At 69.9% G+C, this 54,222-nt stretch carries 62 protein-coding genes and 1 pseudogene (1 of these 63 only partly in view); 52 read left to right on the top strand and 11 right to left on the bottom strand.

Annotated elements, in window-relative coordinates:
* The 24 genes from rpsC to truA form a co-directional block, all read left to right on the top strand.
* A protein-coding gene (gene rpsC, locus DY218_RS05220; RefSeq protein ID WP_128554720.1) for a 30S ribosomal protein S3 crosses the window boundary here: on the top strand, positions 1-328 show its 3' end. Its footprint begins 518 nt before the window's first position; only the last 328 of its 846 coding nucleotides appear in the window; the start codon falls outside the window, past its left edge; it ends in the stop codon at positions 326-328.
* A gap of 5 nt (positions 329-333) precedes the next feature.
* Positions 334-753: a 50S ribosomal protein L16 gene (gene rplP / locus DY218_RS05215; protein WP_128554719.1), complete on the top strand. Its 420-nt coding sequence runs from the start codon at positions 334-336 to the stop codon at positions 751-753.
* Positions 753-977 carry a 50S ribosomal protein L29 gene (rpmC, locus tag DY218_RS05210; RefSeq protein ID WP_119286205.1) on the top strand — a complete coding sequence of 75 codons (225 nt, stop codon included), beginning with the start codon at positions 753-755 and terminating at the stop codon, positions 975-977. The genes rplP and rpmC overlap by 1 nt, the downstream gene beginning before the upstream one ends.
* Positions 977-1,264 (top strand): 30S ribosomal protein S17, encoded by a 288-nt coding sequence (rpsQ, locus tag DY218_RS05205; RefSeq protein ID WP_128554718.1) that lies wholly within the window; start codon positions 977-979, stop codon positions 1,262-1,264. Before rpmC ends, rpsQ begins: the two co-directional genes overlap by 1 nt.
* A gap of 129 nt (positions 1,265-1,393) precedes the next feature.
* The gene (gene rplN / locus DY218_RS05200) at positions 1,394-1,762 is read left to right on the top strand and encodes a 50S ribosomal protein L14 (protein WP_119286207.1); all 369 of its coding nucleotides are present in this window, start codon (positions 1,394-1,396) and stop codon (positions 1,760-1,762) included.
* 2 nt (positions 1,763-1,764) lie between these two features.
* Positions 1,765-2,088 carry a 50S ribosomal protein L24 gene (gene rplX, locus DY218_RS05195; RefSeq protein WP_105868304.1) on the top strand — a complete coding sequence of 108 codons (324 nt, stop codon included), beginning with the start codon at positions 1,765-1,767 and terminating at the stop codon, positions 2,086-2,088.
* Positions 2,088-2,645: a 50S ribosomal protein L5 gene (rplE, locus tag DY218_RS05190; RefSeq protein WP_128554717.1), complete on the top strand. Its 558-nt coding sequence runs from the start codon at positions 2,088-2,090 to the stop codon at positions 2,643-2,645. Before rplX ends, rplE begins: the two co-directional genes overlap by 1 nt.
* A 2-nt stretch (positions 2,646-2,647) precedes the next feature.
* Positions 2,648-2,833 carry a type Z 30S ribosomal protein S14 gene (locus DY218_RS05185; RefSeq protein WP_003956452.1) on the top strand — a complete coding sequence of 62 codons (186 nt, stop codon included), beginning with the start codon at positions 2,648-2,650 and terminating at the stop codon, positions 2,831-2,833.
* A 211-nt stretch (positions 2,834-3,044) separates the two neighbouring features.
* Positions 3,045-3,443 carry a 30S ribosomal protein S8 gene (rpsH, locus tag DY218_RS05175; RefSeq protein ID WP_128554715.1) on the top strand — a complete coding sequence of 133 codons (399 nt, stop codon included), beginning with the start codon at positions 3,045-3,047 and terminating at the stop codon, positions 3,441-3,443.
* A gap of 24 nt (positions 3,444-3,467) precedes the next feature.
* Positions 3,468-4,007, top strand: a complete 540-nt coding sequence (gene rplF, locus DY218_RS05170; RefSeq protein WP_128554714.1) for a 50S ribosomal protein L6 — start codon at positions 3,468-3,470, stop codon at positions 4,005-4,007.
* A gap of 3 nt (positions 4,008-4,010) precedes the next feature.
* The gene (gene rplR, locus DY218_RS05165) at positions 4,011-4,394 is read left to right on the top strand and encodes a 50S ribosomal protein L18 (RefSeq protein WP_128554713.1); all 384 of its coding nucleotides are present in this window, start codon (positions 4,011-4,013) and stop codon (positions 4,392-4,394) included.
* A 42-nt stretch (positions 4,395-4,436) separates the two neighbouring features.
* On the top strand, positions 4,437-5,042 hold the full coding sequence (gene rpsE, locus DY218_RS05160; RefSeq protein ID WP_128554712.1) for a 30S ribosomal protein S5: 606 nt from the start codon (positions 4,437-4,439) through the stop codon (positions 5,040-5,042).
* Positions 5,042-5,224, top strand: a complete 183-nt coding sequence (gene rpmD, locus DY218_RS05155) for a 50S ribosomal protein L30 (RefSeq protein ID WP_128554711.1) — start codon at positions 5,042-5,044, stop codon at positions 5,222-5,224. The genes rpsE and rpmD overlap by 1 nt, the downstream gene beginning before the upstream one ends.
* A gap of 1 nt (position 5,225) precedes the next feature.
* Entirely contained in the window at positions 5,226-5,681 is a 456-nt protein-coding gene (gene rplO, locus DY218_RS05150) for a 50S ribosomal protein L15 (protein WP_128554710.1), read from the top strand.
* Positions 5,682-5,978: 297 nt separating this feature from the next.
* Positions 5,979-7,292 carry a preprotein translocase subunit SecY gene (gene secY, locus DY218_RS05145; protein ID WP_128554709.1) on the top strand — a complete coding sequence of 438 codons (1,314 nt, stop codon included), beginning with the start codon at positions 5,979-5,981 and terminating at the stop codon, positions 7,290-7,292.
* On the top strand, positions 7,292-7,951 hold the full coding sequence (locus tag DY218_RS05140; RefSeq protein ID WP_128554708.1) for an adenylate kinase: 660 nt from the start codon (positions 7,292-7,294) through the stop codon (positions 7,949-7,951). Before secY ends, DY218_RS05140 begins: the two co-directional genes overlap by 1 nt.
* 137 nt (positions 7,952-8,088) lie before the next feature.
* Complete coding sequence (gene map / locus DY218_RS05135) at positions 8,089-8,925, top strand: type I methionyl aminopeptidase (protein ID WP_128554707.1); 837 nt, start codon at positions 8,089-8,091, stop codon at positions 8,923-8,925.
* 139 nt (positions 8,926-9,064) lie between these two features.
* On the top strand, positions 9,065-9,286 hold the full coding sequence (gene infA, locus DY218_RS05130) for a translation initiation factor IF-1 (RefSeq protein WP_003948620.1): 222 nt from the start codon (positions 9,065-9,067) through the stop codon (positions 9,284-9,286).
* 69 nt (positions 9,287-9,355) lie between these two features.
* Positions 9,356-9,469 carry a 50S ribosomal protein L36 gene (gene rpmJ / locus DY218_RS05125; RefSeq protein ID WP_003974245.1) on the top strand — a complete coding sequence of 38 codons (114 nt, stop codon included), beginning with the start codon at positions 9,356-9,358 and terminating at the stop codon, positions 9,467-9,469.
* A gap of 207 nt (positions 9,470-9,676) precedes the next feature.
* Complete coding sequence (rpsM, locus tag DY218_RS05120) at positions 9,677-10,057, top strand: 30S ribosomal protein S13 (RefSeq protein ID WP_128554706.1); 381 nt, start codon at positions 9,677-9,679, stop codon at positions 10,055-10,057.
* Between the two features lie 65 nt (positions 10,058-10,122).
* Positions 10,123-10,527, top strand: coding sequence for a 30S ribosomal protein S11 (gene rpsK / locus DY218_RS05115; RefSeq protein WP_003948617.1), 405 nt, complete (start codon positions 10,123-10,125; stop codon positions 10,525-10,527).
* A gap of 253 nt (positions 10,528-10,780) precedes the next feature.
* Positions 10,781-11,803 (top strand): DNA-directed RNA polymerase subunit alpha, encoded by a 1,023-nt coding sequence (locus tag DY218_RS05110; protein WP_003966937.1) that lies wholly within the window; start codon positions 10,781-10,783, stop codon positions 11,801-11,803.
* Between the two features lie 204 nt (positions 11,804-12,007).
* Positions 12,008-12,502 carry a 50S ribosomal protein L17 gene (gene rplQ, locus DY218_RS05105; protein WP_128554705.1) on the top strand — a complete coding sequence of 165 codons (495 nt, stop codon included), beginning with the start codon at positions 12,008-12,010 and terminating at the stop codon, positions 12,500-12,502.
* A 111-nt stretch (positions 12,503-12,613) separates the two neighbouring features.
* Positions 12,614-13,468 (top strand): tRNA pseudouridine(38-40) synthase TruA, encoded by an 855-nt coding sequence (gene truA, locus DY218_RS05100; protein ID WP_128554704.1) that lies wholly within the window; start codon positions 12,614-12,616, stop codon positions 13,466-13,468.
* Here truA and DY218_RS05095 read toward each other — a convergent pair.
* Positions 13,442-14,380 (bottom strand): hypothetical protein, encoded by a 939-nt coding sequence (locus DY218_RS05095; RefSeq protein ID WP_128554703.1) that lies wholly within the window; start codon positions 14,378-14,380, stop codon positions 13,442-13,444. The genes truA and DY218_RS05095 overlap by 27 nt on opposite strands.
* Positions 14,381-14,712: 332 nt before the next feature.
* On the opposite strand from DY218_RS05095, the gene rplM reads away from it, so the two are divergent.
* The 3 genes from rplM (at position 14,713) to glmM (ending at position 17,238) form a co-directional block, all read left to right on the top strand.
* A complete protein-coding gene (rplM, locus tag DY218_RS05090; protein WP_128554702.1) occupies positions 14,713-15,156 on the top strand; it encodes a 50S ribosomal protein L13 in 444 nt (147 codons plus the stop codon).
* Between the two features lie 42 nt (positions 15,157-15,198).
* Positions 15,199-15,714 (top strand): 30S ribosomal protein S9, encoded by a 516-nt coding sequence (gene rpsI / locus DY218_RS05085; RefSeq protein WP_128554701.1) that lies wholly within the window; start codon positions 15,199-15,201, stop codon positions 15,712-15,714.
* A gap of 165 nt (positions 15,715-15,879) precedes the next feature.
* A complete protein-coding gene (gene glmM / locus DY218_RS05080; RefSeq protein ID WP_128554700.1) occupies positions 15,880-17,238 on the top strand; it encodes a phosphoglucosamine mutase in 1,359 nt (452 codons plus the stop codon).
* Positions 17,239-17,342: 104 nt separating this feature from the next.
* Here the strand turns inward: glmM and coaA are convergent, their stop codons facing one another.
* Positions 17,343-18,329, bottom strand: a complete 987-nt coding sequence (gene coaA / locus DY218_RS05075; RefSeq protein ID WP_128554842.1) for a type I pantothenate kinase — start codon at positions 18,327-18,329, stop codon at positions 17,343-17,345.
* A 194-nt stretch (positions 18,330-18,523) separates the two neighbouring features.
* On the opposite strand from coaA, the gene DY218_RS05070 reads away from it, so the two are divergent.
* The 7 genes from DY218_RS05070 to tsaE all read left to right on the top strand — a co-directional run bounded on the left by DY218_RS05070 (position 18,524) and on the right by tsaE (position 25,935).
* Positions 18,524-18,757, top strand: a complete 234-nt coding sequence (locus DY218_RS05070) for a hypothetical protein (RefSeq protein WP_128554699.1) — start codon at positions 18,524-18,526, stop codon at positions 18,755-18,757.
* Positions 18,758-18,895: 138 nt separating this feature from the next.
* Positions 18,896-20,743 carry a glutamine--fructose-6-phosphate transaminase (isomerizing) gene (gene glmS / locus DY218_RS05065; RefSeq protein ID WP_128554698.1) on the top strand — a complete coding sequence of 616 codons (1,848 nt, stop codon included), beginning with the start codon at positions 18,896-18,898 and terminating at the stop codon, positions 20,741-20,743.
* On the top strand, positions 20,740-21,108 hold the full coding sequence (locus DY218_RS05060) for a holo-ACP synthase (protein WP_128554697.1): 369 nt from the start codon (positions 20,740-20,742) through the stop codon (positions 21,106-21,108). The genes glmS and DY218_RS05060 overlap by 4 nt, the downstream gene beginning before the upstream one ends.
* 94 nt (positions 21,109-21,202) lie before the next feature.
* Positions 21,203-22,696: an NAD(P)H-hydrate dehydratase gene (locus DY218_RS05055; RefSeq protein ID WP_128554696.1), complete on the top strand. Its 1,494-nt coding sequence runs from the start codon at positions 21,203-21,205 to the stop codon at positions 22,694-22,696.
* Between the two features lie 160 nt (positions 22,697-22,856).
* Positions 22,857-23,999, top strand: coding sequence for an alanine racemase (gene alr, locus DY218_RS05050; protein WP_128554695.1), 1,143 nt, complete (start codon positions 22,857-22,859; stop codon positions 23,997-23,999).
* A gap of 162 nt (positions 24,000-24,161) precedes the next feature.
* Entirely contained in the window at positions 24,162-25,406 is a 1,245-nt protein-coding gene (locus DY218_RS05045) for an alpha/beta fold hydrolase (RefSeq protein ID WP_407703557.1), read from the top strand.
* A complete protein-coding gene (gene tsaE / locus DY218_RS05040) occupies positions 25,375-25,935 on the top strand; it encodes a tRNA (adenosine(37)-N6)-threonylcarbamoyltransferase complex ATPase subunit type 1 TsaE (RefSeq protein WP_128554693.1) in 561 nt (186 codons plus the stop codon). Before DY218_RS05045 ends, tsaE begins: the two co-directional genes overlap by 32 nt.
* Positions 25,936-26,008: 73 nt before the next feature.
* On the opposite strand, the gene DY218_RS34840 is transcribed toward tsaE, so the two are convergent.
* Complete coding sequence (locus tag DY218_RS34840) at positions 26,009-26,161, bottom strand: hypothetical protein (protein ID WP_233521370.1); 153 nt, start codon at positions 26,159-26,161, stop codon at positions 26,009-26,011.
* A 651-nt stretch (positions 26,162-26,812) separates the two neighbouring features.
* Positions 26,813-27,361, bottom strand: coding sequence for a hypothetical protein (locus DY218_RS05030; RefSeq protein ID WP_128554691.1), 549 nt, complete (start codon positions 27,359-27,361; stop codon positions 26,813-26,815).
* A gap of 139 nt (positions 27,362-27,500) precedes the next feature.
* Here DY218_RS05030 and tsaB point away from each other — a divergent pair, with 139 nt between their 5' ends.
* From tsaB to DY218_RS05010, 4 genes are read left to right on the top strand one after another with little or no spacing between them, the layout of a single operon-like run.
* Positions 27,501-28,154, top strand: a complete 654-nt coding sequence (gene tsaB, locus DY218_RS05025; RefSeq protein ID WP_128554690.1) for a tRNA (adenosine(37)-N6)-threonylcarbamoyltransferase complex dimerization subunit type 1 TsaB — start codon at positions 27,501-27,503, stop codon at positions 28,152-28,154.
* A gap of 17 nt (positions 28,155-28,171) precedes the next feature.
* Positions 28,172-28,771: a ribosomal protein S18-alanine N-acetyltransferase gene (gene rimI, locus DY218_RS05020; RefSeq protein ID WP_128554841.1), complete on the top strand. Its 600-nt coding sequence runs from the start codon at positions 28,172-28,174 to the stop codon at positions 28,769-28,771.
* On the top strand, positions 28,764-29,912 hold the full coding sequence (gene tsaD / locus DY218_RS05015) for a tRNA (adenosine(37)-N6)-threonylcarbamoyltransferase complex transferase subunit TsaD (RefSeq protein ID WP_128554689.1): 1,149 nt from the start codon (positions 28,764-28,766) through the stop codon (positions 29,910-29,912). Before rimI ends, tsaD begins: the two co-directional genes overlap by 8 nt.
* Entirely contained in the window at positions 29,909-30,166 is a 258-nt protein-coding gene (locus DY218_RS05010; RefSeq protein WP_128554688.1) for a hypothetical protein, read from the top strand. Before tsaD ends, DY218_RS05010 begins: the two co-directional genes overlap by 4 nt.
* 18 nt (positions 30,167-30,184) lie before the next feature.
* Here DY218_RS05010 and DY218_RS05005 read toward each other — a convergent pair whose 3' ends face one another.
* Entirely contained in the window at positions 30,185-30,649 is a 465-nt protein-coding gene (locus tag DY218_RS05005; protein ID WP_128554687.1) for a carboxymuconolactone decarboxylase family protein, read from the bottom strand.
* Positions 30,650-30,873: 224 nt separating this feature from the next.
* On the opposite strand from DY218_RS05005, the gene DY218_RS05000 reads away from it, so the two are divergent.
* Together DY218_RS05000 and DY218_RS04995 are read left to right on the top strand one after the other, a co-directional pair.
* Positions 30,874-31,236 carry a YciI family protein gene (locus DY218_RS05000; protein WP_128554686.1) on the top strand — a complete coding sequence of 121 codons (363 nt, stop codon included), beginning with the start codon at positions 30,874-30,876 and terminating at the stop codon, positions 31,234-31,236.
* A gap of 83 nt (positions 31,237-31,319) precedes the next feature.
* A pseudogene (locus DY218_RS04995) lies at positions 31,320-32,625 on the top strand (RNA polymerase sigma factor).
* A gap of 22 nt (positions 32,626-32,647) precedes the next feature.
* On the opposite strand, the gene DY218_RS34835 reads toward DY218_RS04995, so the two are convergent.
* Positions 32,648-33,817 (bottom strand): THUMP-like domain-containing protein, encoded by a 1,170-nt coding sequence (locus DY218_RS34835; RefSeq protein ID WP_407703556.1) that lies wholly within the window; start codon positions 33,815-33,817, stop codon positions 32,648-32,650.
* Between the two features lie 90 nt (positions 33,818-33,907).
* Here DY218_RS34835 and DY218_RS34830 point away from each other — a divergent pair, with 90 nt between their 5' ends.
* The 4 genes from DY218_RS34830 to groL all read left to right on the top strand — a co-directional run bounded on the left by DY218_RS34830 (position 33,908) and on the right by groL (position 38,267).
* Entirely contained in the window at positions 33,908-34,915 is a 1,008-nt protein-coding gene (locus DY218_RS34830; RefSeq protein ID WP_233521369.1) for a polysaccharide deacetylase family protein, read from the top strand.
* A gap of 19 nt (positions 34,916-34,934) precedes the next feature.
* Entirely contained in the window at positions 34,935-35,825 is an 891-nt protein-coding gene (locus tag DY218_RS04985) for a polysaccharide deacetylase family protein (RefSeq protein WP_233521368.1), read from the top strand.
* A 367-nt stretch (positions 35,826-36,192) separates the two neighbouring features.
* Positions 36,193-36,501 carry a co-chaperone GroES gene (gene groES, locus DY218_RS04980; protein ID WP_016434667.1) on the top strand — a complete coding sequence of 103 codons (309 nt, stop codon included), beginning with the start codon at positions 36,193-36,195 and terminating at the stop codon, positions 36,499-36,501.
* 140 nt (positions 36,502-36,641) lie between these two features.
* Positions 36,642-38,267, top strand: a complete 1,626-nt coding sequence (gene groL, locus DY218_RS04975) for a chaperonin GroEL (protein WP_128554684.1) — start codon at positions 36,642-36,644, stop codon at positions 38,265-38,267.
* A gap of 78 nt (positions 38,268-38,345) precedes the next feature.
* On the opposite strand, the gene DY218_RS04970 is transcribed toward groL, so the two are convergent.
* The 3 genes from DY218_RS04970 to DY218_RS04960 all read right to left on the bottom strand — a co-directional run bounded on the left by DY218_RS04970 (position 38,346) and on the right by DY218_RS04960 (position 41,429).
* Positions 38,346-39,119, bottom strand: a complete 774-nt coding sequence (locus DY218_RS04970) for an SDR family NAD(P)-dependent oxidoreductase (protein WP_128554683.1) — start codon at positions 39,117-39,119, stop codon at positions 38,346-38,348.
* Between the two features lie 20 nt (positions 39,120-39,139).
* Positions 39,140-40,672, bottom strand: coding sequence for a multicopper oxidase family protein (locus DY218_RS04965; RefSeq protein ID WP_128554682.1), 1,533 nt, complete (start codon positions 40,670-40,672; stop codon positions 39,140-39,142).
* 88 nt (positions 40,673-40,760) lie between these two features.
* The gene (locus DY218_RS04960; RefSeq protein ID WP_128554681.1) at positions 40,761-41,429 is read right to left on the bottom strand and encodes an MOSC domain-containing protein; all 669 of its coding nucleotides are present in this window, start codon (positions 41,427-41,429) and stop codon (positions 40,761-40,763) included.
* A gap of 80 nt (positions 41,430-41,509) precedes the next feature.
* Here DY218_RS04960 and DY218_RS04955 point away from each other — a divergent pair, with 80 nt between their 5' ends.
* Positions 41,510-42,445: a LysR family transcriptional regulator gene (locus DY218_RS04955; protein WP_128554680.1), complete on the top strand. Its 936-nt coding sequence runs from the start codon at positions 41,510-41,512 to the stop codon at positions 42,443-42,445.
* A 52-nt stretch (positions 42,446-42,497) separates the two neighbouring features.
* Here DY218_RS04955 and DY218_RS04950 read toward each other — a convergent pair whose 3' ends face one another.
* On the bottom strand, positions 42,498-42,815 hold the full coding sequence (locus DY218_RS04950; RefSeq protein ID WP_128554679.1) for a WhiB family transcriptional regulator: 318 nt from the start codon (positions 42,813-42,815) through the stop codon (positions 42,498-42,500).
* Positions 42,816-43,205: 390 nt separating this feature from the next.
* Here DY218_RS04950 and DY218_RS04945 point away from each other — a divergent pair, with 390 nt between their 5' ends.
* The 4 genes from DY218_RS04945 to DY218_RS04930 all read left to right on the top strand — a co-directional run bounded on the left by DY218_RS04945 (position 43,206) and on the right by DY218_RS04930 (position 47,568).
* Positions 43,206-43,817, top strand: a complete 612-nt coding sequence (locus DY218_RS04945; RefSeq protein ID WP_003948568.1) for a response regulator transcription factor — start codon at positions 43,206-43,208, stop codon at positions 43,815-43,817.
* Positions 43,818-44,085: 268 nt separating this feature from the next.
* A complete protein-coding gene (locus DY218_RS04940) occupies positions 44,086-44,661 on the top strand; it encodes a sigma-70 family RNA polymerase sigma factor (RefSeq protein ID WP_128554678.1) in 576 nt (191 codons plus the stop codon).
* A gap of 167 nt (positions 44,662-44,828) precedes the next feature.
* A complete protein-coding gene (guaB, locus tag DY218_RS04935; RefSeq protein ID WP_128554677.1) occupies positions 44,829-46,331 on the top strand; it encodes an IMP dehydrogenase in 1,503 nt (500 codons plus the stop codon).
* Between the two features lie 112 nt (positions 46,332-46,443).
* Entirely contained in the window at positions 46,444-47,568 is a 1,125-nt protein-coding gene (locus DY218_RS04930; protein ID WP_128554676.1) for a GuaB3 family IMP dehydrogenase-related protein, read from the top strand.
* A 94-nt stretch (positions 47,569-47,662) separates the two neighbouring features.
* On the opposite strand, the gene DY218_RS04925 is transcribed toward DY218_RS04930, so the two are convergent.
* Positions 47,663-48,922: a nucleotide sugar dehydrogenase gene (locus DY218_RS04925; RefSeq protein ID WP_128554675.1), complete on the bottom strand. Its 1,260-nt coding sequence runs from the start codon at positions 48,920-48,922 to the stop codon at positions 47,663-47,665.
* Positions 48,923-49,206: 284 nt separating this feature from the next.
* Between DY218_RS04925 and DY218_RS04920 the strand changes: the two genes are divergently transcribed.
* The 3 genes from DY218_RS04920 to DY218_RS04910 all read left to right on the top strand — a co-directional run.
* Positions 49,207-50,913: a glycerol-3-phosphate dehydrogenase/oxidase gene (locus DY218_RS04920; RefSeq protein ID WP_128554674.1), complete on the top strand. Its 1,707-nt coding sequence runs from the start codon at positions 49,207-49,209 to the stop codon at positions 50,911-50,913.
* Positions 50,914-51,206: 293 nt separating this feature from the next.
* A complete protein-coding gene (locus DY218_RS04915) occupies positions 51,207-53,066 on the top strand; it encodes a serine/threonine-protein kinase (RefSeq protein ID WP_128554673.1) in 1,860 nt (619 codons plus the stop codon).
* A 220-nt stretch (positions 53,067-53,286) separates the two neighbouring features.
* Positions 53,287-54,222, top strand: a 936-nt coding sequence (locus tag DY218_RS04910; RefSeq protein ID WP_147336121.1) for a protein kinase, incomplete at its 3' end; no start/stop codon positions are given.

Below are 54,222 nucleotides of genomic sequence, written 5' to 3'. Positions count from 1 at the left end.
CCTGCACACGCTCCGCGCCAACGTCGACTACGGCTTCTTCGAGGCCAAGACGACCTTCGGCCGTATCGGCGTGAAGGTGTGGATCTACAAGGGCGACGTCAAGAACATCGCCGAGGTGCGCGCCGAGAACGCCGCCGCCCGTGCCGGCAACCGCCCGGCCCGCGGTGGCAGCGACCGCCCGGCCCGTGGCCGTGGTGGCGAGCGTGGCGGCCGCGGCCGCAAGCCGCAGCAGCAGTCGGCTCCGGCTGCCGAGGCCCCCAAGGCGGAGTCTTCGGCGGCTGCCGCCGCCGGAGCCGCTCCGGCCGAGAGCACTGGAACGGAGGCCTGACCGACATGCTGATCCCTCGTAGGGTCAAGCACCGCAAGCAGCACCACCCCAAGCGCAGTGGTATGGCCAAGGGTGGCACTGAGGTTGCGTTCGGCGAGTACGGCATCCAGGCGCTGACCCCGGCGTATGTGACGAACCGTCAGATCGAGGCCGCTCGTATCGCGATGACCCGTCACATCAAGCGTGGCGGCAAGGTCTGGATCAACATCTACCCGGACCGCCCGCTGACCAAGAAGCCCGCCGAGACCCGCATGGGTTCCGGTAAGGGTTCCCCCGAGTGGTGGGTCGCGAACGTCAAGCCCGGTCGGGTGATGTTCGAGCTGTCCTACCCGAACGAGAAGATTGCGCGTGAGGCGCTTACCCGCGCTGCTCACAAGCTTCCGATGAAGTGCCGGATCGTTCGGCGCGAGGCAGGTGAGTCGTGATGTCGGCCGGTACCAAGGCGTCCGAGCTGCGCGAGCTGAACAACGAGGAGCTCGTTGCGAAGCTCCGCGAGGCCAAGGAAGAGCTGTTCAACCTCCGCTTCCAGGCGGCCACGGGACAGCTCGAGAACCACGGCCGGCTCAAGGCCGTCCGCAAGGACATCGCGCGGATCTACACCCTCATGCGTGAGCGCGAGCTGGGCATCGAGACGGTGGAGAGCGCCTGATGAGCGAGAGCAACGTGACTGAAGAGACCAAGGCCGCCCGCGGCTTCCGCAAGACCCGTGAGGGCCTTGTCGTCAGCGACAAGATGGACAAGACCGTCGTCGTCGCCGTCGAGGACCGCGTGAAGCACGCCCTGTACGGCAAGGTCATCCGCCGTACGAACAAGGTCAAGGCGCACGACGAGCAGAACGCCGCGGGCGTCGGCGACCGTGTCCTCCTGATGGAGACCCGGCCGCTGTCCGCGACGAAGCGCTGGCGCATCGTCGAGATCCTTGAGAAGGCCAAGTAGGCAATTCCCGCAAGGGAGTTGACCGTAAGCACTGCCTGAGGGGCATTCCCTCAGGTTCGTTCCGCCAGGCTCGGTGGGGGTCATGAGAGTGGCCCCCGCCGGGAACCGGCAGACAAACAGGAGATAGACGTGATCCAGCAGGAGTCGCGGCTGAAGGTCGCCGACAACACTGGTGCGAAGGAAATCCTTTGCATCCGTGTTCTCGGTGGCTCCGGCCGCCGCTACGCGGGCATCGGCGATGTCATCGTCGCCACCGTGAAGGACGCGATCCCCGGTGGCAACGTGAAGAAGGGTGACGTCATCAAGGCCGTCATCGTTCGCACCGTCAAGGAGCGCCGCCGTCCGGACGGCTCGTACATCCGCTTCGACGAGAACGCCGCTGTCATTCTGAAGAACGACGGCGACCCTCGCGGCACCCGTATCTTCGGCCCCGTGGGCCGTGAGCTGCGCGAGAAGAAGTTCATGAAGATCATCTCGCTCGCGCCGGAGGTGCTGTAAGCATGAAGATCAAGAAGGGCGACCTGGTACAGGTCATCACCGGCAAGGACAAGGGCAAGCAGGGCAAGGTCATCGCGGCCTTCCCCCGCGAGGACCGCGTCCTGGTCGAGGGTGTCAACCGGGTCAAGAAGCACACGAAGGCGAACCAGCCGGGCCGCGCTTCGCAGGCCGGCGGCATCGTCACGACCGAGGCCCCGATCCACGTCTCCAACGTCCAGCTGGTCGTGGAGAAGGACGGCAACAAGGTCGTCACGCGCGTCGGTTACCGCTTCGACGACGAGGGCAACAAGATCCGCGTTGCCAAGCGGACCGGTGAGGACATCTGATGGCTACCACCACCACTCCGCGTCTCAAGACGAAGTACCGCGAGGAGATCGCGGGCAAGCTGCGTGAGGAGTTCTCGTACGAGAACGTCATGCAGGTCCCCGGCCTCGTCAAGATCGTGGTCAACATGGGTGTGGGCGACGCCGCCCGCGACTCCAAGCTGATCGAGGGCGCCATCCGCGACCTCACCACGATCACCGGTCAGAAGCCGGCCGTCACCAAGGCCCGTAAGTCCATCGCGCAGTTCAAGCTGCGTGAGGGCCAGCCGATCGGTGCCCACGTCACGCTCCGTGGCGACCGCATGTGGGAGTTCCTGGACCGCACCCTGTCGCTCGCGCTGCCGCGCATCCGCGACTTCCGTGGTCTGTCCCCCAAGCAGTTCGACGGCCGTGGCAACTACACCTTCGGTCTCACGGAGCAGGTCATGTTCCACGAGATCGACCAGGACAAGATCGACCGGGTCCGGGGCATGGACATCACCGTGGTCACCACGGCGTCCAACGACGACGAGGGTCGTGCCCTCCTCCGTCACCTCGGCTTCCCGTTCAAGGAGAACTGACCGTGGCGAAGAAGGCTCTGATCGCTAAGGCCGCCCGCAAGCCGAAGTTCGGTGTGCGCGCGTACACCCGCTGCCAGCGCTGCGGCCGGCCCCACTCCGTCTACCGCAAGTTCGGCCTGTGCCGCGTGTGCCTTCGTGAGATGGCTCACCGTGGCGAGCTGCCGGGCGTGACCAAGAGCTCCTGGTAGTCCCCCAGTTGGGGATGACCCGGAACTCTCGGTAAGGACTGGGACCGTCGGGTGCCCCGCCCTCCATGGCTTAGGCTGGGAGGGTTGGGCGCCCGCCGCCCCGTACGACTTACTACGCCGTAGGTCCCCGCACCGCACCCGTCCCGCCACTGAGTGGGGAGAGGGATGGCGCACATAGGAAACCCCGGCGAGAGAGGCCGAAGGCCAATTCATGACCATGACTGATCCGATCGCAGACATGCTTACGCGTCTGCGGAACGCGAACTCGGCATACCACGACTCCGTGTCGATGCCGCACAGCAAGATCAAGTCGCACATCGCGGAGATCCTCCAGCAGGAGGGCTTCATCACGGGCTGGAAGACCGAGGACGCCGAGGTCGGCAAGAACCTCGTCCTCGACCTGAAGTTCGGTCCGAACCGTGAGCGCTCCATCGCGGGCATCAAGCGGATCTCCAAGCCCGGTCTCCGGGTTTACGCGAAGTCCACCAACCTGCCGAAGGTGCTCGGCGGCCTCGGCGTGGCGATCATCTCCACGTCCCACGGGCTCCTCACCGACAAGCAGGCCGGCAAGAAGGGCGTGGGTGGGGAAGTCCTCGCCTACGTCTGGTAGCGGAAGGGAACGGAGGAAACAGCTATGTCGCGTATTGGCAAGCTCCCCATCACGGTTCCCGCCGGCGTGGATGTCACCCTCGACGGCCAGACGGTCTCGGTGAAGGGCCCCAAGGGATCCCTGAGCCACACCGTCGTGTCGCCGATCGAGATCGCCAAGGACGAGAACGGCGTTCTGAACGTCACGCGTCCCAACGACGAGCGTCAGAACAAGGCCCTGCACGGCCTGTCCCGCACGCTGGTGGCGAACATGATCACCGGCGTGACCGACGGTTACGTGAAGAAGCTCGAAATCAGCGGTGTCGGTTACCGCGTCCTCGCGAAGGGCTCCAACCTGGAGTTCTCGCTGGGCTACAGCCACCCGATCCTGGTCGAGGCCCCCGAGGGCATCACCTTCAAGGTGGAGTCCCCGACCAAGTTCTCCGTCGAGGGCATCGACAAGCAGAAGGTCGGCGAGGTTGCGGCCAACATCCGCAAGCTGCGCAAGCCCGACCCGTACAAGGCCAAGGGCGTCAAGTACGAGGGCGAAGTCATCCGCCGCAAGGTCGGAAAGGCGGGTAAGTAAGCCATGGCATACGGTGTCAAGATCGCTAAGGGCGACGCTTACAAGCGTGCTGCCATCAAGCGTCGTCACATCCGGATCCGTAAGCACATCTCGGGTACTGCCGAGCGTCCGCGCCTCGTCGTGACCCGCTCGAACCGGAACATCGTGGCCCAGGTCATCGACGACGTGAAGGGGCACACCCTGGCGTCGGCGTCCTCCCTGGACAGCTCGATCCGTGGTGCCGAGGCCGACAAGTCGGCCCAGGCCAAGTCGGTCGGCGCCCTGGTCGCCGAGCGCGCCAAGGCCGCCGGTGTCGAGACCGTCGTGTTCGACCGTGGTGGCAACAAGTACGCGGGGCGCATCGCCGCCCTGGCGGACGCCGCCCGCGAAGCCGGGCTCAAGTTCTGAGCCTCGCTGCGTAGCTAGCGGAAACAGAGAGAGGTAAATCCAATGGCTGGACCCCAGCGCCGCGGAAGCGGTGCCGGTGGCGGCGAGCGGCGGGACCGGAAGGGCCGTGACGGCGGCGCAGCTGCCGCCGAGAAGACCGCGTACGTTGAGCGCGTCGTCGCGATCAACCGCGTCGCCAAGGTTGTGAAGGGTGGTCGTCGCTTCAGCTTCACCGCGCTGGTCGTGGTGGGCGACGGTGACGGCACCGTGGGTGTCGGATACGGCAAGGCCAAGGAGGTGCCGGCCGCCATCGCCAAGGGCGTTGAGGAGGCCAAGAAGCACTTCTTCAAGGTCCCGCGTATCCAGGGCACCATCCCGCACCCGATCCAGGGCGAGAAGGCTGCGGGCGTCGTCCTGCTCAAGCCGGCTTCCCCCGGTACCGGTGTCATCGCCGGTGGCCCGGTGCGTGCCGTGCTCGAGTGCGCCGGAGTGCACGACATCCTGTCGAAGTCGCTCGGCTCCGACAACGCGATCAACATCGTGCACGCGACCGTGGCGGCCCTGCAGGGCCTGCAGCGTCCCGAGGAGATCGCGGCCCGCCGCGGTCTGCCCCTCGAGGACGTCGCTCCTGCGGCTCTGCTGCGTGCGCGTGCGGGAGCAGGTGCGTAATGGCACAGCTCAAGATCACGCAGACGAAGTCGTACATCGGCAGCAAGCAGAACCACCGCGACACCCTGCGTTCGCTCGGCCTCAAGAAGGTCAACGACGTGGTTGTCAAGGAGGACCGCCCCGAGTTCCGCGGCATGGTGCAGACCGTCCGCCACCTCGTGACGGTCGAGGAGGTCGACTGACATGGCGGAGCAGAACCCGCTGAAGGTCCACAACCTCCGTCCTGCCCCGGGCGCCAAGACCGCCAAGACCCGTGTGGGTCGTGGTGAGGCGTCGAAGGGTAAGACCGCTGGTCGTGGCACCAAGGGCACCAAGGCCCGTTACCAGGTTCCGGAGCGCTTCGAGGGTGGCCAGATGCCCCTCCACATGCGTCTCCCGAAGCTCAAGGGCTTCAAGAACCCGTTCAAGACCGAGTACCAGGTCGTGAACCTCGACAAGCTGACCGCGCTCTACCCGCAGGGTGGCGAGGTCACGGTGGCCGATCTGGTCGCCAAGGGCGCCGTTCGCAAGAACAGCCTCGTCAAGGTGCTCGGCCAGGGCGAGGTCACCGTGGCGCTGCAGGTGACGGTCGACGCCGTCTCCGGCTCCGCCAAGGAGAAGATCACCGCCGCCGGCGGTACCGTCACCGAGCTCGTCTGATCCGGGTTGGACCAGACGTTCCGATGACGTGAACGACCCCACCGGGGATGCCTCGCAAAAGGGGCATCCCCGGTTGGTCGTTCCTAGGGGGGTGCGGTCGCCGGTAAGGTGGCGGGCACTGTACTTTCCGCGCGGTCTGCCCACAGGCCTGCCCGCGCGGTTGTTGCTTGCCGTCAGTTCCCCGACCACCAACTTCACAGCCAGACCGCTCAGTTACATCGCATTACGTCTTACATATTCGTCGATCCTCAAGACCGTCACCTCTGACGCAGTAGCGCGGGGGTCGCAGGAGGCACCGTGCTCACCGCGTTCGCCCGGGCGTTCAAGACGCCCGACCTGCGCAAGAAGCTGCTCTTCACGCTCGCCATGATCGTGATCTACCGGTTCGGGGCGCATATCCCGATCCCCGGTGTGAGCTACTCGAACGTGCAGGTCTGTATCGACCAGGCCAACACCAACCAGGGCCTGTTCGGTCTGGTGAACATGTTCAGTGGTGGCGCACTGCTGCAGATCACCATCTTCGCGCTGGGGATCATGCCGTACATCACGGCGAGCATCATCCTTCAGCTGCTCGTCGTGGTGATTCCACGGCTCGAGGCGCTGAAGAAGGAAGGCCAGGCGGGCCAGGCCAAGATCACGCAGTACACGCGTTATCTGACCGTCGCGCTCGCGGTGCTGCAGGGCACCGGCCTGGTCGCCACCGCTCGCAGCGGCGCACTCTTCCAGGGCTGCCCGGTCGCCAACGAGATCGTGCCCGACCAGTCGATCTTCGTGACCGTCACCATGGTCATCACCATGACCGCCGGTACCGCCTGCGTCATGTGGCTCGGTGAGCTCATCACCGACCGCGGCATCGGCAACGGCATGTCGATCCTGATGTTCATCTCGATCGCCGCCGGCTTCGTCGGCTCGCTGTGGGCCATCAAGGAGCAGGGCAAGCTCGCGGGCGGCTGGATCGAGTTCGGCATCGTGATCCTGGTCGGCCTGTTCATGGTCGCCCTCGTGGTCTTCGTCGAGCAGGCGCAGCGCCGGATCCCCGTCCAGTACGCGAAGCGCATGATCGGCCGCCGTTCCTACGGCGGCACCTCGACGTACATCCCGCTGAAGGTCAATCAGGCGGGCATCATCCCCGTGATTTTCGCCTCGTCCCTGCTCTACATCCCCGCGCTCGTCGCGCAGTTCAGCGGATCCAACGCCGGCTGGGTGCAGTGGATCGAAGCCCACTTCGTCAAGGGTGACCACCCGTATTACATCGCCACGTACTTCGTGCTGATCGTGTTCTTCGCCTTCTTCTACGTCGCCATCTCCTTCAACCCCGAGGAAGTGGCCGACAACATGAAGAAGTATGGTGGCTTCATCCCGGGCATCCGGGCTGGTAGGCCCACTGCCGAGTACCTGAGCTACGTGCTCAACAGGATCACTTGGCCGGGCTCGCTGTATCTGGGTCTGATTGCTCTAGTGCCGACAATGGCGTTGGCCGGCTTCGGTGCGAACCAGAACTTCCCGTTCGGCGGGACAAGCATCCTGATCATCGTGGGTGTGGGTCTGGAGACGGTGAAGCAGATCGAGAGCCAGCTCCAGCAGCGCAATTACGAAGGGTTCCTCCGCTGATGCGAATCGTCCTCGTCGGACCGCCCGGTGCGGGCAAGGGCACGCAGGCTGCGTACCTCGCCGAGAATCTGTCGATCCCGCACATCTCCACGGGTGACCTTTTCCGTGCCAACATCAGCCAGGGCACCGAGCTGGGCAAGCAGGCGAAGGCGTACATGGACGCCGGGAACCTGGTGCCCGACGAGGTGACGATCGGCATGGCGAAGGACCGCATGGACCAGCCGGACGCCGCGAACGGCTTCCTGCTCGATGGCTTCCCGCGCAACGTCTCGCAGGCCGAGGCCCTCGACGCCTCGCTGAACGCGGACGGTGTGAAGCTGGACGCGGTGCTCGACCTGGAGGTCCCCGAGGACGAGGTGGTCAAGCGCATCGCCGGCCGCCGCATCTGCAAGAACGACTCGAGTCATGTCTTCCACGTGACGTACAGCCCGGCGCAGCAGGAAGGTGTCTGCGACACCTGCGGCGGCGAGCTCTACCAGCGCGGTGACGACTCCGAGGAGACGGTCCGCCGCCGCCTCGAGGTCTACCACAGCGAGACCGAGCCGATCATCGACTACTACAAGGCCCAGGGCCTGGTCGTCACGATCTCCGCGCTCGGCAAGGTGTCGGACGTGACACAGCGCGCGATGGACGCTCTGAAGGGCGACCGCGCCGCCTGAGCGAACAGTGGTCCCACGGCCGCGGTGCCCCTGGTGGGCGTCGCGGCCGTACTGTTGTGAGGGGCGGCCGCCGCCGGCCGGCCCATCGAGACGGCCGCACAGAAGGCGGCCGCACGAAGACGGAGAGCTGAAGGCCCATGGTGGAGATCAAGACCCCCGAGCAGATCGCGAAGATGCGCGAGGCGGGGCTCGTCGTCGCCGCCGTCCACGAGGCGACCCGGGCGGCCGCGGTGCCGGGCGCGACCACCAAGGACCTCGACGAGGTCGCCCGCAAGGTCCTGGACGACCACGGCGCGAAGTCCAACTTCCTCGGGTACGGCGGATTCCCGGCCACCATCTGCACCTCGGTGAACCAGGTCGTGGTGCACGGCATCCCGGACGAGACGACGGTCCTCAAGGACGGCGACATCATCTCGATCGACGCCGGCGCGATCATCGACGGCTGGCACGGGGATGCGGCGTACACCGCCTTCGTCGGTACGGGGCACGCTCCCGAGCTGGTCGAGCTGTCCCGGGTCACCGAGGAGTCGATGTGGGCGGGTCTCGCCGCGATGAAGGCGGGCAACCGACTGGTCGACATCTCCAAGGCCGTGGAGTCCTACATCCGCCGCCAGCCCCGGCCGGCCACCGGCAAGTACGGAATCATCGAGGAGTACGGCGGGCACGGCATCGGCTCCCAGATGCACATGGACCCGCACGTCCTGAACTACGTGGAGCGCCGCCGCGGCCGCGGCCCCAAGCTGGTGCCCGGCATGTGCCTGGCGATCGAGCCGATGGTGAGCCTCGGCACCCCTCGTACCCGCACGCTCGAGGACGAGTGGACCGTGGAGACCATCGACGGCAGCTGGTCCTCGCACTGGGAGCACTCCATCGCGCTGACCGAGCAGGGACCCCTGGTCCTGACCGCGGTGGACGGCGGAAAGGCCAAGCTGGCGGAGTACGGCGTCACCATTGCGCCGGACCCGGCCGCTTAAAAATCTCCTGCGCGGGGCATCCTTCCTCGATTCGTCTTTCCGGGTGCCCTGACGTAGACTGACGCGTCGGCTCTCGTGCATCCGCATGTCTGCATGCTCGTACGAGGCCGATCAAGGTAGTCGATTCGAAGGGCGAAGCGTGGCCAAGAAGCAAGGTGCCATCGAGATCGAGGGCACTGTCGTCGAGTCTCTTCCGAACGCCATGTTCAAGGTTGAGCTCCAGAACGGCCACCAGGTCCTGGCACACATCAGCGGCAAGATGCGTATGCACTACATCCGTATCCTCCCTGACGACCGGGTCGTGGTGGAGCTGTCTCCGTACGACCTGACCCGTGGTCGGATCGTCTACCGGTACAAGTAGATCTTGCCCGCATCACCGCCGCGGACCTCGCGTCGGGATGGTGGCACTGAGCCCGGAGAACCTCAACCGATGAAGGTCAAGCCGAGCGTCAAGAAGATCTGCGACAAGTGCAGGGTGATTCGCCGTCACGGTCGAGTCATGGTCATCTGCGACAACCCGCGCCACAAGCAGCGCCAGGGCTGACGCCAGATCGCTCCCTCTGCATCCGCAGATCTCGCGCGACGCAAGCGATACGTACATACGCAGGTCCCGTTCCTCTTCAGTGATGGAGGGCGACACCCCCGGTCGGAGGCCGGGGACCCGTCCCGTACCACTGCTTCCTCTAAGGAAGCGGTCGGCGGGTGGGAGTGGATCTGCGGAAGACCTCCGAGAATCAACTGGAGCCATTAGATGGCACGCGTTTCCGGTGTTGACATCCCGCGCGAAAAGCGCGTGGAGGTTGCCCTCACCTACGTGTTCGGCATTGGCCGGACGCTTTCCCAGCAGACGCTGGCCGCCACCGAGGTGGACCCGAACACCCGCGTTCGCGACCTGTCCGAGGAGGACCTGGTCAAGATCCGCGAGTACGTCGACGCCAATCTCAAGACCGAGGGTGACCTCCGTCGTGAGGTTCAGGCCGACATCCGCCGCAAGGTCGAGATCGGCTGCTACCAGGGTCTGCGTCACCGCCGCGGGCTGCCCGTGCACGGTCAGCGCACCAGCACGAACGCCCGTACCCGCAAGGGTCCGCGTCGCGCGATCGCCGGTAAGAAGAAGCCGGGCAAGAAGTAGTCCTCAGCAGGACGCTCATCAGCGGTCTTCGCTGTAGGACCGACCACCTCCCGTAGGAGTTATAGATGCCCCCCAAGGGTCGTCAGGGCGCTGCCAAGAAGGTGCGCCGCAAGGAAAAGAAGAACGTCGCTCACGGCCACGCGCACATCAAGAGCACGTTCAACAACACGATCGTCTCGATCACGGACCCCACGGGCAACGTGATCTCCTGGGCCTCCGCCGGCCACGTCGGCTTCAAGGGCTCGCGCAAGTCCACCCCCTTCGCCGCGCAGATGGCCGCCGAGTCGGCCGCCCGCCGCGCGCAGGAGCACGGCATGCGCAAGGTCGACGTCTTCGTCAAGGGTCCCGGCTCCGGCCGTGAGACCGCGATCCGCTCCCTCCAGGCCACCGGCCTCGAGGTCGGCTCGATCCAGGACGTCACCCCCACCCCGCACAACGGCTGCCGTCCGCCCAAGCGCCGTCGCGTCTGACATCTGGGCTGGGCCCGGATCGGTGGCGGCTGGGGGTGTGGGGGTTATCCCCCTCATGTCGCAGTACGGCTGCCGTCCGCCCAAGCGCCGTCGCGTCTGACGCGTTCGCGTCTGAGTCGGCGCCGGTCCCTGCGGCCGGCTGATCGACTTGTGGGTTTTCGGGCGGTACGGCTCCTCGGGGCTGTGCCGCCCGTACCCTTGCAGTATCAGAGGGCATCAAATAGCGGGTGCCCATGACTGAAGGATGCACTTCATGCTGATCGCTCAGCGTCCCTCGTTGACCGAAGAGGTCGTCGACGAATTCCGCTCCCGGTTCGTGATCGAGCCGCTGGAGCCGGGCTTCGGGTACACCCTCGGCAACTCCCTGCGTCGTACGCTCCTCTCCTCGATCCCGGGTGCGGCGGTCACGTCGATCCGTATCGACGGTGTCCTGCACGAGTTCACCACCGTGCCGGGCGTCAAGGAGGACGTCACCGACCTCATCCTCAACATCAAGCAGCTGGTCGTCTCCTCGGAGCACGACGAGCCGGTCGTGATGTACCTGCGCAAGCAGGGCCCGGGTCTGGTCACCGCCGCCGACATCGCGCCGCCGGCCGGTGTCGAGGTGCACAACCCCGACCTGGTCCTCGCCACGCTCAACGGCAAGGGCAAGCTGGAGATGGAGCTGACCGTCGAGCGCGGTCGCGGCTACGTCTCCGCCGTGCAGAACAAGCAGGTGGGCCAGGAGATCGGCCGTATCCCGGTCGACTCCATCTACTCGCCGGTGCTCAAGGTCACGTACAAGGTCGAGGCGACCCGTGTCGAGCAGCGCACCGACTTCGACAAGCTGATCGTCGACGTCGAGACCAAGCAGGCCATGCGGCCGCGTGACGCCATGGCGTCCGCCGGTAAGACCCTGGTCGAGCTGTTCGGTCTGGCCCGCGAGCTCAACATCGACGCCGAGGGCATCGACATGGGCCCGTCCCCGACGGACGCTGCGCTCGCCGCGGATCTGGCGCTGCCGATCGAGGAGCTCGAGCTCACGGTCCGCTCGTACAACTGCCTCAAGCGCGAGGGCATCCACTCCGTGGGTGAGCTCGTGGCGCGGTCCGAGGCGGACCTGCTCGACATCCGCAACTTCGGTGCGAAGTCGATCGACGAGGTCAAGGCGAAGCTGGCCGGTATGGGTCTGGCGCTGAAGGACTCGCCTCCCGGCTTCGACCCCACTGCTGCGGCGGACGCGTTCGGCGCGGACGACGACGCGGATGCGGGTTTCGTGGAGACCGAGCAGTACTGATCGCCTTTCCGGCGGGGTGGGTCCCAGGCATCGGCCTGGCGGCCTCGTCCTCAAGCGCCGGACGGGCTGGAAAAGATGTCCTCGAGCGCCGGACGGGCTGATGAGCACGGACGGGGCGAATTGAATAGCTCCGGCGGACAACTGTTCGTCGGGAACTGACCCCGGTACCTGATACGGCCGGGGCAGCACACAAGGAGAAACACCATGCCGAAGCCCGCCAAGGGCGCCCGTATGGGCGGCAGCGCTGCGCACGAGCGGCACCTGCTGGCGAACCTCGCCAAGGCGCTGTTCGAGCACGGCCGGATCACCACGACCGAGGCCAAGGCGCGTCGTCTGCGCCCCTACGCCGAGCGTCTGGTCACCAAGGCCAAGAAGGGCGACATCCACAACCGTCGCCAGGTCCTGCAGGTCATCACCGACAAGAGCATCGTGCACACGCTCTTCACGGAGATCGGCCCGCGGTACGAGAACCGCCCGGGTGGCTACACCCGTATCACCAAGATCGGTAACCGCCGTGGCGACAACGCGCCCATGGCCGTCATCGAGCTGGTGGAGGCCCTCACCGTGCAGCAGAACGCTGTCGGCGAGGCCGAGGCCGCGACGAAGCGTGCGGTGAAGGAAGACGCCCTTAAGAAGGAAGAGGTCGTCGAGGACGCCAAGCCGGCCACTGAGGCCGCCGAGGAGTCCAAGGACGCCTGATCGCGCAGCGACGGCAGTCACGGCGGGCCCGTATCCCTTCGGGGGTGCGGGCCCGTCGCGCGTCGGGGCCACCCGGCGTACGGGAGAAGACGGCACAAGGAGGCACGTCCGGTGGCGGACGAGGTGGAGCCCGGTCACGTACGGGTGCGGCTGGACCTTTCCTACGACGGGAAGGACTTCTCGGGCTGGGCGAAGCAGCGCGAGGGGCAGCGGACCGTGCAGGGGGAGATCGAGGACGCGCTGCGGACGGTGACCCGGTCCGGCCGGACGTACGAGCTGACCGTGGCGGGCCGTACGGACTCGGGCGTGCATGCGCGCGGGCAGGTGGCCCATGTGGACCTGCCGGTGGAGGTGTGGGCGGAGCACCGGGAGAAGCTGCTGCGGCGGCTCGCCGGGCGGCTGCCGCACGATGTGCGGGTGTGGAAGGCCGAGGAGGCGCCGGCCGGGTTCAATGCCCGGTTCTCGGCGGTGTGGCGGCGCTACGCGTACCGCGTGACCGACGATCCGGGCGGGGTCGATCCGCTGCTGCGGTCCCATGTCCTGTGGCACGACTGGCAGTTGGACGTCGAGGCGATGAACGCGGCGTCGGCCGGGCTGCTCGGGGAGCACGACTTCGCCGCGTACTGCAAGCGGCGCGAGGGTGCCACCACGATCCGTACGCTGCAGCGCTTCGACTGGGAGCGGGGCGCGGACGGGATCGTGACGGCGACCGTGCGGGCGGACGCCTTCTGCCACAACATGGTGCGGTCCCTGGTCGGTGCGCTGCTGTTCGTCGGTGACGGGCACCGGGGCGTGGAGTGGCCCGCGAAGGTGCTCGCCGCGGGCGTACGGGACTCGGCCGTGCATGTCGTACGCCCGCACGGGCTCACGCTGGAGGAAGTCGCCTACCCCGTCGACGAGTTGCTGGCCGCGCGCAGCCGTGAGGCGCGCAACAAGCGGTCACTGGGCGAAGCCGGCTGCTGCTGAGGCCTGGGCCTCGCCGCGGCGGTGGATCTGCCGGAAGGCGAGCTCGGCGATGTCGTTGCCGACGGTGACGGCCTTCTTGTCCTTGGTGGTGACGTTCTTGCCGTTGGTGTGGCCGGTCACCGTGAAGTAGGCGTACCGGCCATAGGAGTTGGTCGTGGTGCGGCAGACGGACGTCTTGCAGAAGGCGGGGACGCCCGCGCCGGCCAGCGGCTGGATGTTGCCCTTCTCGACCTGGTCCTTGGCCTTCGTGGCGATCTTGTCGGTCTCGAAGACGGCCACGCCGACCGTGACGGCGAGGCCGTCCTTGCGGTAAGTGGCGCGGATGACCTGCTTGCAGTCGTTCTTGGTGAGGACCGAGCCGAGCGGGCCCTTGGTGACGGAGTCGCAGTCCTTCGCGCGCGCGGTCCTGCCCTTTTTGTAGACGCTCTCGCCCTTGGTGTACTGCGTGCCGGGGAAGAGGCCCTCGGGGGTGAGCGGGGCCTTGTCCTTCTTGGCGCTCGATATGAAGTCCTTCGGATCCGGCGGCGGTGGTGGTGCGGCCTCGGGGAAGGACGGGTCGGCGGTGGACGTCTTGCTGGGCAGGGTCTCGGAGGCGGGCAGCTCGTCTGACGGCTTGTTCGCCTCGGTGTCGCTGTTGGCCGAGACGACGGCGAAGGCGACGACGGAGGCGACCACGACGGTGGCGAGGGCGCCGCCGCCGATCATCAGCCAGCGCCGGCGCCGCGCTCTGGCCTCGGAGGCCTCGGCGAGCGCGGCCCAGTCCGGAGTGGGCCCGCTCGGGGCCTGGCCGGGCAGCTGTCCCGGGTACTGGCCCGGTCCGGCTCCCGGTGTCCCCGGGCCGGAGCCCCAGCCGCTGGGTGTCTGCTGCGGTTCCCTGGGGTCCCAGTCCGGCCCCCCCTGCCCAAAGCTCATGGGGGGCATCTTAGGCCGAACGGGTAGGCTGGATGGCGGCAGATCCGTCCTGGACGGCGGGACCGGTGGTACTGGTCCTCGAGCCCGCGTTTTGACCCGTCCGGGGACGCGCGGGTATTCTGCCTGTTCGTTATGTGTATTGGCTTTCTCATTCTCACGTGAGGGGCCCTTACACCGGTCCACCGGGCCGATGACCAGCGGCAGGACTCGGTTGCGTCACCGATGTCCGCCAGGGCTGTCGTACATCGTCCGTGGTGGCCTTGTCAGGACCCCATCCCCATGACCCGGCCGGGTCGGGGGACACCATCACTGAAGAAGCGAAGGCTACGACCGTGCGTACGTACAGCCCCAAGCCCGGCGATGTGACGCGCCAGTGGCACGTCATCGATGCCCAGGACGTTGTCCTCGGCCGTCTGGCCACCACTGCTGCCACGCTCCTGCGGGGCAAGCACAAGCCGATCTATGCGCCGCACGTTGACGCTGGTGACTTCGTCATCATCATCAACGCCGACAAGGTGCACCTGTCCGGCAACAAGCGGACCCAGAAGATGGCGTACCGCCACTCCGGTTACCCGGGTGGTCTGCGCTCCGTCCGCTACGACGAGCTCCTCGAGAAGAACCCGGAGAAGGCAGTCGAGAAGGCTGTCAAGGGCATGCTTCCCAAGAACACCCTGGGCCGTCAGATGCTCTCGAAGCTGAAGGTCTACTCGGGCGAGACGCACCCGCACGCTGCCCAGCAGCCGGTGCCGTTCGAGATCACCCAGGTCGCGCAGTAAGTCCGGCCACCCCCTAAGACGAAAAAGAATCTGAGGAGAATCGTGGCCGAGACCACCGTTGAGCAGCCCCTCGAGGAAACTGCCGACGTCGAGCAGTACACCACCGAGTCCGAGGTCCCCGTCGAGGGCGAGTACACCTCGGAGTCCCTGAGCTCCCGCTTCGGCGACCCGCAGCCGGCCGCCGGCCTGGGCCGTCGCAAGAACGCCATCGCCCGCGTCCGGATCATCCCGGGCACCGGCAAGTGGAAGATCAACGGCCGCACCCTTGAGGAGTACTTCCCCAACAAGGTGCACCAGCAGGAGGTCAACGAGCCCTTCAAGGTGCTCGAGCTGGACGACCGTTACGACGTCGTCGCCCGCATCGCCGGCGGCGGTGTCTCGGGTCAGGCCGGCGCCCTGCGCCTCGGCGTGGCCCGCGCGCTGAACGAGGCGGACGCGGACAACAACCGCGGCCCGCTGAAGAAGGCCGGCTTCCTCACGCGTGACGACCGCGCGGTCGAGCGCAAGAAGGCCGGTCTCAAGAAGGCCCGTAAGGCTCCGCAGTACAGCAAGCGTTAATCGCTGCCTGCTCAAACGCCTTACTCGTTCGCCCCGGCGGCACGCTGAGTGCTGCCGGGGCGTTCGTGTTATCAACCGCCGTGGGCGTATAACGACAACACGCGCTCAGCGGCTTGCATGTTCGGAAAGCATTCCGACGGCTTCAGACCAGTTCGGAGGACACCAGTGGGACGACTCTTCGGCACGGACGGCGTGCGGGGTGTCGCCAACGCGGATCTCACGGCCGAGCTGGCGCTCGGTCTGTCCGTGGCGGCGGCACATGTGCTCGCGGAGCAGGGATCTTTTGAAGGCCGCCGTGCGGTTGCGGTGGTCGGACGGGATCCGCGTGCGTCCGGGGAGTTCCTCGAGGCCGCGGTGGTCGCGGGGCTCGCCAGCGCCGGCGTCGATGTGCTGCGCGTCGGTGTGCTGCCCACGCCGGCCGTCGCGCATCTCACCGGGGCGCTCGGTGCCGACCTCGGCGTGATGCTCTCGGCCAGCCACAACGCCATGCCGGACAACGGCGTCAAGTTCTTCGCCCGCGGCGGTCACAAGCTCGCCGACGAGCTCGAGGACCGTATCGAGGCGGTGTACGAGGAGCACCGCACCGGTGCGCCGTGGAGCCGTCCGACGGGCGCCGGGGTCGGCCGGGTGCGTACCTACGACGAGGGCTTCGACCAGTACGTCGCGCATCTCATCGGCGTACTGCCCAACCGGCTCGACGGGCTGAAGATCGTCCTGGACGAGGCGCACGGTGCGGCATCCCGGGTCTCGCCCGAGGCGTTCGCGCGGGCGGGTGCGGAGGTCGTCACGATCGGTGCCGACCCGGACGGCCTGAACATCAACGACGGCTGCGGGTCGACCCACTTGGAGCTGCTCCGGGCCGCCGTGGTCGAGCACGGGGCCGATCTCGGCATCGCGCACGACGGGGACGCCGACCGCTGCCTGGCGGTGGACGCCGCGGGGCAGGAGGTCGACGGCGACCAGATCCTCGCGGTGCTCGCGCTCGGTCTTCGGGAGCGGGGTGCGCTGCGCAAGGACACCGTCGTCGCGACGGTCATGTCCAATCTGGGCTTCCGGCTCGCCATGGAGCGCGAGGGCGTGCAGTTCGTGGCGACCGCGGTCGGTGACCGCTATGTGCTCGAGGCGATGAAGGAGAAGGGCTTCGCGCTCGGCGGTGAGCAGTCCGGCCACGTGATCATCCTCGATCACGCGACGACCGGTGACGGCACCCTGACCGGTCTGATGCTGGCCGCGCGGATGGCCGAGACCGGGCGCAGCCTGGCCGATCTCGCCGGTGTGATGCGGCGCCTGCCGCAGGTCCTGATCAATGTGCCCGATGTGGACAAGTCGCGGGTCACGACCTCCGCCGAGCTGGCCGCCGCGGTGACCGCCGCGGAGCGCGAACTGGGCTCCACCGGCAGGGTGTTGCTGCGTCCGTCCGGTACCGAGCCGCTGGTACGGGTGATGGTCGAGGCCGCCGACACCGACCAGGCGCGGGCGGTCGCGGAGCGGCTGGCGGATGTGGTGAAGTCGGCGCTCGGCTGACGGATCAGGGATTCAGGACGCGGGGCGGGCCTTCGGGCCGGCCCCGCGTCTGCGTTGCCGGGCCCGGGTACGCCTTCTGCGCGCGCAGCGCAGGGCTGCGGGCCTCAGAGCTTGCGCAGGCGCAGGCGTTGGACCTTGTGGTCGGGGCCCTTGCGGAGGACGAGGGTGGCGCGGCCGCGGGTCGGGGCGACGTTCTGCAGCAGATTCGGCTTGTTGACGGTGTGCCACATGGTGCGGGCGTACTCCAGGGCCTCCTCCTCGCTCACCAGGGTGTGCCGGTGGAAGTACGAGTCGGGGTTCTGGAAGGCCGTCTGGCGCAGCTTCTTGAAGCGGTTGAGGTACCAGCCCTCGACGTCCTCGGGGCGTGCGTCGACGTACACACTGAAGTCGAAGTAGTCGGCGAGGCCGACGCGGGTGCGGCCGTCCTTGCCGGGCAGGGCGGGCTGCAGCACGTTCAGGCCCTCGACGATCAGGATGTCGGGGCGGCGGACGGTGAGGCGCTGGTCCGGGACGATGTCGTAGACCAGGTGCGAGTAGACCGGCGCGGTGACCTCCTCCTTGCCGGCCTTCACATCGGCCACGAAGCGGGTCAGGGCGCGGCGGTCGTACGACTCGGGGAAGCCCTTGCGGGAGGTCAGGCCGCGGGCCTTGAGCTCCTTCAGCGGCAGCAGGAAGCCGTCGGTGGTGACCAGTTCGACGCGCGGGTGCTCGGGCCAGCGGGCGAGCATCGCGCGCAGCAGCCGGGAGACGGTGGACTTGCCGACGGCCACCGAGCCGGCGACGCCTATCACGAAGGGGGTGCCGTGCTGGGTGCCCTGTTCGCCGAGGAAGGTGTTGAGGGAGCCGCGCAGGTCGTCCGTGGCGTTCACATACAGATTCAGGAGGCGGGACAGCGGCAGGTAGATGTCCCGTACCTCGTCGAGGTCGATCACGTCGCCGAGGCCGCGCAGCCGCTCCAGCTCCTCGGCCGTGAGCGGCAGGGGGGTCTTGTCGCGCAGGGCGCTCCACTCGGCGCGGGTGAGGTCGACGTACGGCGTCGGCTCGGTGCGGCGGTGGGGTTGGCCGGGGGCGCTGGGGGGCGACGACAGGATCACTGGCTCATTGTCGCTCCTGCGGCTGAGGGACTGCAGGTGGGGCTCGTCACGTGACGCGCGGGTTGTGTCCGCGGCGGAGCGGGAGCGGAAGGGCTGGCTCCTAAGGTCTGGACCTGTCCGTCGGGCCGGGCTAGCCTCGCCGGGCAACCGGGGCGGAGCCGCCGCGTCCGGCACCGGACCGGAGGGACGCCATGTCCGTACGCCTTCGTGTTTTCGCAGGTCGCAGCAGCTCCGCCGGTGCCGTTGCCGGCTTCGCCGAGCGGGTGCGCGGCGAGCTCGTGCTCGATCTGCCCGACGACGATCTGGGCGAGGACCTGGAGGACTGCCTCGACTTCTACGAGTGGGGCAGCAAGCCGCGCTGCGAGGAGATCGAGTATCTGCGCCTGGTCCGCGAGGCCCGCGACCGGATGAGCCGCGGCTGGTGATGGGCGCGCGGGCCCGAGCCCGTGACAGTACGCACCTCCTGACACGCGCGGGTCACCCGGGACAGCAGCAGGCTCTGCGAGCATGAGAGCCGTCAGCTGCCCGGAAGTCACCGGTGGGTCCGCCGTGAAGGGGTTGGTATGTGCGGAATCGTGGGGTACGTCGGCACGCAGTCGGCGCTTGATGTCGTCCTGGCCGGCCTGAAGCGCCTGGAGTACCGGGGCTACGACTCGGCGGGCGTGGCCGTGCCCGCGGACGGCTCGCTCGCCGCCGCCAGGAAGGCCGGCAAGCTGGTCAATCTGGAGAAGGAACTCCTCGAGCGCCCGCTGCCGGCCGGCACCACCGGAATCGGCCACACCCGCTGGGCCACCCACGGCGGACCCACCGACGCCAACGCCCATCCGCATCTGGACCAGGCCGGCCGGGTCGCCGTCGTGCACAACGGCATCATCGAGAACTTCGCCGAGCTCCGCGCCGAACTGGCCGACCGCGGCCACCGGTTGGCCTCCGAGACCGACACCGAGGTGGTCTCGCATCTGCTCGCCGAGGAGTTCTCCGGGTGCGCGGATCTGGCCGAGGCGATGCGGCTGGTGTGCCGGCGGCTCGAGGGTGCCTTCACCCTCGTCGCGGTGCACGCGGACGAGCCGGACGTGGTGGTCGGTGCGCGGCGCAACTCGCCGCTCGTGGTGGGCGTAGGGGAGGGCGAGTCCTTCCTCGCGTCCGATGTGGCCGCCTTCATCGCCCACACCCGTACCGCCATCGAGCTCGGCCAGGACCAGGTCGTGGAGCTGCGTCCGGCCGGTGTGACGGTGACGGACTTCGCCGGGCGGCCCGCCGACGTACGGACGTACCACGTCGACTGGGACGTCTCCGCCGCCGAGAAGGGCGGCTACGACTACTTCATGCTCAAGGAGATCGCCGAGCAGCCGAAGGCGGTCGCGGACACCCTGCTCGGCCGGATCGACCGCGCGGGATCGCTCAGCCTCGACGAGGTGCGGATTCCGGCGAGCGTGCTGCGCGAGGTCGACAAGGTGGTGATCGTGGCCTGCGGTACGGCCTTCCACGCCGGTCTGATCGCCAAGTACGCGATCGAGCACTGGACCAGGATGCCGTGCGAGGTCGAGCTGGCCAGCGAGTTCCGCTACCGGGACCCGATCCTGGACCCGCGCACGCTGGTCGTGGCGATCTCGCAGTCCGGCGAGACCATGGACACCCTGATGGCGCTGCGGCACGCGCGCGAGCAGGGCGCGAAGGTCCTGGCGATCTGCAACACCAACGGCTCGACCATCCCGCGTGAATCGGACGCCGTCCTGTACACCCACGCAGGCCCCGAGGTCGCCGTCGCCTCCACCAAGGCGTTCCTGACCCAGCTGGTCGCCTGCTATCTGGTGGCGCTCTATCTGGGCCAGGTCCGCGGCACCAAGTGGGGCGACGAGATCAGCGCCGTGATCCATGAACTCTCCGACATCGCGCAGGAGGTGGAGCGGGTGCTCGCCACCATGGAGCCGGTACGGGAGCTGGCCCGCACACTCGCGGACAAGAACACGGTGCTCTTCCTCGGCCGGCATGTGGGCTATCCGGTGGCGCTCGAAGGTGCCCTGAAACTCAAGGAGTTGGCGTACATGCACGCCGAGGGGTTCGCGGCCGGCGAGCTCAAGCACGGGCCGATCGCGCTGATCGAGGAGGATCTGCCGGTCGTGGTGGTGGTGCCCTCGCCGCGCGGGCGCTCGGTGCTGCACGACAAGATCGTGTCGAACATCCAGGAGATCCGGGCCCGTGGCGCCCGGACCATCGTGATCGCCGAGGAGGGCGACGAGGCCGTGCTGCCGTACGCCGACCATCTGATCCGGATTCCGGCCACCCCGACCCTGCTGCAGCCGCTGGTGTCCACCGTGCCGCTGCAGGTCTTCGCCTGCGAGCTGGCCACGGCCCGTGGCAACGAGGTGGACCAGCCGCGCAATCTCGCGAAGTCGGTCACCGTCGAATGATCATCGGGGTGGGGATCGACGTCGCCGAGATCGAGCGCTTCGGCAGGTCCCTCGAGCGGACTCCGGGGCTCGCCGAACGGGTCTTCGTACCGGCCGAGTTGCTGCTGCCGAGCGGGGAGCGGCGCGGGGTCGCCTCGCTCGCCGCACGGTTCGCTGCGAAGGAGGCGCTCGCCAAGTCCCTCGGTGCGCCCGCCGGTCTGCTCTGGACGGACGCGGAGGTATGGGTCGAGGAGAGCGGACAGCCGCGGCTCCGGGTGCGCGGCAGTGTCGCGGCGCGGGCGGCGGAGCTGGGCGTACGGGGCTGGCACGTGTCCCTCAGCCACGACGCGGGGATCGCATCGGCCGTGGTGATAGCGGAGGGCTAGGAGATTTAGGAGATTTGTCGGACGCCCCCTGAGGGTGGCTCCCCGGCCCGGCGTCCGGGCGGCCCGGCCGTCGTGGGTGCGGCAGACTCGGGGCATGCGTACTGCTTATGGCGTGGACGAGGTGCGGGCGGCCGAGCGGGACCTGATGGCGAGGCTGCCGGAGGGTGCGCTGATGCAGCGGGCGGCGGCCGGTCTGGCGGCCGCGTCCGCCGAACTCCTGGGCAGGGTCTACGGATCCAGGGTCGTCCTGCTCGTCGGCAGCGGGGACAACGGGGGTGACGCGCTGTACGCGGGAGCCCGGCTGGCCCGGCGCGGGGCGGGGGTGACGGCGGTGCTGCTTGCGCCGGGGCGGGCGCACGGGCATGGTCTCTCGGCCCTGCGGAAGGCGGGCGGGGCGGCGCTGGAGGCCGAGGGCTCGGGTGGCGGGACGGAGTTGGGTGCCGAGGCGGCGCTGCGTGCCGTGGCCCGGGCGGATCTGGTGCTCGACGGGATCGTGGGCATCGGCGGCAAGGGGGGACTGCGGCCGCTCGCGGCCCGGTTCGCCCGTGCGGCGCGGGAGTCGGAGGCCGCCGTGCTCGCCGTGGATCTGCCCAGCGGTGTCGAGGCGGACAGCGGGGAGGTGCGCGGGGAGGCCGTACGGGCCGATGCGACGGTGACGTTCGGGGCGTACAAGCCGGGGCTGCTCGTCGATCCCGGGCGGGAGTACGCGGGCGTGGTGCGGCTCGTGCCGATCGGGATCGAGCCGGCCGGGGCGCCCGCGGTCGAGGCGCTGCAGTTCGCGGACGTGGCCCGGCTGTTGCCACGGCCCGGGGCCGAGAGTGACAAGTACCGGCGCGGGGTGGTCGGGATCGCGGCCGGCTCGGCGCAATACCCCGGGGCGGGGGTGCTCGCGGTTGCGGGGGCGGTGCGCTCGGGCGCGGGGGCGGTGCGGTACGTCGGGGCGGCGGCCGGCGAGGTGATCGCGCGCTTCCCCGAGGCGCTGGTGCACGAGGGCCCGCCGTCGCACGCGGGACGGGTGCAGGCCTGGGTGGTGGGGCCGGGGCTCGGGAGCGGGCAGGACGGCGGGCGGCTGGTCGCCGATGTGCTCGGTACGGATGTGCCGGTGCTGGTCGATGCGGAGGGGCTGCGGCATCTCGAACCGTCCGTGGTCCGGGCCCGTACGGCGCCCACGCTGCTCACTCCGCATGCGGGGGAGGCGGCGGCGCTGCTCGGGGTGCCGAGGGAGGAGGTGGAGTCCGCGCGGCTCGCGTCCGTACGGGGCCTTGCGGCGGCGTATGGGGCGACGGTGCTGTTGAAGGGGGCGACCACGCTGGTCGCGGCTCCGGCGGGGGCGCCGGTCCGGGTCAATTCGACGGGTACGGCATGGTTGGCCACCGCGGGCAGTGGTGATGTGTTGTCCGGCTTGGCGGGGGCGTTGCTGGCCGCGGGGCTTCTGTCGGGGGATGCGGGTGCCGTTGCGGCGTATTTGCATGGGCTTGCGGCGAGGGGCGCCTCCGGCGGGGGGCGGGGTGCTTCCGGCGGGGGGCCGGTTGCGGCGCAGGATGTGGCGGCGGCCATTCCGGGGGCCTGGCGGGAGGTTCTCGGCTGAGGGCTTCGTGCGGGGTGCTGTTCCAGGCCCCGGCCATTGAGGACAAGAAGGAGCCCGTCCGGCGTTTGAGGACAAGGGGGTCTCGCCAGGCCACGGCCGGGGAGAAGCGCCATACGCTGCCGGACGGGCTCACCGTGGCGCTCTGAGACACTGGGCCACGATGAACGAGTTCCCGCGCGTGTGCGCACAGATCGATCTGGCCGCTCTGCGCGCCAATGTGCGCGCCTTGCGCGCCCGCGCTCCGCGCTCCGCCTTCATGGCCGTCGTCAAGGCGGATGCGTACGGGCACGGGATGATCCCCTGCGCCAGGGCCGCCGTGGAGGCGGGCGCGAGCTGGCTGGGTGCGGCCACCCCCGAGGAGGCGCTGGCGCTGCGCGCGGCCGGCATCGGGCCCGGCGAGGCGCGGGTGCTGTGCTGGCTGTGGACACCGGGCGGCCCCTGGCGCGAGGCGATCGAGGCGGACGTGGACGTGTCGGTCAGCGGGCTCTGGGCGCTGGCCGAGGTCACCGCCGCGGCCCGCGAGTGCGGCCGTACCGCGCGGATCCAGCTCAAGGCCGACACCGGCCTCGGCCGCAACGGCTGCCAGCCCGCCGACTGGCCGCGGCTCGTCGAGGAGGCCCTGAAGGCCGAGGCGGAGGGCACCGTCAAGGTCACCGGCGTCTGGTCGCACTACGCCTGTGCCGACGAGCCGGGCCACCCGTCCATCGCCCTGCAGAGCACCGCCTTCGAGGAGGCCCTGCGGATCGTCGACGAGGCCGGACTGCGCCCCGAGGTCCGGCACATCGCCAACTCGCCCGCGACCCTCACCCTGCCCGGGTCGCACTACGACCTGGTGCGCCCCGGGATCGCCATGTACGGCATCTCGCCGTCGCCCGAGCTCGGCACCTCCGCCGGTCTCGGCCTGCGCCCCGTGATGACGCTCACCGCCTCGCTCGCGCAGGTCAAGCACGTACCGGCGGAGCACGGCGTCAGTTACGGGCGCCACTACGTGACGCCACGCGCCACGACTCTCGGCCTGGTCCCGGCCGGGTACGGGGACGGCATTCCACGGCATGCGTCGGGCAGCGGCCCGGTCCTGGTGGCGGGCAAGTGGCGCCGGGCGGCGGGGCGGATCGCCATGGACCAGTTCGTGGTCGACCTGGCGGGTGACGAGCCCGCCGTGGGGGAGCCCGCGGTGCTGTTCGGGCCGGGTGACGGCGGCGAGCCGTCGGCGGCCGACTGGGCGCTCGCCGCGGACACCATCGCGTACGAGATCGTGACGCGCATCGGTTCACGCGTGCCCCGCGTCCATATGAACGGGTGAGAACGAGTGAGAACGGGTGACGCCCGGCGTGACGGTACAGCGTCGATCACGGCGGACCTGTGACCGTTGCCCCGCGCCGGGGAAGGTGTAACTGTCAACCAGGATCCGTCAACCAGGATCCGTCAATCGGGATCCATGCGCCGCAGACAGGCAGGAGCGCACGTGAGCGAGACCAGCACGGGGGGCGCCGCCCGGGCGGCGAGCACCGCGGTGCAGCAGGTCGTCGGCGGGAGCACCGCGAACTGGCGCCGGGCGGGAGTCGCCGGCGTCGCGATAGGCGTGGTGGCCGCGGGGGCGGCGGCAGGTGTCGCGGTGGAGCGCCTCACGGTCGGCCGCGGGATGCGCAAGAAGGCCCGGCTCGCCCTGGACGCGGCCGGTCCGTACGGTGCGCTGCGCGGCATGCCGGGCCGGGCCGCCGCCGAGGACGGCACCGAGCTCTACTACGAGATCGACGAGCCCGACCCGGCCGGCGGCGAAGCCCCGCGCCGCAGACGGCTCTTCGGCCGCCGGGCGCCCGCACCGGTCACCGTGGTGTTCAGCCATGGCTACTGCCTCAGCCAGGACTCCTGGCATTTCCAGCGCGCGGCGCTGCGCTCGGTCGTCCGTACCGTGTACTGGGACCAGCGCAGTCACGGCCGGTCGGAGCGGGGCCGGGCGCAGGCCGACGGGGTGGCGGTAGACATCGACCAGCTGGGCCGTGACCTGAAGGCCGTGATCGACGCCGCGGCGCCGGAGGGGCCGCTGGTGCTCGTCGGGCATTCGATGGGCGGCATGACGGTGATGGCCCTCGCCGACCAGTACCCGGAGTTCGTCCGGGACCGGGTCGTGGGGGTCGCCTTCGTCGGTACGTCCTCCGGCCGCCTCGGCGAGGTCAACTACGGACTGCCGACGGCCGGGGTGAACGCGGTGCGCCGGGTACTGCCCGGGGTGCTCAACGCCCTCGGTGCCCGCGCCGAGCTGGTGGAGCGCGGACGGCGGGCCACCGCGGACCTCTTCGCGGGGATCATCAAGCGCTACTCGTTCGCCTCGCGGGACGTGGATCCGGCGGTGGCGCGGTTCGCGGAGCGGCTGATCGAGGCGACGCCGATCGATGTGGTCGCCGAGTTCTATCCGGCGTTCCAGGACCACGACAAGGCCGAGGCCCTGAAGCACTTCGCGGACGTGCCCGTACTCGTACTCGCCGGCGACCAGGACCTGGTCACGCCGAGCGAGCACAGCGAGGCGATCGGGGACGCGCTGCCGGACGCGGAGCTGGTGATCGTGCCGGACGCGGGCCACCTCGTGATGATGGAGCACCCCGAGACCGTCACCGACCGTCTGGCGGACCTGCTGACCCGGGCGGGAGCGGTCGCGTCGGCCGCTACCGTGAGGAGTTATGGAAGCACCGCACCCCAGGACCGCCCCTGAGCGCAGCACCGCCGCTGACGGGCCGGGTCCCGAAGTCAATGCCGCCCAGCTCACCGTCAAGTCCCCCGAAGAGATGCGGGAGTTGGGCCTCCGCCTGGCCGGCCTGCTGCGTGCGGGCGATCTGGTGATGCTCACCGGCGCGCTCGGCGCCGGCAAGACGACCCTCACCCGGGGCCTCGGTGAGGGCCTCGGGGTGCGTGGCGCCGTCACCTCGCCGACCTTTGTGATCGCCCGGGTGCACCCTTCGCTCGGCTCCGGGCCGCCGCTGGTGCACGTGGACGCGTACCGCCTCGGTGGCGGGCTCGACGAGATGGAGGACCTCGATCTCGATGTCTCGCTGCCCGAGTCGGTGATCGTCGTGGAGTGGGGCGAGGGCCGGGTCGAGGAGCTGTCCGAGGACCGGCTGCACGTGGTCATCGACCGGGCCGCGGGGGACACGGACGACGAGGTGCGGGGCGTCGCGGTCACCGGTGTGGGGGCCCGCTGGGCGGACGTGGACCTGGGCGTCCTCGTGGATCCCGCGATCTGACCGACAAGGTGTCGGGAAATTCTTGCGTGGTCGGTACGGGGCGTGGTCACATGGACGGAGGACGTGGTTAGGTCTACCTAACCACGACTCCCGTCGGAGCTTCAGGAGGCACCATGCCGGCGCGTGATCCGTCCGCGAGGCCCCAGCCGTCGGCGCCGGCGGCGCCGACGGCGCCGTCGATGAGTGAGTTGCTTCTCGCCTGTGCGGCGGCGGAGGCGGTGTCCACGCCTCCTCCTCCGGAGCGGGGGGTGGGGGATCGGTCGTCGCCCCGTGTCGGGGCGGGAGACCCTGCGCCTTCGCGCCCCAGCACCCGCCGCGATGCGGCTTAGCCCTCGGCCGGTCCGGCATCCTCTGCCCCTCCGGGACCTCGGCCTGTCTGGCGACCTAAGGCTCTCCGGCACCTTCAGCCGACCCGGCATCCAACTTCAGCCAGTCCGGCATCCTCAGCCCGTCCGGCGTTTGAGGACGAGGCCGTTCAGGCCAAGAAAGAGCCCGTCCGGCGATTGAGGACGAGGCCGCCAGGCCGATGCCTGGAACCGGAGCGGCCCTGGACGGGCTGTGTCCTCAAGCGCCGGACGGGGGCTGAGATTTGCCCTGGACGGGCCGTGTCCTCAAGCGCCGGACCGGCTGAAAGATTTGCCCTGAACGGGCCGAAAGATGTCCTCAAACGCCGGACGGGCTGGGGTGAGCCGGACGGGCTGAGGGTGTGCCCGGTGGGCTCTGAGACGTGGCTTGCCCGATGGGCTGAGGTCGCCGGATGGGCGGACGTTGCCGGACGGGCTGGGGTGAGCCGGACGGGTGGAGGTCGCCCGATGCGTGGAGGATGCCGGACGGGCTGAGGTTGCCCGATGGGCTGAGGATGCCGGACGGGCTGGCGTTACGGGACCACGATGACGGGGCGGCCGATTTCCGCGAACTTCCACATCGCGGACCCGTCCGCGCGGGACTCCCGAATCCCACCCGTCTTCTTCTCCGGATCAGGAGAAGCCGTCGAGCCGTCCACCGCCGCGCTGAAGCCGATCGCGACGCCCTCGTTGTTCGCAAAGCGCACCACGTGCTCGATCGGCACCCCGTCGGACCCCGTGATCGTCCCCGACCGGGAGGTCACCGCGTACTTGCCCGGCAGCGGATCGACCGTGCTGGGCGTGACCTCGAAGGTGCGCTGCACCTTGTTCCGCGAACCCACCAGCCAGACCCGGTCCGAGTCGAGCGCGTACACCACCCGGGCCCCGGAGCCGGACTCCGCGGGCAGCGCCTTCGGGTCGGACTTCTCGGCGGGGGTCTTGGAGCTGCTCGCCGAGGCCTCGGGGCGGTCCTTGCCCAGCTGGTCCGGGACGTTCGCGGAGGCCTGGTAGGCGAGGAAGCCGACGGCGGCGAGGGCCACCGCCGTGAGCCCGGCCACGAATCCCGAGCTGCTGCGTGACACCGGGTCCCACCCTTCGCGTGTACGGTCGCACGCCCGTGCGCACCGTAGATACGACTTCCGTTCAGGGGCCGACGGTAGCAGCAGGGGCGGCCCGGCCCTTGACGCCGTGCCCCGGCCGCGCAAGCCGTAGGCTGTTCGCGTGCTCTTGCTCGCCCTGGATACCGCCACTCCCGCCGTCGGCGTCGCCCTGCACGACGGCACCTCCGTACTCGCCGAGTCCCGCTCGGTGGACGCCAGACGCCACGGGGAGCTGCTGCTCCCCGCCGTCGACCGGGTGCTCGCCGAGGCGGGCGTACGCCTCGACGACGTCACCGCGATCGTGGCGGGCGTCGGCCCCGGCCCGTACACCGGACTGAGAGTCGGCCTGATGACCGCCGAGACCTTCGGCTCCGCGCTCGGCATCCCGGTGCACGGCGTGTGCACCCTGGACGGTCTCGCCTACGCCGCGGGACTGGACGGCGACTTCGTGGTGGCCACCGACGCCCGGCGCAAGGAGGTCTACTGGGCGCGCTACACCTCGCCGCGCACCCGGGTGGACGGCCCGTCCGTCGACCGGCCGGCCGACATCGCCGAGCAGGTGGCCGGCCTCCCCGCGGTCGGCGCGGGCGCACGGCTGTATCCCGAGACGTTCACGGACGTACGTGGACCGGAGCACGTCTCCGCGGGAGCGCTCGCCGCGCTTGCGGCCGAACGGCTCGCGGACGGCGCGGAGTTGCCCGAGCCGCGGCCGCTCTATCTGCGCCGCCCCGACGCGCAGGTGCCCAAGAACTACAAGGTGGTCACCCCCCGGTGACCGCGACGCTGCGCGAGATGCGCTGGTGGGACATCGAGCCGGTGCTCCGCCTGGAGCGTGAGCTGTTCCCGGACGACGCCTGGTCGAAGGGGATGTTCTGGTCGGAGCTCGCCCACGCCCGTGGGCCCGGGGGCACCCGTCGTTACGTGGTCGCCGTCGAGCCCGCCGGCGACGGCACCGAGCGCCTGGTCGGCTACGCGGGCCTTGCGGCCGTAGGCAGCACCGGTGACGTACAGACGATTGCGGTGGCCGCCGACCACTGGGGCACGGGTCTTGGTGCGTCCCTGCTCACCGATCTGCTGCGGCACGCCACCGCCTTCGAGTGCGCGGAGCTGCTGCTCGAGGTGCGGGTGGACAACACCCGTGCGCAGAAGCTGTATCTGCGGTTCGGCTTCGAGCCCATCGGCTTCCGCCGCGGGTACTACCAGCCGGGCAATGTGGACGCGCTGGTCATGCGCCTGGCCGACCCCGCATCGGGCATCCCGGGCCCGGACGCCGTGACCCCCGAAGCCGAGGCACCAGCAATACGAGCAACACCACAAGCACCAGAAGCACCACAAGCACCGGAAGCACCAGAAGCACCAGGACCCGAGCAAGGACCCCACCCCCATGGCTGACTCACGTGACGAGCCACTCGTCCTCGGTATCGAGACCTCCTGCGACGAGACCGGCGTCGGCATCGTGCGCGGGACGACGCTGCTCGCGGACGCCATCGCCTCCAGCGTGGACGAGCACGCCCGGTTCGGCGGAGTGGTGCCCGAGGTCGCGTCCCGAGCCCACCTCGAAGCGATGGTGCCGACCATCGAGCGCGCGCTCGCGCAGGCCGGCGTCAGCGCGCGCGACCTGGACGGCATCTCGGTGACCGCGGGGCCGGGTCTCGCCGGTGCGCTCCTGGTCGGCGTCTCGGCCGCCAAGGCGTACGCGTACGCGCTCGACAAGCCGCTGTACGGCGTGAACCACCTGGCCTCCCACATCTGCGTGGACCAGCTCGAACACGGCCCGCTGCCCGAGCCGACCATGGCCCTCCTGGTCTCCGGCGGGCACTCCTCGCTGCTGCTCTCCTCGGACATCACCTCGGACGTACGGCCGATGGGCGCGACCATCGACGACGCGGCGGGCGAGGCCTTCGACAAGATCGCCCGGGTGCTGCACCTCGGCTTCCCCGGCGGCCCGGTGATCGACCGCCTCGCCCGTGAGGGTGATCCGGAGGCGATCGCCTTCCCGCGCGGGCTTACCGGGCCGCGCGATCCCGCGTACGACTTCTCCTTCTCCGGGCTCAAGACGGCCGTGGCCCGCTGGATCGAGGCGAAGCGGAGCGCGGGCGAGGAGGTGCCGGTACGGGATGTGGCGGCCTCGTTCCAGGAGGCGGTCACCGATGTGCTGACCCGTAAGGCCGTACGGGCCTGCAAGGACCAGGGTGTCGACCACCTGATGATCGGCGGGGGAGTCGCGGCCAATTCGCGGCTCCGTGCGATGGCCGAGGAACGCTGCGAGCGCGCCGGCATCCGGCTGCGGGTGCCGCGGCCTGGGCTCTGCACGGACAACGGCGCGATGGTCGCGGCCCTCGGCGCCGAGATGGTGGCCCGCAACCGCTCCGCATCCGCCCTCGACCTGTCCGCGGACTCCTCGCTCCCGGTCACCGAACCGCTGGTGCCGGGCGCGGAGCCGGTGCACGACCACAGCCATGCACACGCGCACACGCACTCGCACGGCCACGACCATGTGCACGAGGTCAGCAAGGACAACCTGTACTCATGACCGTGGCCCTGATGTGGGAGGCGAGAGCCGCCGAGGGCCGCGGCGGCGACCTGCTGGCCTGGGTGCGGGCACAGCCCCCGGCCGGCGCGCCGCTGCGCCGCGAGATCCTCGGCGCGCCGGGCGACCGCGTCCTCGTCATCACCTGGTGGGCCGCCGCCTACGACGCGGAGCTGCCCGAACTGCCCGAACCCCCGGGCGAGTTGCTGCACCGTCCGGTGCACCGCTGGCGTTTCGAGTCGTACGGCGACGGGTGAGGCGCCCGCCGCCCGGACTCACCAGGTGATCTCGCCCGCCGGCTGACGGGTGGCGACGTTCATGCGGTTGAAGAGGTTCGTCACCGCGGTCCACAGGACGATCGTGGCGAGCTGCTTCTCGTCGAAGTACGTGGCGGCCTCTTCCCAGATGTCGTCCGGCACCGGGTCCGAGCGGTCGCTGAGCCGGGTCGCGCATTCGGCGAGCGCCATGGCGGCCCGCTCCTCGTCCGTGAAGTGCGGCGACTCGCGCCAGGCCGCCACCGCGTGCAGCCGCTCGTCGCTCTCGCCGGCCTTCTTGGCGCTGCGTACGCCCGAGTCGACGCAGAAGCTGCAGCCGTTGATCTGGCTGGCCCGCAGATGCACCAGCTCCAGGACCGCGGGCGGCAGGGAGTCGTCCTGCTGCACGGCCTTCACCACCTGCAGGATGCCCTTGGTGGCCTCCGGGAGCAGGGCCGCGGGGTTCTGCATACGTGCCTTCTGCATGGCTGTCTCCGTCCGGGCCCCTTCTGCGGGGCCGCATCGTGCGGAGGGTCCCTCCGCGTGGGCGATGTTCACTGCCATGACGGATCGCCGCGCGGGAGTGTGACCGGTCGGGGGAAGATCTCCGGGAAATACTTTGCCGGGGGGGTGTCGATCCGGCCCCGGCCCGATCGACGCAGAGGTGAGAGCGGGGGAACGGCCCCCGCCCCGCACCGTAGGAGACCACCATGTCGCGCTTCCTGATGATGATCCGGCACGGCGAGGACCCGACCGACCCGGACAACCGCCCCGACATCAGCCCCGAAGTGATCGAGAACGTGGGAAAGCTGCTGGAGGAGATGTCCAAGGCCGGCGTCCTACTGGACACCTCGGGCCTCAAGCCCACCCACGAAGGGGTCAGGCTGCACTGGAAGGCCGGCGACCTGTCGTACACCGACGGTCCCTTCACCGAGGCCAAGGAGATCGTCGGCGGCTACGCGATGCTGCAGTGCGCGGACCGGGCGGAGGCCGTGGAGTGGGCCCGCCGTTTCGTCGGCCTGCACGACGGCGTGGACTTCACCGCGGAGATCCGGGAGATCGTGGAGGGCTGAGCCGGTCGGTCTCGGGGGCGCCTCCGTCCGGGGCGCCCCCCGGCGTTTGCCCGCGCCGCCCCGCGGTGCTGGGATGGGTGGCCGTGACGGCACCTCGTACCGCTCCCGCGCAGCAAGCCCCGGACCGCGCCGTCGAAGCGGTCTTCCGGATCGAGTCCCCGCGCATCATCGCCCGCGTCACCCGCCTCGTCGGCGACGTCGGCCTCGCCGAGGAGCTGGCCCAGGACGCCCTGGTGGCCGCCCTCGAACAGTGGCCGCGGTCCGGCGTACCGGACAACCCGGGCGCCTGGCTGACGGCCGTCGCCAAACGCCGCGCAGTCGACCTCGTACGCCGCCACGAGACCTACGCCCGCAAACTCCGGGAGCTCGGCCGCGACTTGGAGACCTCACCGGCGACCGCCCCCGACCCCGCGGACACCGACCCGGACGCGATCGACGACGACCTGCTGCGGCTCGTCTTCACCGCCTGCCACCCGGTGCTTCCCGCCCGCGCCCGGATCGCCCTGACGCTGCGGCTGCTCGGCGGGCTCGGCACCCGGGAGATCGCCCGTGCCCTGCTCACCTCCGAGTCGGCAGTCGCCCAGCGCATCGTCCGCGCCAAGCGCACCCTCGCCGAGCGGTCCGTCCCGTACGAGGTGCCGAGCGGCCCGGACCGCGAGGCCCGCCTCGGTTCCGTCCTCGAGGTCATCTACCTGATCTTCAACGAGGGGTACGCCGCCACCGCCGGGGACGATCTGCAACGGCCGGCGCTCTGCGAGGAGGCGCTGCGCCTGGCCAGGGTGCTGAGCGGGCTGATGCCCGAGGAGAGCGAGGTGCACGGGCTCGCCGCGCTGCTCGAACTGCAGCAGTCCCGTTCGGCCGCCCGCACCGGCCCGTCGGGGGAGCCGGGTGCTCCTCGCCGACCAGCGGCGCTCCCGCTGGAACGGCCTGCTCGTGCGGCGCGGCTTCGAGGCCCTCACCCGGGCCGAGTCCCTGTCGGGCGGCACTCCCGGGCCGTACGCGCTGCAGGCAGCCGTCGCCGCCTGCCACGCCCGCGCCGCCGACTACGAGGACACCGACTGGTCGCGGATCGCGACGCTCTACGAAGTCCTCGCGGCCCGCGCCCCGTCCCCCGTCGTCGAGCTCAACCGCGCGGTCGCCGTCTGCCACGCGTACGGACCCGAACAGGCCCTCGCCCTCGTCGACGCTCTGAACGCCGAACCCGCCCTCGCGGACTACCACTTGCTGCCCAGCGTGCGCGGCGATCTGCTCGGCCGGCTCGGCCGCCACGAGGAGGCCCGCGCGGAGTTCACCCGCGCCGCCTCCCTCACCCGCAATGAGCGGGAGCGTCAACTGCTGCTCTCCCGGGCCGCCGGATCGGGTGATCCGGGAGCGGGGCGGCAGACCTGAGCGCCCCCGCCGCCACGGTGCCTCAGACCGGCCGGCCGACCAGCATCGTCGGCGCGTCCTCGACCCGGGTCAGGAACACCGTCGCCGCGTTCGGCCCCTTGAGCTTCATCCGCCGCCGCAGCTCCTCCGGCTCCATCGGCGACCCGCGCTTCTTGACGGTGAGCACACCGACCGCACGCTCCCTGAGCAGGGCCTTCAGCCGCTTGACGTTGAACGGCAGCTGGTCGGTGATCTCGTAGGCGGTCGCGAACGGTGTCGCGTGGAGAGCGTCGGATGTGACGTACGCGATCATCGGGTCGATCAGGCCGCCGCCGACCGACGCGGCGACCTCGGCGACCAGGTGCGCACGGACCACGGCGCCGCCCGGCTCGTAGAGATAGCGCCCGACGGGCCGTACGGGAGGGTTCGGCAGGCCGGTGCCGGCCAAGGCGTCGCCGGACGGCAGCAGCGTGGCCCGCACCGCGCCCGGTGTGGTGCCGAACCAGAAGACCGCCTCCTTCACCTCGCCGCCGTCCGAGATCCACTCCGCCTCGGCCTCCGCCGGCACCAGCTCGTGCGGCACTCCGGGCGCGATCTTCAGCGCGGCGCAGCGGGCGCGGCGGGCCGCGTCGATCGCCCAGGACAGCGGGGGCGAGTACGCCTCGGGGTCGAAGATGCGGCCGCGTCCGCCGCGCCGGGCGGGGTCCACGAAGACCGCGTCCCAGGCGCCGGTGTCCACGGCGGTGACGTCGTCGCAGCGCACCTCGATCAGCTCGGCGAGCCCGAGCGCCTCCGCGTTGGCCTGTGCCACCGCGCAGGTCAACGGGTCGCGGTCGACGGCAAGTACCCGGATCCCGGCCCGGGCGAGCGCGATCGCGTCCCCGCCGATCCCGCAGCAGAGGTCCGCGACGGAGCCGGTGCCCAGCTCCGCGAAGCGCCGGGCGCGGTGCTCCGCCACCGTCGTACGGGTCGCCTGCTCCACGCCGTTCGGCGTGAAGTACATCCGTGCCGCGTCCTCGGCGCCGAACTTCGCCGCTGCGCGCTGGCGGAGCCGGGCCTGCCCGAGCGCGGCCGAGACGAGCTCGGCGGGATGGTCGCGGCGCAGCCGGGTGGCGAGGGCGAGCTCGTCCGCGGCGGCGTGGTCGCGCAGCTCGGCGAGGAGTCCGGCGCCCTCGTCGGTGAGCAGGGCGGCGAAGGAGTCGAGGTCGTTCACCCGCTCATTGTCGGCCAGTCGGTGGATCGTGCAGTGCGGGCGGCGGTGTCGGCCCGGGCCCGGAGGGCGCCACTGACAGGATCCGACGCCATGCAGCTTGTACGACAAAACGAAGAAAGCGGTGGAAAAGGGGAGCCGACCGGCTCCCGTACCCGCATCCGCACCTGTACTCGTACCCGCACCCTCAACCTCAACCGACGGCCCCGCACCGGCGCCCACCGTCGGACCCTGCCCGTCAAGGCGCTCGCCGCCGTGATCGCGGCAGCTGCCCTCGCGGCCGGCTGCGCGAGCGGCGACACCGAGAAGAAGGCCGCTCCGCCCGCCCCCGGCCAGCAGGCCGCCGACCGCGCCGCCGCCAAGGCGAAGCAACGGGTCGCAGCCCAGGCCGCCCGAGTCGCCGCGGCCAAGCGCTGGGGCATCGCCAAGCCGCCCCTGCAGGCCCCCGAGCCCCCGGCGAAGAAGCCCACGCTCACCACCCGCAAGGGCTTCGAGGTCGACGACCAGAAGAACTTCCCGCCCGTCTATACGACGGTCCCCACCAAGGACAAGGTCGTCTTCCTGACGATCGACGACGGCGCCGAGAAGGACCCGCAGTTCCTCAGGATGATGAGCGAACTGAAGATCCCGTACACCGCGTTCCTCACCAACGACGAGATCAAGGACGACTACGGCTACTTCAGGAAGATGCAGGACCGCGGAGTCGTCCTGAACAACCACACCCTCAACCACCGCTATCTGCCCGGCCTCTCGTACGAGCAGCAGAAGCGGGAGATCTGCGGAATGCAGGACATCATCGAGAAGCAGTACGGCAAACGCCCGACGCTGTTCCGCCCGCCGTTCGGCAACTACAACCAGGACACCCTGCGCGCCGCCAAGTCCTGCGGCATCACGTCCGTCCCGCTCTGGAACGCCGAGGCCTTCGACAAGCGCATGGACTGGCGCGAATGGGACCGCGACCTGCACCCGGGCGACATCATCCTCACCCACTTCCGCGGCAAGGAGGAGTGGCAGGGCGGCATGCCCGCGATGATCCGCAACCTCCTGAAGACGGTCACCGACAAGGGCTACTCCATCGCCCGCCTCGAGGACTATCTGTGAGCCGCGCCGGAGACCTGCGGTGACGCGCGCGTACCGGCTGCTGGCCGGAGTGCTCGCGGCCGGTGCGCTCGTCCTGACCGGATGCGCCGAGTCCGTCGACCCCATCGAACGGCTCGGCCGCAAGGCGGCACACAAGGCCGGCGAAACGGCCCACCACAGGGAGGCCCACTCGTCGGAAAGCGCGGACCGCCAGGACGCACGGGGCGAGCAGCTCGCCTCCGCCGCCGCCCACCGCCGCTGGGGCCTGACCGAGCCGCTGGCTCCGCCCCCGAAACCGCCCGCCCGTGCGGAACACGGCAGCCGGCCCGGCGCGCACGGGGGCCTGCCACAGGTCGTCGACCGCGTCCCCACCAAGGACAAGGTCGTCTTCCTTACCTTCGATGACGGCGCCGAGCGCGACCCACGCTTCGTCCGCATGGTGCGCGAACTGCGGCTCCCCGTGAGCATGTTCCTCACCGACAGCGTCGCGGGACCCGGCTACGCCCACTTCGGGCGGCTGCGCGCGGTCGGCGCCACGGTGCAGAACCACACCCTGGACCACCCGTACCTGCCGGGACTCTCGTATGCGGGGCAGCGCTGGGAGATCTGCGGCCAGCAGGACAAGCTCCAGCAGCGCTTCGGGATCCGCCCGACCCTCTTCCGCCCGCCGTACGGCGAGTACAACGCGGACACCCTGCGCGCCGCCGCCGAATGCGGCATCCGTTCCCTGGTCACCTGGCGGGCATCGATGCAGATCAACGACCTGCGGTACGCGGAGGGCGACGGCCTGCGCCCCGGCGACATCATCCTGGCCCACTTCCGCGGCCCCGACGAACTCCACGGCACGTCCCTCACCGAGATGACCACCCGCATGCTCCGCCACATCCAGTCCCAGGGCTATACGGTGGCCCGCCTGGAGGACTACCTGTAGGCAACCCAGCCTGTCCGGCGTCCGAGGACACGGCCTGTCCAGGGCAATTCCAGCCTGTCCGGCGTCCGAGGACACGGCCTGTCCAGGGCAATCCAGCCCGTCCGGCGTTTGAGGACAAGGCCCGCCAGGGCCGGTGGCAGTAAACAGAACCCCCACCCCACGCAACACCGAATCCACCGGCAGAGCGCAGCGAATTGGCACTCCGCTTGACCGAGTGCTAATCCCGGTCATAGTCTCAACCCTGGCACTCCCCGAAGGAGAGTGCCAACACAGCGACGGGCAGGTCCGGCACCCGCGACGACGGATCCACCTGGTCGCCACCTCAGACAGTTAACCCCGTGAGATCTCCGAAGGGGGAGGTCGGATCGTGACGACCGCCAGCTCCAAGGTTGCCATCAAGCCGCTCGAGGACCGCATCGTGGTCCAGCCGCTCGACGCCGAGCAGACCACGGCCTCTGGCCTGGTCATCCCGGACACTGCGAAGGAGAAGCCCCAGGAGGGCGTCGTCCTCGCCGTGGGCCCGGGCCGCTTCGAGAACGGCGAGCGCCTGCCGCTCGACGTCAAGACCGGCGACATCGTGCTGTACAGCAAGTACGGCGGCACCGAGGTGAAGTACAACGGCGAGGAGTACCTCGTCCTCTCGGCTCGCGACGTCCTCGCGATCGTCGAGAAGTAATTCACCTGGGGGGCCAAGCAGCTCCCGATCAGGGAGCAGCCGCTCCCGAAGTTTTGCACTGCGCCCCTGGCCCCCGCGAATCAAGAAATTGCCGGGCGGACAGGGGCGCAGCTCTTTTTGAGAGGACTTGAGACAGCTCCATGGCGAAGATCCTGAAGTTCGACGAGGACGCCCGTCGCGCCCTCGAGCGCGGCGTCAACAACCTGGCCGACACCGTGAAGGTGACGATCGGCCCCCGCGGCCGCAACGTCGTCATCGACAAGAAGTTCGGCGCCCCCACCATCACCAACGACGGCGTCACCATCGCGCGCGAGGTCGAGATCGAGGACCCGTACGAGAACCTGGGCGCCCAGCTGGTGAAGGAGGTGGCGACCAAGACCAACGACATCGCGGGTGACGGCACCACCACCGCAACCGTGCTCGCCCAGGCACTCGTCCGCGAGGGCCTGCGCAACGTGGCCGCGGGTGCCTCCCCGGCCGCCCTGAAGAAGGGCATCGACGCCGCGGTCAAGGCCGTCTCCGACGACCTGCTCGCCACCGCGCGTCCCATCGACTCGAAGTCCGACATCGCCGCCGTGGCCGCGCTCTCCGCGCAGGACCAGCAGGTCGGCGAGCTCATCGCCGAGGCGATGGACAAGGTCGGCAAGGACGGTGTCATCACCGTCGAGGAGTCCAACACCTTCGGTCTCGAGCTCGACTTCACCGAGGGCATGGCCTTCGACAAGGGCTACCTGTCGCCGTACATGGTGACCGACCAGGAGCGTATGGAGGCCGTCCTCGACGACCCGTACATCCTGATCCACCAGGGCAAGATCTCCTCGATCCAGGACATGCTCCCGCTGCTCGAGAAGGTCATCCAGGCCGGTGGCTCCAAGCCGCTCCTGATCATCGCCGAGGACGTCGAGGGCGAGGCCCTGTCGACCCTGGTCGTGAACAAGATCCGCGGCACGTTCAACGCGGTGGCCGTCAAGGCCCCCGGCTTCGGCGACCGCCGCAAGGCGATGCTCGGCGACATGGCCACCCTCACCGGTGCCACCGTCATCGCCGAGGAGGTCGGCCTCAAGCTCGACCAGGCCGGTCTGGACGTGCTCGGCACCGCCCGCCGCGTCACCATCACCAAGGACGACACCACCATCGTCGACGGTGGCGGCAGCTCGGACGAGGTCGCCGGCCGGGTCAACCAGATCAAGGCCGAGATCGAGACCACCGACTCCGACTGGGACCGCGAGAAGCTCCAGGAGCGCCTCGCGAAGCTGGCCGGCGGTGTCTGCGTGATCCGCGTCGGTGCCGCCACCGAGGTGGAGCTCAAGGAGAAGAAGCACCGTCTGGAGGACGCCATCTCCGCGACCCGCGCCGCGGTCGAGGAGGGCATCGTCTCCGGTGGTGGCTCCGCCCTGGTGCACGCCGCCAAGGTGCTCGAGGGCTCCCTGCAGAAGGAGGGCGACGAGGCCACCGGTGTCGCCGTCGTCCGCCGCGCCGCCGTCGAGCCGCTGCGCTGGATCGCGGAGAATGCCGGCCTTGAGGGCTACGTCATCGTCTCCAAGGTCGCCGAGCTGGAGAAGGGCAGCGGTTACAACGCGGCCACCGGCGAGTACGGCGACCTGGTGAAGTCCGGCGTCATCGACCCGGTCAAGGTCACCCGCTCCGCCCTGGAGAACGCCGCCTCCATCGCTTCCCTGCTGCTCACGACCGAGACCCTGGTCGTCGAGAAGCCGGCCGAGGAGGAAGAGGCCGCCGCGGGCCACGGCCACGGTCACAGCCACTGACGCCTCCGCGTCGTCGAGGCCCGGCTTCCCTTCGGGGAGGCCGGGCCTTCGTGCGTACGCCAACAGCGCCCAAGTGCCCTACTGCGGCCCGTACTTCCGCCCCGTACGCGAGGTGACACCGCCCAGCAGCCCCCGCGGTACGAACTTCACCGCGCCCATCATCGCCTTGTACCGCGGGTCCGGGATCGACAGCGACTTGCCCCGCTCCAGGTCGGCGAGCGCGGCCGACACCAGCTTGTCCGCGTCCAGCCACATCCACTTGGGGATGTTGTCGGTCCCCATACCGGCCCGCTCGTGGAACTCGGTGCGCACGAACCCCGGGCACAGCGCCATCAGCCGTACGCCGGCCCCCGCCAGGTCGTTCGCCGCGCCCTGGGTGAACTGCACGACCCAGGCCTTGGACGCGCCGTACGTACCCCGGGGCACGAAGGCCGCCGTCGACGCGACGTTGACCACGCCGCCGCGCCCCCGCTCCCGCATGGCGTCCGCTGCGGCCGAGGTCAGCCGGAGCACCGCCTCGCAGTGCACCTTCAGCATCCGCAGCTCGTCGGCCATCGGGACGTCGAGATAGCGGCCCTTGTTGCCGAACCCGGCGTTGTTCACCAGCAGGTCGACCGGGTGCTTACGGTCGGCGAGGCGCGCCTCGACCGCGCTGATGCCCTCCTCGGTGGCCAGGTCGGCCGCGAGCACCTCGGCCTCGATGCCGTGCCGGTCGTGCAACTCGGTGGCCTGCTCGCGCAGTCGGTCGACATCGCGTGCGACCAGGACGAGGTTGTGCCCGTCGGCGGCGAGCCGGCGACCGAAGGCGGCACCGATCCCAGCGGTCGAGCCCGTAATCAGAGCGGTTGTCATGGGGTCAGGTTAATGACCGGTCAGTGGTCGCCGTGACCGTGCCCCGCAGGCGGCCGTCCGGCCTTGTCGCCCTTGTCGACGACCACGAACTGCCCCATCATCCCGCCGTCTTCATGGAAGAGGAGATGGCAGTGGTACATGTACGGAGTGTCCGGATCCGCCGGCCCGTCGAAGCGCATCGCCAGCTTGACCGTGGTCCCGCCGGGCACGAACACCGTGTCCTTGGCGCCGCGCAGCTCGGCCGGCGGGCGCCTGCCGTTCACCTCGAGCACCCTGAACTGCACATCGTGCACATGGAAGTTGTGCGGGACCCCGTCCTCGTTGCGCACGGTCCAGGTCTCGGTGGTGCCGCGGGTGACGGTCTCGTCGACACGGCTCATGTCCATCGCCCGGCCGTTGATCCCGCTCGTGCGCAGCTCGAAGAACCGCTCCCGGGCCGAGTCCTTGCCGTGTGGCACCTCCAACTCGCCGAGCTCTCCCGGTATTTCAGGGCTGGGGCGGAGCTTGTCCGCGGCGCGCAGCTGGAGGATGTCGAAGGAGTCGTCGCCGCCGCTGAAGCGCTGCTGCCAGGCGTCGCCGTAGGTGTCGTGCGAGTAGCTGCGCAGCACGGTCTTCTCGCCGGGCTTCATCCGTACGACGATCTCGGCCCGTTCGCCCGGGGAGAGCTGGATGCGGTTCATCCGGGCCGGCGACTCGAGCAGCCCGCCGTCCGTGCCGACGAGGGCGAACTCGCGGTCGTCGGAGAGGCCGAAGTCGTAGATCCGGGCGGTCGAGGCGTTGAGCAGCCGCAGTCGGACGAGTTCGTCACCGACCTCCTGGTAGGGCTTCATGGTGCCGTTGACCATCGTGCGGTCGCCCAGGAAGCCGGTGCTCTGCATGAATCCGTGCCCGTGGTCGAAGTCCGCGCCGTCGAACTTCACGTCCTGCACGATCACCGGCACATCGTCGACCCCGTACTTCTTCGGCAGCTCGAGACCGGACGACGGCTTGTCATCGACCAGGAACATGCCGGCGAGTCCGCGCTGGACGTGCTTCTCGGTCGCCCCGTGCGGATGCGGGTGGTACCAGAGAGTGGACGCCGGCTGGTCGATCTTCCACCGCGGCGACCAGGTGTCGCCAGGCTCGACCATCTGGTGCGGTCCGCCGTCCATGCGGGCCGGCAGGTGCATGCCGTGCCAGTGCACGGTGGAGGCTTCCTTCAGGCGGTTCGCGATCCGGACCTTGACCTTCTCGCCGCGCTCGGCGCGCAGCGTCGGGCCCAGATAGTCGCCGTTGAATCCCCAGGTCGGCGTCCGCCGGCCCTTGTTGAACTCCTTGTGGCCCGACTGCATGCGCAGGTCGAAGACCCGTGTGCCGTCCTTGTCCACCGTCGACTTCGCGAGCGGCGGGACGGCCAGTCGATTGCTGAAGTCCACCTTGCCCACGGTGCTGACATCGGCGGTGGTCCACAGCCACGCGAAACCGCCCCCGAGCAACGCCACGAACACGCCGACCACCGTCGCCGTGACGATCAGTATCCGCTTCCACCTGCGTCTGCCACCAGTCTTCGCCATGGCAACCAGCGTGGTCGCGGCCCGCCCCGGGCAGTATCGGGAACTGCCCTGAGCCAACCCGGTGCCGCCCCTTAAGGGGAGGGTGGCCTCAACCCCTGAGCCCCGCCGTGTACTTCGCGACCGTCGCCACGTCCTCCTGCCCCAGCGCATCACCGGCGGCGAGCAGCCGCGGCAGCAGCGTGCGCTCCGTCGTATGGGCCCTGAACTGGAAGGACACCGTCACCTCGTGATCCGGCGTGCGCACGATCTCGATCGGATCGCCGGGCCTGACCTCACCCGGCTCCACGACCCGGAGATAGGCGCCGGGCGCGGCCCGCTCGGTGAACCGCTTGACCCAGCCCTGTTCACCGAGCCACTCCGCGAACGTACGGCAGGGGATGCGGCTGCTGGACACTTCGAGCACCAGATCGGGGCCGATCCGCCAGCGCTCGCCGATCCGGGCGCCGTTCACATCGAGGCCGGACGTGGTCAGATTCTCCCCGAAGCTGCCGTTCCCCAGCTCCCGGCCGAGCTCACGCTCCCAGAAGTCCAGATCCTCGCGGGCGTACGCGTACACGGCCTGATCGGTCCCGCCGTGGTGCCGGGTGTCGCAGACGGCGTCCCCCGCGACGCCGCTGGCGCCCACGCCCTTCGGCCCCGGCTCGGCGATCCGTACCGGACCCTCCACGGGACGCTTGTCGATGCCGCTGGTGCCGGACGGTGCATCGGAGTACGTGACGGACTCGGCCCGGCCGAGATTCACGGAGAGAAGCCTCATGGCACCACGCTAATTCGGCCCATTCCAAAGTCGCAACGCAATAATCTCCGCTTTCTCCAAGACTCCCTTATGCTCGAGGAATGATCGAGGCCCGTCACCTCCGCGTCCTGCGCGCCGTCGCCGCCACCGGTTCCTTCTCCGCGGCAGCGCGTGAACTGGGCTGTACGCAGCCCGCGGTGAGCCAGCAGATGAAGGCGCTCGAGCAGTCGGCCGGTACCCCGCTGCTGATCCGCTCCGGACGCGAGATGCGTCTGACCCAGGCAGGAGAAGCACTGGTCAGGCATGCCGCGGGGATCATCGCGGGACTCACCGCGGCGGAGGAGGAAGTCGCCGCGATCGCCGGCCTGCGGGCCGGTCGGGTGCGTCTGGTCTCCTTCCCGAGCGGCAGCTCGACCCTGGTGCCCGGCGCGCTCGCCGCACTGCGCGCGGCCCATCCCGGCACCCGGGTCTCCCTGGTGGAGTCCGAGCCGCCGCGCTCGGTGGAGATGCTCCGCGAGGGCGACTGCGATGTGGCCCTGGCCTTCCGCTACGAGGAGGGCTGGCGCGGGGCGCCAACTGAAGCGGAACGGCCGGTGTCCCGCCCGGCGGACGACTGGAGCGATCTGGTCGTACGCCCCGTGCAGGCGGACCGATTGGTCGGCGTGGTCCCCGAGGGGCACCGGCTCGCGGATGCGGAATCCGTCGGGATCGCCGAGTTCGCGGACGAGCCGTGGATCGCCGGATGTCCGCGCTGCCGGCGGCAGTTGGTCGAGGTGTGCGAGAGCGCCGGCTTCGCGCCGCGCATCGACTTCGCGACGGACGACTATCCGGCGGTGGTCGGCCTGGTCGCCGCGGGCCTCGGTGTCGCCGTACTGCCCGAGCTCGCGCTGGCCTCGGTGCGGGCCCGCGGGGTGCGGACCGTGACGGTCGAACCGGCTGTACGGCGGGAGATCGTCGCGCTCACGCTGCCGGATCTCGCCCAGGTCCCGGCCGTCGCCGCGACGCTCGACGAGCTGGCCACGGCTGCCGCGCACTGATCCCCCGCGTCTTCGCGGGGGTACGCGGGCGCGGTTTCGAAGAAACGTTCCTTCAGGAGCGTGCTGCCGTGGTCGCGGCGGTCACAAGCCGGTTGCGCGCCCGGCCCATCAGCTCCTCGCGCTCGTCCTCGGTCAGGCCGCCCCACACCCCGTACGGCTCGCGCACCGCCAAGGCGTGGGCGGCGCACTCGGCGCGCACCGGGCACCTCATGCAGACCTCTTTGGCCGAGTTCTCACGGGCGCTTCGTGCCGCTCCCCGCTCGCCCTCCGGGTGGAAGAACAGCGAGCTGTCGACTCCTCGGCACGCGGCCAGGAGCTGCCAGTCCCACAGATCAGCGTTCGGTCCGGGAAGGCGGGAGAAGTCTGCCATTGCGTGTCCCCTTGCAGCCGTTCTGAGGCGGTTACGGTGCCCACGACGGTACATCTACTGTCGTAGGAGATGTAAATATGACTCATTGCGAATCTAGCCTCAGACACCACTAAAAGGGAAGAAATCCAGCCTGAATGGGGCACACTGCTCGGCGGCGTCGCGATGACCTGCGGACTCTCTGGTGTATTCACGCCCTTACGTAGAGTGCCGAAGGGGGCGCCCCCACCCGTAACCCTTTCGGGTGACCATCGTTGAGAGTGCGAGGCGGTTGAAAACCCAAGCGCTCGGGCAGATGTCCGAGAGCGTCAACCGCACAGGTGACGATTCGTACCCAGCCTGGAGGCTCAAGGTGACGCGCAGCAGCTGTGAGAGCCGCGGAGGACGCCAATCATGACTTCCGTCCTCGTCTGCGACGACTCCCCGCTCGCCCGAGAGGCGCTCCGCCGCGCGGTCGCGACCGTGCCCGGCGTCGAGCGCGTGACGACAGCGGCCAACGGCGAGGAAGTCCTCCGCCGCTGGGGCGCCGACCGCTCGGACCTGATTCTGATGGACGTACGCATGCCCGGACTCGGGGGCGTGGAGACGGTGCGCCGGCTCCTGTCGGCCGACCCCGGCGCGCGGATCATCATGCTCACGGTCGCCGAGGATCTGGACGGCGTCGCGCTCGCGGTCGCCGCCGGTGCCCGCGGCTATCTGCACAAGGACGCCTCGCGTGCCGAGCTGCGGGCGACCGTGACGCAGGCGCTCGCCGACCCGACGTGGCGGCTCGCCCCGCGCCGGCTCCGCTCCGCCGAGATGGGCGCCGCTCCCACGCTCACCGCGCGCGAGATCCAGGTGCTCGAGGGCATGAGCCACGGCCGGTCGAACGCGGAGATCGGGCGCGAGCTCTTCCTCTCCGAGGACACCGTCAAGACGCATGCGCGCCGGCTGTTCAAGAAGCTCGGCGCATCGGACCGTGCGCACGCGGTCGCGCTCGGCTTCCGGTGGGGTCTGGTGCGCTGAAGGTGCCTGTCCGCGGGGGTGCGAGTGTCCCCGCCCGCCGCCGTGCGGGCGGGGTGGCCGATGCCGCTGCGAGCTGTTCCGTGCAGCGGCTTATGTTGTTTCCCGCGAGATGCCGCATCCTTGAGGTGTGGAGTTCCTCGGGGACGATTCGGCCGAGCGGGAGGGGAGGGCGCAGGAGATGACTTCCGGCGCGCCTGCTCATAACGCTTCCATGCACAACTTCGGACGCGGTGCCGCGGATCGGCAGTCCCCGAGGCACCATGGACCGATGCGGGACGACGGGACGACGGTGATCAGTGATCTGGTGCACCGTGCCGTCGACGGCGACAAGCAGGCCACGCACGATCTCCTGGCTCACGTCCACCCTCTCGCACTGCGCTACTGCCGTACGCGACTGTCCCGACTCCCGGGTGACGCACGGCACTTCGTCGAGGACCTGGCGCAGGAGGTCTGTGTCGCCGTACTCCTCGCACTGCCGCGTTACAAGGACACCGGGCGCCCCTTCGAAGCGTTCGTCTTCGCCATCGCCGGGCACAAGGTCGCCGATCTGCAGCGGGCCGCGATGCGGCACCCCGGATCCACCGCAGTGCCGTCCGACGAGATGCCGGAGCGGCCCGACGACTCGCTCGGCCCCGAGGAGCAGGCGCTGCTCAGCAGCGACGCCGCCTGGGCCAAGAAGCTCCTCGCCAACCTCCCGCAGAATCAGCGCGAACTGCTGCTGCTGCGGATCGCCGTGGGCCTGACCGCGGAGGAGACCGGCCAGATGCTCGGGATGTCGCCCGGCGCCGTCCGGGTCGCCCAGCACCGCGCACTCAGCCGGCTGCGGGCGCTCGCCGAGCAGTAGGGCGCGTCCTTCGGATCGGGCCGGGGCCCGGTCGTGGCCGGGGAAGCGCCGTCGTAGGAACGCACGACGAAGATCGGGCGAGCGGTCGGTGCGATCGTGGAATGAAGTACCTCCGCGGCCCGTTAGCATGGTGGTCCGCGCCTGGCAAGAGCATTGGGGAAGGTGTCATGAGTGACCACGTCGACGGAGCGCCCGAGAAATTCGCGATGCTCGGGCTGACATACGACGACGTCCTGCTGCTGCCGGGCGCCTCCGAGGTGCTGCCGAACAAGGTCGACACCGGTTCCCGGGTGTCGCGCAACGTCCGGGTGAACATCCCGCTGCTCTCCGCGGCGATGGACAAGGTCACCGAGGCCCGTATGGCGATCGCCATGGCACGGCAGGGCGGTGCGGGCGTACTCCACCGCAACAGCTCGATCGAGGACCAGGCGAACCAGGTCGACCTCGTCAAGCGCTCCGAGTCCGGCATGGTCAGCGACCCGATCACGGTCTCGCCCGACGCCACCCTGCGCGAGGCCGACGACCTCTGTGCGAAGTTCCGTATCAGCGGCGTGCCGGTCACCGACCCGACGGGCAAGCTGCTCGGCATCGTCACCAATCGCGACATGGCTTTCGAGAACGACCGATCGCGCCAGGTCCGCGAGGTCATGACGCCGATGCCGCTGGTCACCGGAAAGGTCGGCATCTCCGGCGAGGACGCCATGGAGCTGCTGCGCCGCCACAAGATCGAGAAGCTTCCGCTGGTCGACGACGCGGGCGTGCTGCGCGGCCTCATCACCGTCAAGGACTTCGTCAAGGCCGAGAAGTATCCGAATGCCGCGAAGGACGCCGAGGGCCGGCTCGTCGTCGGTGCCGCGGTCGGTGTCGGTGACGAGTCGTTCGACCGGGCGCAGGCGCTCGTCGAGGCCGGCGCGGACTTCCTCGTGGTGGACAGTGCGCACGGCCACAGCCGCGGCATCCTCGAGATGATCGCCAAGCTCAAGACGCACATCGACATCGACATCGTGGGCGGGAACGTCGCGACGCGTGAGGGCGCCCAGGCCCTCATCGACGCGGGCGTCGACGGAGTGAAGGTCGGTGTCGGGCCCGGCTCGATCTGCACCACCCGCGTGGTCGCCGGCATCGGTGTCCCGCAGGTCACCGCGATCTACGAGGCCGCGCAGGCCTGTCACGCGGCGGGCGTCCCGCTGATCGGTGACGGCGGACTGCAGTACTCGGGAGACATCGCGAAGGCCATCGCGGCCGGCGCGGACACCGTGATGCTCGGCTCGCTGCTCGCGGGCTGCGAGGAGTCGCCGGGCGAGATGGTGTTCATCAACGGCAAGCAGTTCAAGTCGTACCGGGGCATGGGTTCGCTCGGCGCGATGCAGTCGCGTGGGCAGGCCCGCTCGTACTCCAAGGACCGCTACTTCCAGGACAATGTGCTCTCCGAGGACAAGCTGGTGCCCGAGGGCATCGAGGGCCAGGTGCCCTACCGCGGTCCGCTGTCCTCGGTGGCGCACCAGCTGATCGGCGGTCTGCGGGCCTCCATGGGGTACGTGGGCTCGGCCGACATCCCGGAGCTGAAGGCCAAGGGACGCTTCGTACGCATCACGTCCGCGGGTCTCAAGGAGAGCCACCCGCACGACATCTCGATGACCGTCGAGGCACCGAACTACGCCGGACGCTAGACGGGCGGCGGACGCACCTGACGAGGCCCGCGGGTACTGTGCCCGCGGGCCTCGTCGTGCGCGTCGGGGATACTGGAAGACGCAGGACGGAAGCACGGAAAGGCCACTCAACGTGACTGAGATCGAGATCGGGCGCGGCAAGCGCGGCCGCAGGGCGTACGCCTTCGACGACATCGCCATCGTCCCCAGCCGGCGCACGCGGGACCCGAAGGAGGTCTCGATCGCCTGGCAGATCGACGCCTACCGTTTCGAACTGCCCTTCCTGGCGGCCCCGATGGACTCGGTGGTCTCCCCGGCGACCGCCATCCGGATCGGCGAGCTCGGCGGCCTCGGCGTGCTCAACCTCGAGGGCTTGTGGACCCGGTACGAGGACCCGCAGCCGCTGCTCGACGAGATCGCGGAGCTCGACCCGGAGACCGCGAACCGCCGGCTGCAGGAGATCTACGAGGCGCCCATCCAGGAGGAGCTGATCGGGCAGCGCATCAAGGAGGTGCGTGACTCGGGCGTGGTCACCGCGGCCGCGCTCTCGCCGCAGCGCACCGCCCAGTTCTCCAAGGCCGTCGTGGACGCGGGCGTCGACATCTTCGTCATCCGCGGCACCACGGTCTCCGCCGAGCACGTCTCGGGCGCGGCCGAGCCGCTGAACCTCAAGCAGTTCATCTACGAGCTGGACGTCCCAGTCATCGTCGGTGGCTGCGCCACGTACACCGCGGCGCTGCACCTGATGCGGACCGGCGCGGCCGGTGTGCTCGTCGGCTTCGGCGGCGGCGCCGCGCACACCACGCGCAACGTCCTGGGCATCCAGGTCCCGATGGCGACGGCCGTGGCCGATGTGGCCGCCGCCCGGCGCGACTACATGGACGAGTCGGGCGGCCGCTATGTGCACGTCATCGCCGACGGCGGCGTGGGCTGGTCCGGCGACCTGCCGAAGGCGATCGCCTGCGGCGCCGACTCGGTGATGATGGGCTCCCCGCTCGCCCGTGCCACGGACGCGCCCGGGCAGGGCCACCACTGGGGCATGGAGGCCGTCCACGAGGACGTGCCGCGCGGCAAGAAGGTGCACCTGGGCACCGTCGGCAGCACCGAGGAGATCCTCACCGGTCCCTCGCACACTCCGGACGGGTCGATGAACTTCTTCGGTGCGCTGCGTCGTTCGATGGCGACCACCGGATACAGCGAACTCAAGGAGTTCCAGCGGGTCGAGGTCACGGTGGCCGACTCGCAGCACAGCCGCTGAGCCTTCCGCCGGGCGCGTTCCCGGCACACGGCAGGGGCCGTACCGCTTCGTCGCGGTGCGGCCCCTGCCGTCGTGTGTACGGCTCCGGTACGCCTCAGAGTCGGTGGGCGGCGCCGACGGGGGTGGCGCCGCGGGTGTCCAGGAGGAGCTGGGCCTTCACCGCGAGGCCCTGCAGGTCGTAGGTGCGGTGGGACTGCAGGAGGATCGTCAGGTCGGCCTCGGCCGCGGCCTCGTAGAGGGAGTCGGCGCGGGGGACGGGGCGGCCGAGTACGCGCCAGTGCGGGACGTACGGGTCGTGGTAGCTGATCGCGGCGCCGAGATCCATCAGGCGGGTGGCGATCTCGTGTGCGGGGGCGCCCTCCTGGCAGGCGAGGTCGGGCTTGTAGGTGACGCCGAGGAGCAGTACGCGGGCGGCCCGGGCGGACTTGCCGTGCTCGTTGAGCAGGGTGGCGGCGCGCTGGATGACGTAGCTCGGCATGCGGTCGTTGATCTCCTGCGCCAGGCCGACCATGCGCAGCGGATGGCCCGGGGTGCGGGTGGGGTGGGGCAGGTAGGTGGGGTCGAGCGGGACGCCGTGGCCGCCCACTCCGGGGCCGGGGCGGAAGGCCTGGAAGCCGAAGGGCTTGGTCTCGGCGCAGCGGATCACGTCCCACAGGTCGACGCCCAAGTCGTGGCAGAGCACGGCCATTTCGTTGACCAGGGCGATGTTGACGTGCCGGTAGTTGGTTTCCAGGAGCTGTACGGTCTCCGCTTCTCGTGGTCCACGCGCGCGTACCACCTTGTCGGAGAGCCGGCCGTAGAAGGCGGCGGCGGATTCCGTGCAGGCCGGGGTGATGCCGCCGATGACCTTCGGGGTGTTGGTGTGGTGGTGCGTACGGCTGCCCGGGTCGAGGCGGCCGGGGGAGTACGCGAGGTGGAAGTCGCGTCCGGCACGCAGCCCGGAGCCCTTCTCCAGGAGGGGGCGCAGCAGGTCCTCGGTGGTGCCGGGCGGTACCGGCGATTCGAGGATCACGGTGGTGTGCGGGCGCAGCCGGGCGGCGAGGGCGCGGGCGGCCTCGGTGACGTGGGAGAGGTCGGGGGAGCGGTCCGGGCCGAGCGGGCTCGGGGCGCAGATCACGGCGGTGCGGACGCGGCCCAGTTCGGCGGCGTTCGTGGTGGGGCGGAAGCCGTTCGCGAGCATGCGGCGCAGGTCGGCGGCGGTCAGGGCGCCCTCGTCCGCGGGCAGCCGTCCGGCGGCGAGGTCGGCGGTGTGCCGCGGGTCGTAGGCGAGGGTGTCGATGCCGGCCGCCACGGCGGCCTGGGCCAGTGGCAGGCCGAGATGACCGAGTCCGATGACGGCGAGATCTGCGGGCATGGAGTGAGCCGTCCTTCCCTGTAGCCGGAGCGGGAGGAGTGCGCAAGTCCTGTGGACAAGGTGGACGAGCGCAATGTCAGGTTAGGAGTAAATATGACCGATTTCCGGCATTGTGCGGCCGTAGTTCACCGTGTGTTGTCCACAGGCTGAGGGGTGGAGGTGGCCGATGTCCGTGCACGCGGACAGAATCGGGGCATGGGTGACGTGAGCCCGAGCACACCCAGAATCGACCGAGCGCACCCGAATGACAACCGAGCACACCCGAATCACAACGGGAGGCAGCCGTGAGGACAGCGACACTGGGCCCTGCAGAGCGCGCCGAAGCACTCGCCGGCCTGGCCGAGCGGGAACTGGACGTGCTGGTGGTCGGCGCCGGAGTGGTCGGCGCGGGCACCGCGCTCGATGCGGTGACCCGCGGCCTGTCCACCGGCCTGGTCGAGGCGAGGGACTGGGCGTCCGGCACCTCCAGCCGGTCGAGCAAGCTGATCCACGGCGGGCTGCGGTATCTGGAGATGCTCGACTTCGCGCTGGTGCGCGAGGCCCTCAAGGAGCGCGGGCTGCTCCTGGAGCGCATCGCCCCGCATCTGGTGAAGCCGGTGCCGTTCCTCTATCCGCTGAAGGGCAAGGGCTGGGAGCGGCTCTACGCGGGATCGGGCGTCGCGCTCTACGACACGATGTCGATGTCCCGCGGCCACGGCCGGGGTCTGCCGATGCACCGGCATCTGTCGCGCCGTCACGCCCTGCGGGTCGCGCCCTGCCTGCAGAAGGACGCACTGGTCGGCGCCCTGCAGTACTACGACGCCCAGATGGACGACGCCCGCTATGTCGCCACCCTGGTGCGCACGGCCGCGGCGTACGGGGCGAAGGTGGCCAACCGCGCGCGGGTGACGGGCTTTCTGCGCGAGGGCGAGCGGGTGGTCGGCGCCCGGGTCCAGGACCTCGAGGGCGGTGGTGAGTACGAGATCAGGGCCCGCCAGGTCGTGAACGCGACGGGGGTGTGGACCGATGACACCCAGGCGATGGTCGGGGAGCGGGGGCAGTTCCACGTCCGATCGTCCAAGGGCATCCACCTGGTCGTACCGAAGGACCGGATCAACTCGACGACGGGTCTGATCCTGCGTACCGAGAAGAGCGTGCTCTTCGTCATCCCGTGGGGCAGGCACTGGATCATCGGGACCACCGACACGGACTGGGACCTCGACAAGGCACACCCGGCCGCGTCCAGCGCGGACATCGACTACCTTCTGGAGCACGTCAATTCGGTGCTCGCGGTGCCGCTCACCCGGGACGACGTGCAGGGGGTCTATGCGGGCCTGCGCCCGCTGCTCGCCGGTGAGTCGGACGCCACCAGCAAGCTGTCCCGGGAGCACACGGTGGCCCATCCGGTGCCGGGTTTGGTGGTCGTGGCGGGCGGCAAGTACACGACGTACCGGGTGATGGCGAAGGACGCGGTGGACGAGGCGGTGCACGGACTCGATCAGCGCGTCGCCGACTGTGTCACCGAGGACATCCCGCTGGTGGGTGCCGAGGGCTATCGGGCGCTGTGGAACGCCAGGGCGCGTATCGCGGCGCGTACCGGGCTCCATGTGGTCCGCGTCGAGCACCTGTTGAACAGGTACGGATCGCTCGCCGAGGAGGTGCTCGAGCTGATCGCGGCGGATCCCTCGCTGGCCGAGCCGCTGCCGGGCGCGGACGACTATCTGCGCGCGGAGGTGGTCTACGCGGCCTCGCACGAGGGCGCCCGGCACCTGGACGACGTCCTGACGCGGCGCACCAGGATCTCGATCGAGACCTTCGACCGGGGCACGCGCAGCGCCCGGGAGGTCGCCGAGCTGATGGCGCCGGTGCTCGACTGGGACAAGGACCAGGTCGAGCGGGAGATCGCGCACTACGAGAAGCGGGTGGAGGCCGAGCGTGAATCGCAGCTGCAGCCCGACGATCTGACGGCGGACGCGGCGCGTCTCGGGGCTCCGGAGATTTCGCCGGGCTGATGGGGGTGGAGCGGTGGGGTCGTAGCTCTGTGCTGCCCCGGGGGCGTCCAAGGAGCTGTCCAACGGAGCTGTCCGTCAGGGGAGTTGGTGCCGGCGGTCAGAGGGAGTTGGTGCCGGCGACACGGCCTGAACCGGGTCGGAACGGGCGTCCCGTGGCATATGACGAGGTCGCCGGGTGCGGTGCGGCGCATTGCGTACGCGCACCGTTGCGCCGTGGACCCGGGGCTTCCCCGGCCCTTGGCATGAGGGACAATGAAGGCTCTGCCAGGGCGGGTTGATTGCAGAGGGGACGCATGTCGGAGGCTGAGCAGCCGAAGGAGACCACGGGGCGCCTCCTTGCCGGGCGGTACCGCCTGGGTGAGGTCCTCGGTCGCGGCGGGATGGGCACCGTCTGGCGCGCAGTCGACGAGACGCTCGGCCGTACGGTCGCGGTCAAGGAGCTGCGGTTTCCCTCGGCGATCGACGAGGACGAGAAGCGCCGGCTGATCACGCGCACCCTGCGCGAGGCCAAGGCGATCGCCCGCATCAGGAACAACGGCGCGGTGACGGTCTACGACGTGGTCGACGAGGACGACCGTCCGTGGATCGTCATGGAGCTGATCGAGGGCAAGTCGCTCGCCGAGGTGACGCGGGACGACGGCCTGTTGACGCCCCGGCGTGCCGCCGAGGTGGGGCTCGCGGTGCTCGACGTACTGCGTTCCGCGCACCGCGAGGGCATTCTGCACCGCGACGTGAAGCCGTCCAACGTCCTGATCTCCGAGGACGACGGACGGGTCGTGCTCACCGACTTCGGGATCGCCCAGGTCGAGGGCGACCCGTCGATCACCTCGACCGGGATGCTGGTCGGGGCCCCGTCGTACATCTCCCCCGAGCGAGCGCGCGGGCACAAGCCCGGTCCCGCCGCGGACCTCTGGTCGCTCGGCGGTCTCCTCTACGCCTCGGTCGAGGGTGTGCCGCCGTACGACAAGGGCTCGGCGATCGCCACCCTCACCGCGGTGATGACGGAGTCGCTCGAGCCGCCGAAGAACGCGGGGCCGCTCGAAGAGGTCATCTACGGACTGCTCGCCAAGGACCCGGATCAGCGTCTCGACGACGCCGGCGCCCGGGCGCTGCTCAACGACGTGATTCACCTTCCGGAGGTCGAGGAGAAGAAGCCGGAGCCGAAGGCGGATGCGACGCGGGCGATGCCGCTGCCGCCTGCGCCGCCTGTGCCGACGGAGAAGCCGAAGGGCTCGGCCGGGGCTGCCGCCGAGCCCGCGGCGGAGGAGAAGGGCAAGGGCGAGGCGTCGGGCGCCGCTGCGGCTTCGGCGGGAGACGGCGTCGCGGCCACACCTTCCGCTCCTGCCGGGCCGCCGAGTGCCGCGCCTGCGGCGCGGAACGCCCAGTGGGAGGCGCTCGGTCGGCTCTTCGCCAAGCACCGGATGGTGATCCTGGCGGCCGTCGCCGCGCTGGTCGTGCTCGGTTCGGTCCTCGCCATCGCCCTGAGCGGCGGCGACTCGGACGGCGGCAGCCGTGACAACAAGGGCGGCGGCACCCAGGAGTCCGCGGACGCGGGCCAGGGCAAGGACGGCGACAAGGGAGCCGACAAGCCCAAGGAGGACACCGACGGCGGCAAGGGCGACCAGGCCGGGGACGACGACGCGGGTGACGGCGACGGAGGCAAGGACGCCGACGACCCCGACGGCGGGGTGCCGGACGGCTACGAGCGGGTCACCAACTCGAAGTTCGAGTTCAGCATCGCGCTGCCCGAGGGCTGGAAGCAGATCGGGGAGGCGGGCGCCGGCAGCGGTGCGATCTACGCAGCGGGCGCCGGGAGTTATCCGAAGGTCCAGGTGGATGCCGGTGACTCTCCGGGCAAGAACGCGGCGGCGGCCTGGCTGGCCCTGGAGCCGGCCGTCAAGGGGAACTCCAAGGACTACAAGCGGCTTTCGCTCAAGCCCTCCGACTGGCGCGGCTACCGGACCGTCGCCGACTGGGAGTTCACCCGTACCGAGTCCGGCGGTGTCAAGGCGCGGATACTCAACAGGGGCTTTGTGACGGATGATTCGCACGCCTACGCGATCATGATCACCTGCGGCGCGGACAAGTGGGACGACAAATCCTGCTCCCAGCTGCGCGATGTCGCCTTCGACACCTTCGAGCCGAAAGGCTGAGCCCCGGCCGGACCCCGGCTGAATCCCCGGCCGCCCGTTGCCCGTTGAACCGAAGCCTGTGGATAACCCGCACAGATGTACGTGGTGACGTATCGTGAGACCGCGCGAACCCTACGCAACCGCAATCTGGCGGGAAACGATCGGACTTGGCGCACAACGGGACGGGTAGAAGTGCGCGGACAGGAGCATCGGACGCCGCGCAGGGTGACGGGGAGGCGATGTGGACGACTACGCGGGACGTGTGCTTGCCGACCGTTACCGTCTGCCGTTGCCGCCTTCCGATGAGTACGAGTTCGCCGAGACGCGCGCGTTCGACACGTACAGCGGGCAGGAAGTCCTCGTCAGGCAGGTGCCGTTGCCGGAGGTCGTCGAGGCGGAGGTGCTCGACGAGGACGGCGGGCCCGGGGCGGTGCCGGCGCCCCGGCGGGCCTCGGGGCGGACCACGCGCAGGCCCACCGACCCCGCGGTGCGAAGGGCCATCGAGGCCGCCCAGGCGGCCGCGCAGATTCCGGACCATCCGCGGCTCGACCAGGTCTTCGACGTCTTCGCGGAGGGTGGTTCGCTCTGGATCGTGAGCGAGGTGGTGGCCGCCAGGCCGCTCGCCGCGCTCCTGGCCGAGCGGCCGTTGGCGCCTTATCGGGCGGCGGAGGTCGCCTCGGACGTCCTCACCGCCCTGCGCGTCCTGCATGCACACGGCTGGGTCCATCGGAACATCACGGTGCGTACGGTCCTGGTCTGCGACGACGGCCGCATCATGCTGACGGGCCTTGCCGCGGGTGCGGCGGAGGACGCGCTGTGCGGGTACGACCCGGTGCCGGATCCTCCGGAGGAGGACGACGGGGGCGGCGGCGGTGGTGGGCCCGATCGCGCTCCGGGTGGTGAGCAGGGTGGTGGTCCTCCCGGGAGTGGTTCGGGCGGTGGTCTTCCGGCGCCGCATGCGCCGGGTGGGCGCGAAGGTGCGTATGAAGCGCTCAATTCCGGTCATCCGGGCGGGAGTTCCGGACAGGTGGCGGTCGGTGCGCCCGCCCTCGACGGGGCCCGGTCCGGCGGCGGGGCCCGGTCCGGCGGCGGGGGCGGGGCGCGTCCGGCTCTCCCGGCGGGTGACACCCGGGCTGCGCGGGCCGGAGCGATCGCGGCCTATCGCGCGGGCGCCCGG

The organism is Streptomyces triticagri (assembly GCF_003429565.1).
Lineage (GTDB): Bacteria > Actinomycetota > Actinomycetes > Streptomycetales > Streptomycetaceae > Streptomyces > Streptomyces triticagri.
The sequence above is the reverse complement of the archived record's forward strand: the minus strand, read 5'-3'. Positions and strand labels throughout refer to the sequence as shown.

Coding starts and splice junctions, on each gene's coding strand:
- DY218_RS05010 (WP_128554688.1), top strand. CDS start 29,909: ATGACCGTGGCCCTGATGTGGGAGGCGAGAGCCGCCGAGGGCCGCGGC.
- guaB (WP_128554677.1), top strand. CDS start 44,829: ATGAGTGACCACGTCGACGGAGCGCCCGAGAAATTCGCGATGCTCGGG.
- rplE (WP_128554717.1), top strand. CDS start 2,088: ATGGCTACCACCACCACTCCGCGTCTCAAGACGAAGTACCGCGAGGAG.
- rpmC (WP_119286205.1), top strand. CDS start 753: ATGTCGGCCGGTACCAAGGCGTCCGAGCTGCGCGAGCTGAACAACGAG.
- alr (WP_128554695.1), top strand. CDS start 22,857: ATGAACGAGTTCCCGCGCGTGTGCGCACAGATCGATCTGGCCGCTCTG.
- rpsK (WP_003948617.1), top strand. CDS start 10,123: ATGCCCCCCAAGGGTCGTCAGGGCGCTGCCAAGAAGGTGCGCCGCAAG.
- DY218_RS04940 (WP_128554678.1), top strand. CDS start 44,086: ATGCGGGACGACGGGACGACGGTGATCAGTGATCTGGTGCACCGTGCC.
- rplQ (WP_128554705.1), top strand. CDS start 12,008: ATGCCGAAGCCCGCCAAGGGCGCCCGTATGGGCGGCAGCGCTGCGCAC.
- DY218_RS05095 (WP_128554703.1), bottom strand. CDS start 14,380: ATGAGCTTTGGGCAGGGGGGGCCGGACTGGGACCCCAGGGAACCGCAG.
- map (WP_128554707.1), top strand. CDS start 8,089: ATGGTGGAGATCAAGACCCCCGAGCAGATCGCGAAGATGCGCGAGGCG.
- DY218_RS34830 (WP_233521369.1), top strand. CDS start 33,908: ATGCAGCTTGTACGACAAAACGAAGAAAGCGGTGGAAAAGGGGAGCCG.
- rpmJ (WP_003974245.1), top strand. CDS start 9,356: ATGAAGGTCAAGCCGAGCGTCAAGAAGATCTGCGACAAGTGCAGGGTG.
- DY218_RS05140 (WP_128554708.1), top strand. CDS start 7,292: ATGCGAATCGTCCTCGTCGGACCGCCCGGTGCGGGCAAGGGCACGCAG.
- DY218_RS04970 (WP_128554683.1), bottom strand. CDS start 39,119: ATGACAACCGCTCTGATTACGGGCTCGACCGCTGGGATCGGTGCCGCC.
- DY218_RS05110 (WP_003966937.1), top strand. CDS start 10,781: ATGCTGATCGCTCAGCGTCCCTCGTTGACCGAAGAGGTCGTCGACGAA.
- groL (WP_128554684.1), top strand. CDS start 36,642: ATGGCGAAGATCCTGAAGTTCGACGAGGACGCCCGTCGCGCCCTCGAG.
- rplR (WP_128554713.1), top strand. CDS start 4,011: ATGGCATACGGTGTCAAGATCGCTAAGGGCGACGCTTACAAGCGTGCT.
- DY218_RS05070 (WP_128554699.1), top strand. CDS start 18,524: ATGTCCGTACGCCTTCGTGTTTTCGCAGGTCGCAGCAGCTCCGCCGGT.
- DY218_RS04960 (WP_128554681.1), bottom strand. CDS start 41,429: ATGAGGCTTCTCTCCGTGAATCTCGGCCGGGCCGAGTCCGTCACGTAC.
- rpsH (WP_128554715.1), top strand. CDS start 3,045: ATGACCATGACTGATCCGATCGCAGACATGCTTACGCGTCTGCGGAAC.
- tsaD (WP_128554689.1), top strand. CDS start 28,764: ATGGCTGACTCACGTGACGAGCCACTCGTCCTCGGTATCGAGACCTCC.
- rpsE (WP_128554712.1), top strand. CDS start 4,437: ATGGCTGGACCCCAGCGCCGCGGAAGCGGTGCCGGTGGCGGCGAGCGG.
- rpsM (WP_128554706.1), top strand. CDS start 9,677: ATGGCACGCGTTTCCGGTGTTGACATCCCGCGCGAAAAGCGCGTGGAG.
- tsaE (WP_128554693.1), top strand. CDS start 25,375: ATGGAAGCACCGCACCCCAGGACCGCCCCTGAGCGCAGCACCGCCGCT.
- rplF (WP_128554714.1), top strand. CDS start 3,468: ATGTCGCGTATTGGCAAGCTCCCCATCACGGTTCCCGCCGGCGTGGAT.
- DY218_RS05055 (WP_128554696.1), top strand. CDS start 21,203: ATGCGTACTGCTTATGGCGTGGACGAGGTGCGGGCGGCCGAGCGGGAC.
- DY218_RS04945 (WP_003948568.1), top strand. CDS start 43,206: ATGACTTCCGTCCTCGTCTGCGACGACTCCCCGCTCGCCCGAGAGGCG.
- rplX (WP_105868304.1), top strand. CDS start 1,765: ATGAAGATCAAGAAGGGCGACCTGGTACAGGTCATCACCGGCAAGGAC.
- rplP (WP_128554719.1), top strand. CDS start 334: ATGCTGATCCCTCGTAGGGTCAAGCACCGCAAGCAGCACCACCCCAAG.
- DY218_RS04915 (WP_128554673.1), top strand. CDS start 51,207: ATGTCGGAGGCTGAGCAGCCGAAGGAGACCACGGGGCGCCTCCTTGCC.
- DY218_RS04950 (WP_128554679.1), bottom strand. CDS start 42,815: ATGGCAGACTTCTCCCGCCTTCCCGGACCGAACGCTGATCTGTGGGAC.
- DY218_RS05005 (WP_128554687.1), bottom strand. CDS start 30,649: ATGCAGAAGGCACGTATGCAGAACCCCGCGGCCCTGCTCCCGGAGGCC.
- DY218_RS04955 (WP_128554680.1), top strand. CDS start 41,510: ATGATCGAGGCCCGTCACCTCCGCGTCCTGCGCGCCGTCGCCGCCACC.
- rimI (WP_128554841.1), top strand. CDS start 28,172: ATGCGCTGGTGGGACATCGAGCCGGTGCTCCGCCTGGAGCGTGAGCTG.
- glmS (WP_128554698.1), top strand. CDS start 18,896: ATGTGCGGAATCGTGGGGTACGTCGGCACGCAGTCGGCGCTTGATGTC.
- DY218_RS04925 (WP_128554675.1), bottom strand. CDS start 48,922: ATGCCCGCAGATCTCGCCGTCATCGGACTCGGTCATCTCGGCCTGCCA.
- DY218_RS05060 (WP_128554697.1), top strand. CDS start 20,740: ATGATCATCGGGGTGGGGATCGACGTCGCCGAGATCGAGCGCTTCGGC.
- rplO (WP_128554710.1), top strand. CDS start 5,226: ATGGCGGAGCAGAACCCGCTGAAGGTCCACAACCTCCGTCCTGCCCCG.
- rpsQ (WP_128554718.1), top strand. CDS start 977: ATGAGCGAGAGCAACGTGACTGAAGAGACCAAGGCCGCCCGCGGCTTC.
- DY218_RS05000 (WP_128554686.1), top strand. CDS start 30,874: ATGTCGCGCTTCCTGATGATGATCCGGCACGGCGAGGACCCGACCGAC.
- DY218_RS04965 (WP_128554682.1), bottom strand. CDS start 40,672: ATGGCGAAGACTGGTGGCAGACGCAGGTGGAAGCGGATACTGATCGTC.
- rpmD (WP_128554711.1), top strand. CDS start 5,042: ATGGCACAGCTCAAGATCACGCAGACGAAGTCGTACATCGGCAGCAAG.